This is a genomic window from Caballeronia choica (assembly GCF_001544535.1).
In the GTDB taxonomy this organism is placed as follows: Bacteria; Pseudomonadota; Gammaproteobacteria; order Burkholderiales; family Burkholderiaceae; genus Caballeronia; species Caballeronia choica.
The window spans coordinates 1-57,189 of the sequence record NZ_FCON02000034.1 but is presented as its reverse complement, the minus strand read 5'-3'; the positions used below and the strand labels follow the sequence as shown (position 1 = coordinate 57,189).

General features: G+C 65.4%; 52 protein-coding genes and 1 pseudogene. 33 read left to right on the top strand and 20 right to left on the bottom strand.

Going from position 1 to position 57,189, the window contains the following annotated elements; all coding sequences use genetic code 11:
• The first annotated feature begins 16 nt into the window (after window positions 1–16).
• From AWB68_RS17155 to AWB68_RS17115, 9 genes are all read left to right on the top strand, one after another.
• Window positions 17–631, top strand: coding sequence for a (2Fe-2S)-binding protein (locus AWB68_RS17155; protein ID WP_235028380.1), 615 nt, complete (start codon window positions 17–19; stop codon window positions 629–631).
• Between the two features lie 13 nt (window positions 632–644).
• Window positions 645–1,649 carry an FAD binding domain-containing protein gene (locus tag AWB68_RS17150; protein WP_087645543.1) on the top strand — a complete coding sequence of 335 codons (1,005 nt, stop codon included), beginning with the start codon at window positions 645–647 and terminating at the stop codon, window positions 1,647–1,649.
• Between the two features lie 22 nt (window positions 1,650–1,671).
• A complete protein-coding gene (locus AWB68_RS17145; RefSeq protein ID WP_087645542.1) occupies window positions 1,672–3,900 on the top strand; it encodes a xanthine dehydrogenase family protein molybdopterin-binding subunit in 2,229 nt (742 codons plus the stop codon).
• Between the two features lie 238 nt (window positions 3,901–4,138).
• The gene (locus AWB68_RS17140) at window positions 4,139–4,954 is read left to right on the top strand and encodes a hypothetical protein (RefSeq protein ID WP_125482955.1); all 816 of its coding nucleotides are present in this window, start codon (window positions 4,139–4,141) and stop codon (window positions 4,952–4,954) included.
• A gap of 9 nt (window positions 4,955–4,963) precedes the next feature.
• Entirely contained in the window at window positions 4,964–5,338 is a 375-nt protein-coding gene (locus tag AWB68_RS17135; protein WP_087645540.1) for a hypothetical protein, read from the top strand.
• 229 nt (window positions 5,339–5,567) lie between these two features.
• Window positions 5,568–6,059 carry a free L-methionine (R)-S-oxide reductase MsrC gene (gene msrC / locus AWB68_RS17130; RefSeq protein ID WP_087645539.1) on the top strand — a complete coding sequence of 164 codons (492 nt, stop codon included), beginning with the start codon at window positions 5,568–5,570 and terminating at the stop codon, window positions 6,057–6,059.
• A 134-nt stretch (window positions 6,060–6,193) separates the two neighbouring features.
• A complete protein-coding gene (locus tag AWB68_RS17125; protein ID WP_087645538.1) occupies window positions 6,194–8,368 on the top strand; it encodes a malate synthase G in 2,175 nt (724 codons plus the stop codon).
• A gap of 91 nt (window positions 8,369–8,459) precedes the next feature.
• Window positions 8,460–9,575 carry a Fic family protein gene (locus AWB68_RS17120; protein WP_087645537.1) on the top strand — a complete coding sequence of 372 codons (1,116 nt, stop codon included), beginning with the start codon at window positions 8,460–8,462 and terminating at the stop codon, window positions 9,573–9,575.
• Window positions 9,576–9,695: 120 nt separating this feature from the next.
• Entirely contained in the window at window positions 9,696–11,060 is a 1,365-nt protein-coding gene (locus tag AWB68_RS17115; RefSeq protein ID WP_087645536.1) for a nucleobase:cation symporter-2 family protein, read from the top strand.
• A 21-nt stretch (window positions 11,061–11,081) separates the two neighbouring features.
• Here AWB68_RS17115 and AWB68_RS17110 read toward each other — a convergent pair whose 3' ends face one another.
• The 3 genes from AWB68_RS17110 to AWB68_RS17100 are packed head-to-tail and all read right to left on the bottom strand — an operon-like array spanning window position 11,082 to window position 12,972.
• Entirely contained in the window at window positions 11,082–11,267 is a 186-nt protein-coding gene (locus tag AWB68_RS17110; protein WP_035935732.1) for a 4-oxalocrotonate tautomerase, read from the bottom strand.
• A 33-nt stretch (window positions 11,268–11,300) separates the two neighbouring features.
• Window positions 11,301–12,077 carry a class II aldolase/adducin family protein gene (locus AWB68_RS17105; protein ID WP_087645535.1) on the bottom strand — a complete coding sequence of 259 codons (777 nt, stop codon included), beginning with the start codon at window positions 12,075–12,077 and terminating at the stop codon, window positions 11,301–11,303.
• Entirely contained in the window at window positions 12,055–12,972 is a 918-nt protein-coding gene (locus AWB68_RS17100) for an urea transporter (protein WP_160110028.1), read from the bottom strand. Before AWB68_RS17100 ends, AWB68_RS17105 begins: the two co-directional genes overlap by 23 nt.
• On the opposite strand from AWB68_RS17100, the gene AWB68_RS48230 reads away from it, so the two are divergent.
• A complete protein-coding gene (locus AWB68_RS48230; protein WP_160110027.1) occupies window positions 12,971–13,243 on the top strand; it encodes a hypothetical protein in 273 nt (90 codons plus the stop codon). The genes AWB68_RS17100 and AWB68_RS48230 overlap by 2 nt on opposite strands.
• Here AWB68_RS48230 and AWB68_RS17095 read toward each other — a convergent pair.
• The 8 genes from AWB68_RS17095 to cls form a co-directional block, all read right to left on the bottom strand.
• Window positions 13,236–13,439 carry a hypothetical protein gene (locus AWB68_RS17095; RefSeq protein ID WP_087645533.1) on the bottom strand — a complete coding sequence of 68 codons (204 nt, stop codon included), beginning with the start codon at window positions 13,437–13,439 and terminating at the stop codon, window positions 13,236–13,238. The two genes, AWB68_RS48230 and AWB68_RS17095, sit on opposite strands and share 8 nt — an antisense overlap.
• A gap of 70 nt (window positions 13,440–13,509) precedes the next feature.
• Window positions 13,510–14,160, bottom strand: a complete 651-nt coding sequence (locus AWB68_RS17090) for an autotransporter domain-containing protein (RefSeq protein WP_327382727.1) — start codon at window positions 14,158–14,160, stop codon at window positions 13,510–13,512.
• Complete coding sequence (locus AWB68_RS49510) at window positions 14,157–17,648, bottom strand: hypothetical protein (RefSeq protein WP_235028379.1); 3,492 nt, start codon at window positions 17,646–17,648, stop codon at window positions 14,157–14,159. Before AWB68_RS49510 ends, AWB68_RS17090 begins: the two co-directional genes overlap by 4 nt.
• Window positions 17,649–17,902: 254 nt before the next feature.
• Window positions 17,903–19,318: an Nramp family divalent metal transporter gene (locus AWB68_RS17085; protein WP_235028378.1), complete on the bottom strand. Its 1,416-nt coding sequence runs from the start codon at window positions 19,316–19,318 to the stop codon at window positions 17,903–17,905.
• 86 nt (window positions 19,319–19,404) lie between these two features.
• Window positions 19,405–20,364 (bottom strand): dimethyl sulfoxide reductase anchor subunit family protein, encoded by a 960-nt coding sequence (locus tag AWB68_RS17080; RefSeq protein ID WP_087645531.1) that lies wholly within the window; start codon window positions 20,362–20,364, stop codon window positions 19,405–19,407.
• A 34-nt stretch (window positions 20,365–20,398) separates the two neighbouring features.
• Window positions 20,399–21,133, bottom strand: a complete 735-nt coding sequence (locus tag AWB68_RS17075) for a 4Fe-4S dicluster domain-containing protein (protein ID WP_087645530.1) — start codon at window positions 21,131–21,133, stop codon at window positions 20,399–20,401.
• A gap of 13 nt (window positions 21,134–21,146) precedes the next feature.
• Window positions 21,147–24,068, bottom strand: a complete 2,922-nt coding sequence (locus AWB68_RS17070; protein ID WP_087645529.1) for a molybdopterin oxidoreductase family protein — start codon at window positions 24,066–24,068, stop codon at window positions 21,147–21,149.
• 114 nt (window positions 24,069–24,182) lie between these two features.
• Window positions 24,183–25,445: a cardiolipin synthase gene (gene cls, locus AWB68_RS17065; protein ID WP_087645528.1), complete on the bottom strand. Its 1,263-nt coding sequence runs from the start codon at window positions 25,443–25,445 to the stop codon at window positions 24,183–24,185.
• Between the two features lie 388 nt (window positions 25,446–25,833).
• Here cls and AWB68_RS17060 point away from each other — a divergent pair, with 388 nt between their 5' ends.
• Window positions 25,834–27,231, top strand: a complete 1,398-nt coding sequence (locus tag AWB68_RS17060; RefSeq protein ID WP_087645527.1) for an L-lactate MFS transporter — start codon at window positions 25,834–25,836, stop codon at window positions 27,229–27,231.
• A gap of 14 nt (window positions 27,232–27,245) precedes the next feature.
• Window positions 27,246–27,380 (top strand): MFS transporter small subunit, encoded by a 135-nt coding sequence (locus AWB68_RS17055; RefSeq protein ID WP_087645526.1) that lies wholly within the window; start codon window positions 27,246–27,248, stop codon window positions 27,378–27,380.
• 89 nt (window positions 27,381–27,469) lie between these two features.
• Here AWB68_RS17055 and AWB68_RS50800 read toward each other — a convergent pair whose 3' ends face one another.
• A complete protein-coding gene (locus tag AWB68_RS50800; protein ID WP_268810930.1) occupies window positions 27,470–27,601 on the bottom strand; it encodes a hypothetical protein in 132 nt (43 codons plus the stop codon).
• A 235-nt stretch (window positions 27,602–27,836) separates the two neighbouring features.
• On the opposite strand from AWB68_RS50800, the gene AWB68_RS17050 reads away from it, so the two are divergent.
• Window positions 27,837–28,145 carry a high-potential iron-sulfur protein gene (locus tag AWB68_RS17050; RefSeq protein ID WP_087645525.1) on the top strand — a complete coding sequence of 103 codons (309 nt, stop codon included), beginning with the start codon at window positions 27,837–27,839 and terminating at the stop codon, window positions 28,143–28,145.
• A gap of 2 nt (window positions 28,146–28,147) precedes the next feature.
• Here the strand turns inward: AWB68_RS17050 and xth are convergent, their stop codons facing one another.
• From xth to AWB68_RS17015, 7 genes are all read right to left on the bottom strand, one after another.
• Entirely contained in the window at window positions 28,148–28,987 is an 840-nt protein-coding gene (xth, locus tag AWB68_RS17045) for an exodeoxyribonuclease III (RefSeq protein ID WP_087645524.1), read from the bottom strand.
• Between the two features lie 96 nt (window positions 28,988–29,083).
• On the bottom strand, window positions 29,084–30,070 hold the full coding sequence (locus tag AWB68_RS17040) for a sulfonate ABC transporter substrate-binding protein (protein ID WP_087645523.1): 987 nt from the start codon (window positions 30,068–30,070) through the stop codon (window positions 29,084–29,086).
• 205 nt (window positions 30,071–30,275) lie between these two features.
• Window positions 30,276–31,484: a polysaccharide pyruvyl transferase family protein gene (locus AWB68_RS17035; protein WP_235028377.1), complete on the bottom strand. Its 1,209-nt coding sequence runs from the start codon at window positions 31,482–31,484 to the stop codon at window positions 30,276–30,278.
• 68 nt (window positions 31,485–31,552) lie between these two features.
• Window positions 31,553–33,115, bottom strand: coding sequence for a DHA2 family efflux MFS transporter permease subunit (locus AWB68_RS17030; protein ID WP_087645522.1), 1,563 nt, complete (start codon window positions 33,113–33,115; stop codon window positions 31,553–31,555).
• Between the two features lie 54 nt (window positions 33,116–33,169).
• Window positions 33,170–34,429, bottom strand: coding sequence for an HlyD family secretion protein (locus tag AWB68_RS17025; RefSeq protein ID WP_087645521.1), 1,260 nt, complete (start codon window positions 34,427–34,429; stop codon window positions 33,170–33,172).
• A gap of 36 nt (window positions 34,430–34,465) precedes the next feature.
• Window positions 34,466–35,947, bottom strand: a complete 1,482-nt coding sequence (locus AWB68_RS17020) for an efflux transporter outer membrane subunit (RefSeq protein ID WP_087645520.1) — start codon at window positions 35,945–35,947, stop codon at window positions 34,466–34,468.
• A gap of 39 nt (window positions 35,948–35,986) precedes the next feature.
• Window positions 35,987–36,424, bottom strand: a complete 438-nt coding sequence (locus tag AWB68_RS17015; protein WP_087645519.1) for a MarR family winged helix-turn-helix transcriptional regulator — start codon at window positions 36,422–36,424, stop codon at window positions 35,987–35,989.
• A 229-nt stretch (window positions 36,425–36,653) separates the two neighbouring features.
• Between AWB68_RS17015 and AWB68_RS17010 the strand changes: the two genes are divergently transcribed.
• From AWB68_RS17010 to AWB68_RS16960, 11 genes are all read left to right on the top strand, one after another.
• Window positions 36,654–36,863, top strand: coding sequence for a DUF3311 domain-containing protein (locus tag AWB68_RS17010; protein WP_087645518.1), 210 nt, complete (start codon window positions 36,654–36,656; stop codon window positions 36,861–36,863).
• Between the two features lie 16 nt (window positions 36,864–36,879).
• Window positions 36,880–38,265 carry a sodium:solute symporter family protein gene (locus AWB68_RS17005; RefSeq protein WP_087645517.1) on the top strand — a complete coding sequence of 462 codons (1,386 nt, stop codon included), beginning with the start codon at window positions 36,880–36,882 and terminating at the stop codon, window positions 38,263–38,265.
• Between the two features lie 37 nt (window positions 38,266–38,302).
• The gene (locus tag AWB68_RS17000) at window positions 38,303–39,955 is read left to right on the top strand and encodes an amidohydrolase (RefSeq protein WP_087645516.1); all 1,653 of its coding nucleotides are present in this window, start codon (window positions 38,303–38,305) and stop codon (window positions 39,953–39,955) included.
• Window positions 39,955–40,914 carry a CobW family GTP-binding protein gene (locus tag AWB68_RS16995; RefSeq protein ID WP_087645515.1) on the top strand — a complete coding sequence of 320 codons (960 nt, stop codon included), beginning with the start codon at window positions 39,955–39,957 and terminating at the stop codon, window positions 40,912–40,914. The genes AWB68_RS17000 and AWB68_RS16995 overlap by 1 nt, the downstream gene beginning before the upstream one ends.
• Before the next feature lie 108 nt (window positions 40,915–41,022).
• Window positions 41,023–41,247, top strand: a complete 225-nt coding sequence (locus AWB68_RS16990; RefSeq protein ID WP_087645514.1) for a hypothetical protein — start codon at window positions 41,023–41,025, stop codon at window positions 41,245–41,247.
• A gap of 153 nt (window positions 41,248–41,400) precedes the next feature.
• On the top strand, window positions 41,401–41,766 hold the full coding sequence (locus AWB68_RS16985) for a hypothetical protein (protein ID WP_087645513.1): 366 nt from the start codon (window positions 41,401–41,403) through the stop codon (window positions 41,764–41,766).
• 175 nt (window positions 41,767–41,941) lie between these two features.
• Window positions 41,942–43,138, top strand: coding sequence for a T6SS phospholipase effector Tle1-like catalytic domain-containing protein (locus AWB68_RS16980; protein ID WP_087645512.1), 1,197 nt, complete (start codon window positions 41,942–41,944; stop codon window positions 43,136–43,138).
• Window positions 43,139–43,413: 275 nt separating this feature from the next.
• Window positions 43,414–44,187 carry a hypothetical protein gene (locus tag AWB68_RS16975; protein ID WP_235028376.1) on the top strand — a complete coding sequence of 258 codons (774 nt, stop codon included), beginning with the start codon at window positions 43,414–43,416 and terminating at the stop codon, window positions 44,185–44,187.
• 154 nt (window positions 44,188–44,341) lie between these two features.
• Window positions 44,342–45,607: a PQQ-dependent sugar dehydrogenase gene (locus AWB68_RS16970; protein WP_087645511.1), complete on the top strand. Its 1,266-nt coding sequence runs from the start codon at window positions 44,342–44,344 to the stop codon at window positions 45,605–45,607.
• Window positions 45,608–45,618: 11 nt separating this feature from the next.
• Window positions 45,619–45,933 carry a c-type cytochrome gene (locus AWB68_RS16965; RefSeq protein WP_087645510.1) on the top strand — a complete coding sequence of 105 codons (315 nt, stop codon included), beginning with the start codon at window positions 45,619–45,621 and terminating at the stop codon, window positions 45,931–45,933.
• Between the two features lie 460 nt (window positions 45,934–46,393).
• Window positions 46,394–46,708 carry a hypothetical protein gene (locus AWB68_RS16960; protein WP_200828720.1) on the top strand — a complete coding sequence of 105 codons (315 nt, stop codon included), beginning with the start codon at window positions 46,394–46,396 and terminating at the stop codon, window positions 46,706–46,708.
• Window positions 46,709–46,856: 148 nt separating this feature from the next.
• On the opposite strand, the gene AWB68_RS16955 is transcribed toward AWB68_RS16960, so the two are convergent.
• Window positions 46,857–47,060, bottom strand: coding sequence for a hypothetical protein (locus AWB68_RS16955; protein WP_087645508.1), 204 nt, complete (start codon window positions 47,058–47,060; stop codon window positions 46,857–46,859).
• Between the two features lie 322 nt (window positions 47,061–47,382).
• Between AWB68_RS16955 and AWB68_RS16950 the strand changes: the two genes are divergently transcribed.
• The 9 genes and pseudogenes from AWB68_RS16950 to AWB68_RS16910 all read left to right on the top strand — a co-directional run.
• A complete protein-coding gene (locus AWB68_RS16950; protein WP_087645507.1) occupies window positions 47,383–48,294 on the top strand; it encodes a LysR family transcriptional regulator in 912 nt (303 codons plus the stop codon).
• Between the two features lie 117 nt (window positions 48,295–48,411).
• Window positions 48,412–50,538, top strand: coding sequence for a 3-hydroxyacyl-CoA dehydrogenase NAD-binding domain-containing protein (locus AWB68_RS16945; RefSeq protein WP_087645506.1), 2,127 nt, complete (start codon window positions 48,412–48,414; stop codon window positions 50,536–50,538).
• Window positions 50,539–50,596: 58 nt separating this feature from the next.
• Entirely contained in the window at window positions 50,597–51,805 is a 1,209-nt protein-coding gene (locus AWB68_RS16940) for an acyl-CoA dehydrogenase family protein (RefSeq protein ID WP_087645505.1), read from the top strand.
• A 10-nt stretch (window positions 51,806–51,815) separates the two neighbouring features.
• Entirely contained in the window at window positions 51,816–52,949 is a 1,134-nt protein-coding gene (locus AWB68_RS16935; RefSeq protein WP_087645504.1) for an acyl-CoA dehydrogenase family protein, read from the top strand.
• A 71-nt stretch (window positions 52,950–53,020) separates the two neighbouring features.
• Window positions 53,021–54,229, top strand: a complete 1,209-nt coding sequence (locus tag AWB68_RS16930) for a CaiB/BaiF CoA transferase family protein (protein WP_087645503.1) — start codon at window positions 53,021–53,023, stop codon at window positions 54,227–54,229.
• Between the two features lie 25 nt (window positions 54,230–54,254).
• Entirely contained in the window at window positions 54,255–55,241 is a 987-nt protein-coding gene (locus tag AWB68_RS16925) for an NAD(P)H-dependent flavin oxidoreductase (RefSeq protein WP_087645502.1), read from the top strand.
• A gap of 79 nt (window positions 55,242–55,320) precedes the next feature.
• Window positions 55,321–55,638: a DUF485 domain-containing protein gene (locus tag AWB68_RS16920; RefSeq protein ID WP_087645501.1), complete on the top strand. Its 318-nt coding sequence runs from the start codon at window positions 55,321–55,323 to the stop codon at window positions 55,636–55,638.
• A 3-nt stretch (window positions 55,639–55,641) separates the two neighbouring features.
• Window positions 55,642–56,862: pseudogene (locus AWB68_RS16915) on the top strand (sodium:solute symporter family transporter); the annotation flags it as partial.
• Window positions 56,863–56,932: 70 nt separating this feature from the next.
• The coding region (locus AWB68_RS16910; protein ID WP_200828719.1) for a hypothetical protein at window positions 56,933–57,189 on the top strand (257 nt) is incomplete at its 3' end.

The following is a 57,189-nucleotide window of genomic DNA, read 5'->3' as shown; positions in this document are numbered from 1 at the left end:
GCCAGGAGAAAGCGCAATGCAACAGCACGTCCCCCAATCGAGCACGACCAAAACCAAGCCCCGCACACCGCCCATGCCGGACGGGGCGAAGGAAAAGCACGCACCCGAAAGTAGCGCAAGCCATGTCGCCGAAGTCCTCGCGCCGCCCGCCGCGCCAGCCGCGACGCCCACCGCCTCCGTCGAACTGACGGTCAACGGCAAGTCCTACTCGATGTCGCTCGACCCGCGCACGACGCTCCTCGACGCCCTGCGCGAGCACCTGCACCTGACCGGCACGAAAAAGGGCTGCGACCACGGCCAGTGCGGCGCGTGCACCGTCCACGTGAACGGACGCCGCGTCAACTCGTGCCTCTGCCTTGCCGCGAATCACGAAGGCGACACGATCACGACGATCGAAGGCATCGGCAGCGTCGAGACCCTGCATCCGATGCAGGAATCGTTCGTAGAATGCGATGGCTATCAGTGCGGCTACTGTACGTCCGGGCAGATCATGTCGGCGGTGGCGCTGCTCGGCGAACCCGTCGGTCCCGCCGATGCCGACGTGCGCGAAGCGATGAGCGGCAACCTGTGCCGCTGCGGCGCCTACCAGAATATCGTCACGGCGATTCAGGCCGTGCGCGGTAAAGGCTGAGGAGCGCGCCGACATGGAACTCTTCCAGCTTTCGCGGGCGCGCGACGTGCGCGACGCGATCCAGGCCGGCGCCTCGTCGCGCACGGCGCAACAAGGCGCCGACGTGCGCTTTCTCGCAGGCGGCACGACGCTGCTCGACCTGATGAAGCTCAACGTCGAACAGCCGGGACGCGTGATCGACATCAGCCGCTTGCCGTTGAACGACGTCGAAGCCACCGCGGACGGCGGCGTGAAAATCGGCGCGACAGTGCGCAATGCGGACCTCGCCCAGCATCCGCTGATTCGCGAACGCTATGCGGTGCTGTCGCAGGCGCTGCTCGCGGGCGCCTCGGCGCAACTGCGCAACATGGCGACGACCGGCGGCAACCTGCTGCAGCGAACCCGCTGCGTCTATTTCCGCGATACCGCGATGCCTTGCAACAAGCGCGAGCCCGGCTCGGGTTGCTCGGCGATCGGCGGCTTCAACCGCACGCTGGCGATCCTCGGCGTGAGCGACGCCTGCATCGCGAGCAATCCGTCGGACATGAACGTCGCGCTGACGGCGCTCGAAGCGACGGTCCATATCCAGGGCACGCGCGGCGAGCGCGAGGTCGCCATCGACGACTTCTTCCTGCTGCCCGGCACGACACCCGAACGCGAGACGGTGCTCGAACCGGGCGACCTGATCACGCACGTCACGTTGCCGGCGCCGGCACCGGGCAGCCGCTCGGTCTATCTCAAGCTGCGCGACCGCGCGTCGTATGAGTTCGCGCTGGCGTCGGCGGCGGTGATCGCCACCGTCGCCGATGGCAAGCTGAGCCACGTGCGCATCGCGCTGGGCGGCGTCGGCACGAAGCCGTGGCGCTCGCGCGAAGCGGAAGCCGCGCTCGCGTCGGCCACGCCCGATGCGGATGCGTTCGCACGCGCCGCCGCAGCGGCCCTCGCCGATGCGAAGCCGCAAAGCCAGAATGGCTTCAAGGTCGAACTCGCGCAACGCTGCCTCGTGCATGCATTGAAGCTCGCCACCGCGCCCGCTTGAACCTCGCCCCAAGGACACGCTCATGCCCACCGCGATCGAATCGCCGCTGTCCGTCATCGGACAGCCGCAACGGCGCATCGACGGGCCGCTGAAAGTCAGCGGCCGCGCCACCTATACGTCGGATGTCGACTTGCCCGGACTGCTGCACGCAGTGCCGGTCTGCAGCACCATCGCGAGCGGCAGGATCACGTCGCTCGAATTCGCCGCCGCCGAACGGATGCCCGGGGTGCGCGCGGTCCTGCATCGCGGCAACATCGGCCGCTTCTTCCGCATCGCCGGCAATTCGATGGATACGGGTTACGTCGACGAAGCGCGCCCGCCCTTCGAGGATGATGTCATCCGCTATTACGGGCAGTACGTGGCGGTCGTCGTTGCCGAGACATTCGAGGCCGCGAGTGCGGCGGCCGCGGCCATCAAGGTCGGCTACGAGGTCGCGCCGCACGACGTGAGCGACACGCTCGTGGCGAGCGCCGGGTTGAAGGTCGAGAGCGAGCGCGGCGACGCGGCGCGCGCGTTCGACAGCGCGCCCGTCACACTCGACGAAACCTACGTGACGCCGGTCGAGACGCACAATCCGATCGAATTGCACGCGACCGTCGTGCAATGGGACGGCGAAGGCTACACGTTCTACGAGACCACGCAGGCGATCTCGAACCATCAGGGCACGTTGATGCAGATGCTCGGCCTGCCGAAGGAAAAAGTGCGCGTGATCTCGCGTTATCTCGGTTCCGGCTTCGGCGGCAAGCTGTGGATGTGGCCGCATTCGCTGCTCGCCGCCGCGGCCGCGCGTCACACGGGCCAGCCCGTGAAGCTCGTGTTGAATCGCAAGATGATGTTCCAGAACGTCGGCCATCGGCCGGTCACGCAGCAGCGCATGCGTCTTTCCGCCGATGCGGACGGCAAGCTCACTTCGCTGCGTCACGACTACCTGAATCACCGCGCGATCCTCGACGAGTACGCCGAAAGCTGCGGCGAAGCGACGCCCGGCCTCTACAGCACGCCGAACCTGCGCGTGAGTTCGGCGACGGTGCAACGCAATGTCGGTTCGCCGACCGCGATGCGCGGACCGGGCGCCGTGCCCGGCCTCTTCGCGGTCGAATCGGCGATGGACGAGCTCGCGATCAAGCTGAATCGCGACCCCGTCGAGTTCCGCATCGGCAACGAGCCGAAGGTCGACGAGAGCACCGGCTTGCCGTTTTCTTCGCGGCATCTGATCGAATGCCTGCGCACCGGCGCGGAAAAGTTCGGCTGGTCGAAGCGCACGCCCGGCGTCGGTTCGATGAAGCGCGACGGCCTGACGCTCGGGTGGGGCGTGGGTGCGTGCAGCTGGCCAGGGATTCGCTTCTCCGCCGACGCCACCGTCGATCTCCGGGCCGACGGCACGGCGCGCGTCGTCTGCGGCACGCAGGACATCGGCACCGGCACCTACACGATCCTCGCGCAGCTCGTGGCCGAGCAGACCGGCCTCCCGCTCGACAGGATCGAAGTCGGTCTCGGCGATACCGCGCTGCCGCTCGGGCCGATTTCGGGCGGCTCGGCGGCGACGGCATCGGTGATTCCGGCGGTCTCCGACGCCGCGCGCGCGGCCGTTCAGGCGGTGCTGGCGCGCGCCACGTCGCTCGACGATTCGCCGTTCTCGGGCGCGAAGCCGGAGCAGCTCGCGTTCAGCGAGGGCCGCGTGCATCGCAAGGGCGAGGCGCCATCGAGCGGCGTGCCGTTCGGGCAAATCCTCGAAGCCGCGAAGATGCATGCGGCATCGGGCAACGGCAGCGCAAAAGGCGGCTTCGACGATCCGCTGAAGAAGAAATATTCGATCAACTCGTACGGCGCGCACTTCGCCGAAGTGACCTGGCAGCCGGAGATCGCGCAGTTGCGCGTGAGCCGCGTCGTGACGGTGATCGACGCGGGCCGCATCCTGAACCCGCAAGCGGGACGCAACCAGATCGAAGGCGCGGTCGTGATGGGCGTCGGCATGGCGCTCTTCGAGCACACGAGCTACGACCCGCGCAACGGCGCGCCGGTCAACAACAATCTCGCCGACTACATCATCGCGTCGAATGCGGATACGCCGGCCCTCGACGTGACCTTTCTCGACTATCCCGACACGATCTTCAACGAACTCGGTGCGCGCGGCATCGCGGAGATCGGGCTCGCGGGAATCGCGGCGGCGATCACCAACGCGGTGCATCACGCGACTGGTGTGCGCGTGAGGAAGTTGCCGGTGATGATCGAGGATCTGCTGGGGGGCTGAAGCGATTCGTGGTTTGTCACGCTACGGCGAGCCTTGCGGCTCGCCGTTTTTTCTTTGGGGCGCATGCAGAAATCCTCGACAAAAATTCATCGGCATGACCCGATCGCGCCACGCTGTCCTCCCTCGCGCAGCGCTTTATGAGATGTTCCGCTCGCGGAAGGGACTACATTCGTCCCCACACAACAGGAGGACACAACGAATGGGGACCGAATTCATCCGGTATCGAGGGTATCGCTACATGCTTCGTCTGCGGCGTGATTTCGATCCGGATTGGCCCTCGTGGAGGGCCAACGAACAGCACCAAGCCATTGAGAAGGGCCGCGAGATGTTTGATGCGGCTTACCTTGACGTTTGGGAACGAAACGCAGAACTGGTTGCACGGGTGCAAGCCTTTATGAGCAAGTCGTTTCCGTGGCATCGCACCCGCAACGCCCGCGAGACACTCGCGGAGCTCGCTAGGACCGTGCGGCAAGGCGCCGTGTATGTGGTTCAGCAAAATCTGCCCGTATCGGGCGGTTACATCGACCCGGCGCGGCGCAAGGCATCATCGCTGAATGCCGCGGAAGAAGCGGCGCCTGTCACGTCGTTCAAGGATCGATATCTCGCGCAACTTGAGCGGATGAATGCCGAGCGACCCACATGGGCGGATACCAACGCGATGATGGACGAAGTCAACGCCGAGTTCATGACGCGCATGGCAGGCGTGTCGCCCGTGATCGACGCAATGTTTCAGGCGGCAGGATGGACAGACAAATACCCGGACGCGTCTGGCGTCGCGCCGTCACCGTTTGGCAGCGCGCAACCGTTCGAGTATGACGATGAAGCGCCGTCTGAAGACGCAATGGAACTTGCGGGCATCCCCTTCGACGGTCCCGCGGGTACGTGGGTCGAGAACGCCCCGGGCAAGAAGAAGCAATGGCGGATGTATGGTCGAGACGGCGCGCCTGTGGTGGACATTGATTTTGATGACCATCACGGACAACCGAATCCGCACGCGCATAACTGGGACGACAATGGCCGCGACCACGGCTGGCCCGTTTCCATACTTCCATAGGACGCATCCATGACGATCACGGACACGCTAAAACAGTTCGGCCACTTCCATGATTGGTATATCGACATCATCGCAACCGAAAAGGAGGGAGGAGCAAGCACGCCGAATACACTTACGCTCGGACTTCATGACGGCACCCGCCGCGCAACGGTTACTTTCCGCGGCGTCACGCGCGCCTCCATCGAGGATGGTGGGTTGCTGAACATCGTCAATTCCATCGAGACATTGAAGCCTGGACATGACGCGTATCCCAATGCGCTAAGGATGCTGAACAAATCCGCCCATTTTGGGAAACAGCGCGGCGATCACGTCGCTTATGTATTTTCGACGGTCGGCGCGGAAATCGCTGTTGAGTTCGACTCGATCAAGATCGAAGCCACGTAAGCCTTTGAGTGAAACGCCGCGAAACGCGGCAGCGCGCTCTTGCCATGAAGACACGGCCCGTGCCCCGATGCGCACGGACGCCGCCAGGAAATATCGCACTCGAACCGAGTCGAAGCCAGCGCCCCGGCGTGCAACCCCGGTGCCATCGACGTATCATGTCCAGTTCCCGTGCGTTGCCGGCCAGCCCAGGCCCGCGCCACGCACGCAACCGACCCGATGGACCCCGTCAATGTTCGAAGCCACCGTCTCCGCCACGCTTCCGAAGGCCGAGTTCTACGACGAACTCGCCCAGCAGGCCCGCGCACTCCTCGCCGGTGAAACGAACCGCGTCGCGAACGCCGCGAACCTCGCCGCCCTCCTCTATCACTCGCTGCCGGACCTGAACTGGGCCGGCTTCTATTTCCTGACCGATGGAGAACTCGTCGTCGGGCCGTTCCAGGGCAAGCCCGCGTGCGTGCGCATCGCGATCGGACGCGGCGTGTGCGGCCGCGCCGCCGAAACGCGCCAGACGCAGGTCGTGCCGGACGTCCACGCGTTCCCGGACCACATCGCGTGCGACGCCGCCTCGCGTTCCGAAATCGTCATCCCGTTGGTGCTCTCCGCTGGCGAACTGATCGGCGTGCTCGACCTCGACAGCCCGAAGCTCGCACGCTTCGACGACGAAGACCGCAAGGGGCTCGAAGCCGTCGCGCGTCTTTTTGTCGAGACGATTCGAGGCTGAAGGCCGGCGCCGCGCCGCGCCACTCGATGGAACCCGCCGAAGAAGCGATAAAATCAGGTCACGAGCACACGCCCGCTTTCCAAAGATGTGCCGAAGAACAGAATTGCCATCAGCCAAGCCCCAGGGAGCCCCCAATGAATGAAGTCATCAAGCAGGAAGGATTGCAGGTCGCCAGGAACCTGAAGCAGTTTGTCGACGACGAAGCCCTGCCCGGCACGGGCGTCGACAGCGCCGCCTTCTGGAAAGGGTTCGACGCGCTCGTGCACGACCTCGCGCCGAAAAACCGCGCGCTGCTCGCCGAGCGCGACCGGCTCCAGACCGAACTCGACAACTGGCATCGCGCGAATCCGGGTCCGGTGGGCGACGTGCGCGCGTATCGCAAGTTTCTGGAAAGCATCGGCTACATCGTGCCGGTGCCCGCAAACGTACATGCGACCACGTCGAACGTCGACCGCGAGATTGCCGAGCAGGCCGGGCCGCAACTCGTCGTGCCGCTCTCGAACCTGCGTTATGCGCTCAACGCCGCGAACGCGCGCTGGGGCAGCCTCTACGACGCGCTCTACGGCACCGACGCGATCCCTGACACCGACGGCGCCGAAAAGACCGCCGCGTTCAATCCGAAGCGCGGCGCGGCGGTGATCGCCCGCGCCCGCGCGTTTCTCGACGACAACGCGCCGCTCGCCGACGGCTCGCATGCCGACGCGACCCGCTACAGCATCGAACAGGGCCGCCTCGTCGTCACGCTGAAAGACGGCCCGACGGGTCTTGCCAATCCCGAACAACTCGCAGGCTTCCACGGCGAGGCGAGCGCGCCGACAGCGGTCCTGCTCAAGCATAACGACCTGCACTTCGAAATCCAGATCGACGCCAGCGACGCCATCGGCAAGACCGACGCGGCCCACGTGAAGGACGTGCTGATCGAAGCGGCCGTGAGCACGATCATCGACTGCGAGGATTCGGTCGCGGCCGTCGACGCCGACGACAAGGTCCAGCTCTACAAGAACTGGCTCGGCCTGATGAAGGGCGATCTCGCGGAAGAAGTCACGAAGGGCGGCAAGACGTTCACGCGCAAGATGAACCCCGATCGCGAATACGCGACGCCCAACGGCGGCACGTTGAAGCTGCACGGCCGGTCGCTGTTGTTCATCCGCAATGTCGGCCATTTGATGACCAACCCCGCCGTGCTCGACCGCGACGGCAACGAGATTCCCGAAGGCATCCTCGATGCGGTGATGACCACGCTCGGCTCGCTGCACGACCTGCAGAGGAAGCTCAACTCGCGCACCGGCTCCATCTACATCGTCAAGCCGAAGATGCACGGCCCGGCCGAAGTCGCGTTCGCCGACGAGCTGTTCACGCGCGTCGAAGACCTCCTCGGCCTGCCGCGCCACACGATCAAGATGGGCATCATGGACGAGGAGCGCAGGACGAGCGTCAACCTGAAGGCGTGCATCGCGGCAGCATCGGCGCGGGTGGCGTTCATCAACACGGGCTTCCTCGATCGCACTGGCGACGAAATGCATTCGTCGATGGAAGCCGGCCCGATGATGAGGAAGGGCGACATGAAGTCGTCGGCGTGGATCAAGGCGTATGAGCGCAACAACGTGCTCGTCGGGTTGAACACGTCGCTGCGCGGGCGCGCGCAGATCGGCAAGGGCATGTGGGCGATGCCCGACCTGATGCATGCGATGCTCGAACAGAAGGTCGCGCATCCGAAGGCGGGCGCCAACACCGCGTGGGTGCCCTCGCCGACGGCCGCGACGCTGCACGCGCTGCACTATCACCAGGTCGACGTGCAATCGGTGCAGGAAGAGATGGAAAGCATCGACTACAACACCGTGCGCGATGAACTGCTCGACAGCCTGCTGACAATTCCGGTGGTCGCAAAAGCGGCGTGGAGCGACGACGAGCGCCGCAGCGAAGTCGAGAACAATGCGCAGGGCATCCTCGGCTACGTGGTGCGGTGGATCGACCAGGGCGTCGGCTGTTCGAAGGTGCCGGACATCCACAACGTCGGCCTGATGGAAGACCGCGCGACGCTGCGCATCTCCAGCCAGCACATCGCGAACTGGCTGCGTCACGGCGTCGTCACGCCGGAACTGGTGCGCGAGACGCTGGAGCGCATGGCGGTCGTCGTCGACGAGCAGAATGCCGCCGATCCGTACTACCAGCCAATGGCGCCGGGCTTCGATTCGTCGCTTGCGTTCAAGGCGGCTTCCGCGCTCGTGTTCGAAGGGCTCACGCAGCCGAGCGGCTACACCGAGCCGTTGCTGCACAAGTTCCGGCTGATCGCGAAGAAGGCGGTCTGATCCGCTTTTGCGGCGATTGACCGGCCTATTCGCCGCATGATTTGCGGCGAATAGGCTTGCCTTTGCGGAGAATACGCCGCACAATCTCCGCATGGAAAGCGGAGATTGGCTGTATATCTGGCAGTCCCCCGACTGGCCGAACTGGCATTACGACCTCCTGGCGCTCTCGGCGCCGCTCGCCGATGTCACGCGCGCACAGGGTCTTTTGCTCGGGCGGCTGGCCGACGTCGGCTTCGCGTTGCGCGATCAGGCCAGCCTTCTGGCGCTGACCGAAGACGTCCTCAAGACCAGCGAGATCGAAGGCGAGAAGCTCAATCCGGCGTCCGTGCGTTCTTCGATCGCGCGGCGGCTGGGCGTCGATATCGGCGCGCTCGCGCCGGCGGATCGGCACGTTGAAGGCGTCGTCGAGATGGTGCTCGACGCCACCCTGCGCTGCGAAGACGCACTCACCGATCAGCGGCTCTGGGGCTGGCATGCCGCGCTCTTTCCAACCGGCTACAGCGGGCTTTCACGCATCCGCGTCGCCGGTTTCCGCGACGATGCGAACGGTCCGATGCAGGTCGTCTCCGGACCGCTCGGGCGTCAGCTTGTGCACTTCGAAGCGCCGCCCGCCGCGCGGCTCGACGCCGAGATGGCGCGCCTGATCGCGTGGGTCAACCAGAGTCGCGACGATCATCCGGTTCTCAAGGCAGGGCTCGCGCATCTGTGGTTCGTCACGGTCCACCCGTTCGACGACGGCAACGGCCGCATCGCCCGCGCGCTCGGCGATCTTCTGCTCGCGCGCGCCGACCAGAGCCCGCAACGCTTCTACAGCCTCTCGGCGCAAATCCAGCGCGAACGGCGCGAGTACTACGAGATCCTCGAACGCACGCAAAAAGGCTCGCTCGATGTCACGGCGTGGCTCGCGTGGTTTCTCGACAACCTGCGGCGCGCGGTGGACACCGCGCATCACGCGCTCGATGCCGTGCTCGCCAGGACGCGCTTCTGGCAACGCGTCGCCGGCACGCCATTGAACGAGCGGCAAGTGAAGCTCCTCAACCGCCTGCTCGACGGTTTCGACGGCAAGCTTACAAGCAGCAAGTGGGCAGCCATCACCAAATGCTCCGCCGATACCGCGCTGCGCGACATCAACGAACTGATCGCGCTCGGCGTGCTGCGGCGTGCCCAGGGCGGCGGCCGCAGCACCGCCTACGAACTCGCCAAATGATGCACTGCGGGCCGACATCCGCTATCCCGCACATCACCCCCGCAATATTTTTCCAGCGCCCTTCGATGTGATACTCGGCCCAGGTCAGAGCACGTCGCCCTGTCCGCACCTGGAGTGAACATGGTTGCATCGACGCATCCCGTTGACGAGGTCCTGCCTTTCGGACAAATGCTGGCGGTCGGCATCCAGCACGTGCTCGTGATGTATGCGGGCGCGATCGCGGTGCCGCTCATCATCGGCGCGGCGCTCAAGCTGCCGAAGGATCAGGTCGCGTTCCTGATCAGTTCCGACCTGTTCGCCTGCGGCCTCGTCACGCTGATCCAATGCATCGGCATCTGGAAGTTCGGCATCCGGCTGCCCGTCATCATGGGCGTGAGCTTCGCGCCCGTCGGACCGATGGTCGCGATGGCGAACTCCGGCGCGGGCCTCACTGGCATCTTCGGTGCGACGATGGCGGCCGGCGTGTTCGCGATCCTCATTGCGCCGTTCTTCGGGCGGCTGATGCGCTTCTTTCCGCCGATCGTCACCGGCACCATCATCCTTACGATCGGCTTCACGTTGTTTCCCGTCGCGATCAACTGGGCGGGCGGCGGGCGTGGATCGCCGACCTTCGGCGACCCGCGCAACCTGCTGATCGCAGTAGTCGTGCTGCTCGCGATCCTCGTGATCAACAAGTACCTCAAGGGCTTTCTCGCCAACATCTCGGTGCTGCTCGGCATGGTGATCGGCTTTCTGATCGCGCTGCCGATGGGCTTCGTCGATTTTTCCGGCATCGGACAAGCCGCGTGGTTCGCACCGGTGCGCCCGTTCGCGTTCGGCATGCCGACCTTCGACATCGCCGCGATCGCGTCGCTGTGTCTCGTGATGGTGGTCATCATGGTCGAATCGCTCGGCATGTTCCTCGCGCTCGGCGATCTCGCGCGGCGCCCCGTCTCGCGCGACGACGCCTCGCGGGGCCTGCGCACCGACGGCCTCGGCACGCTGATCGGCGGCATCTTCAACACGTTTCCGCACTCGTCGTTTTCGCAGAACATCGGGCTCGTCGGCATCACGGGCGTGCGGAGCCGCTGGGTCGTGGTCGTGTCGGGCGTGCTGCTGATGCTGCTCGGACTCTTGCCGAAGCTGTCGAACTTCATCGCGTCGATTCCCGTGGTGGTGCTCGGCGGCGCCGGAATCGCAATGTTCGGGATGGTCGCCGCGACGGGCGTGAAGATACTCAGCAAGGTGAACTACGAGAGCAAGAACAACCTGCTGATCGTGGCGATCAGTCTCGGCGTCGGCTCGATTCCGCTCGCCGCGCCGACTTTCTTCCACCAGATTCCGTCATGGGCCGCGCCGCTCACGCACAGCGGCATCACGCTCGCAGCGATTTTCGCGATCGGGCTCAACGCGTTCTTCAATCGCAGCGAGACCGCCGAGGAAGTGGAGCGACAACTCGCCGAGGACATTCCGATGAGCCTGCGCACCGGTCAGCACGACGAGTGAGCCGCCCGGGTTCCGTGAGACTTACTCGTCGGACCAGAGCTTGCCGGCCGTCGCCCAGTTCTCGCGCTTGACGTCGGTCAGGATGATGTCGACCGAGCCCGGCGCACAGCCGAGCGTTTCGCAAGTCGTGCGCGTGATTGCCTCGACGAACTTGCGTTTCTCTTCGGGGGTTCGGCCTTCGAAAAGCTGGATGTTGAAAGTCGGCATGATGTGTCGCTGTCAGGGTTGGAAAGAAGAAGCTCAGTCGCGATACGACGCGTCGATCCGATCGAGCTTGCGCAAGAGCGCCGGCCATTCGAGCGCGCCTTCGATGGCGTCGTCGTCGTGAAGCTGGCGCGCCGTGCGCTCGGCCACTTCGGCCGAAGGCACCGTGAGCCGCGTCTGGCCGGCCAGCGCGCGCAATTGAATGTCGCATGCCTTGATGAGCATGTCCATCAGCACATAGGCCTCGGCGATCGTGCGCCCGAGCGTCAGCGGACCGTGATTGCGCAGCAGCATCGCGCGCTTGTCGGCGAGGCTCGCGACGAGGCGCGTGCCTTCGTCCGGCGAGAACGCGAGGCCTTCGTAATCGTGATACGCGAGGTGCCCGTGAAAGCGCATCGCGTGCTGCGAGGCCGGCAGCAGCCCGTCCGGCTGCGCCGACACCGCGATCGCCTGCGCGACGTGCAGGTGCATCACGCACATCGCATCGGCGCGCGCACGATGGACCGCGCCGTGCAGCGCGAAGCCCGTCGCGTTGACCGGGTGTTCGCTCTCGCCGATCACGTTGCCGTCGATGTCGATCTTGACGAGATTCGACGCACACACTTCGTCGAATGCAAGGCCGAACGGATTGATCAGGAAGCGCCCCGGCTCGCCGGGGACGCTCGCGGAGATGTGCGTGTAGACGAGATCGTCCCAGCCGTTCTTCGCGACCAGCCGGTACGCGGCGGCGAGGTCGGTGCGCACCGCGCGTTCGGCGGCCGAGACGGCACCGGCTGCCGCAATGCGGCGCTCAGGTCGATGGGTGAACGACATGGGAATCTCCGGGGTTGGCGGACGCGTCGAAGCGCTGCATGAGCGCCTGCACGCCCCACGATGCCAGGACGAAAGGCGCGGTCAGCGCCGGAATGCCGAGCCAGACGGCGATACGCTCGATCAGCACGGTCACGATGATGCCGGTGAGCGCCACCCTGACGCCCTTTCCCGACAAGGCGAGCGCGGTGAGCGTCGCGTTGAAGCCGCATGCGCCGCTCAAGAGGATGACAGCGGGCGCGCCGCCGAGCGCGTGCAGCGCGAGTCCGAGCGTGCTGCCCGCCAGCGCCCACGCCGCGCACGCGGGTCGCGCGGCAAGGAACGCCGCGAGAAACAGCAAGCCGGCGACGGACCCGCTCGCGAACACGATCGGCGCGAACCCGGCGGGCACGGCTTCGAGCCACGCGACCGGCGTGCTGCCCACGACGCTGGCCGCGCCGGACGCGGGATCGGCGAAGAGCGGCAGCCAGCACCACGTGACGAGGATGGCGGGACTCGAGTACGCCGGCAAACGCCAGCGCTGCAATGCCTGGCCGAGCCTGAACGACAGACCGGTCGCGAGCATCGCCGACACGATCGCGACGGCGCCCGCCTGCGAATCGTCGCGGATGAAGGTGAAGGCCGCGAGCGCGGCGAGCGCGCCGTTGAAGCCGTAGAGGTCATCGCGCATCGTCGGCGAATCGGCGTCCTCGACGATGTAGGCGATGACGTTGCCCGTCAGCGCGCCGATCACGAGCGCGCAGGCGAGGCGCGGGCTGAACGCACACAAGGCGGCGACGATCAGCGCGCCGGTCGCGGCATTGCGCTGGAGCACGATCTGGCCGATGCTGCGCGCGAAGCTGCGGAAATGGCGCAACGGCTCGTGGATGCCGGAAGCGGGGGAAAAGGCGGTGGACATGCGATGCGGACCTGATCGGAAAACGTCGTTCATCACGCGTGCCGCGAATGACGACGAGAAAGTCGAAGCCGCAAGGATAAAGCAGCGCACGCCGCTCGTGCGAGAGCGGCGTGAATATCGGTTATCAGGGGCGGGACAGCGAACGGGCGTGCTGCGATGCGCCGCGGAGGCGCGGCGGGACATCCGGGCGAGGCGCCCGGGTACGCCGGTGTCGAACGAAATCCTGGGCTGGCGCGCGCTTTCGCTGCGCCGGACCGGCCCGGTCAGCTAATGGCGATGGGCATCCACGGATCGACATCGGCCTGCGGATAGAGGCGCGACATCTCTTCGCCGATACGGACGATTTCGTGGATGTTGTCCCGGAAATTGGGGCTCTTTTCGTAGCTGATGTAGGTGGCATCAACGACGGCGGACAGCGTGAACAGGGTGAAAGCGATTCGTTCGAGGATCGGGTATCGGTGTGGCATGGCGGGTTCCTTGGTTCCGCCGGAATTTTAACAGAGATTAAGGGTTTTCCCGTAGAAGAAAAAAATTGTGTCACCAGCTCCACCGCGCGCCCACATTGCCCCCGACGACGCTCCGATGCTCGCTGCTGACATTCGTCGTGTAGTCGACGGTCGCGAACACGCTGCCGCGCCGGCTCACGCGCGCCGTCACGCCGAGGCCGAATTGCGCCGTCGTCGCCGAGACGCTCGTCGGGATCACCGTCGTGCCCGCGAAGGTGGCGCTGTCGGTGCCGCCGAAGTAGCGCCAGAGGTTCGCGCGCAGGTACGGCAGCCAGACGACGCCGGCGCCGGTGCCGGCGCCTTCGAAGCGCCCCTGCAGCCGCACGCCGAGCCGCCCGGCGACGCCGCTGGCGCCATGAAACGACACGCTCGATACGCCGTCGTCGAGATCGTTCATCGAGACGTGCTGCCAGATCAGTTGCGCCTGCGGTTCGACGCTCACGGTCGCCGACAGCGGGATCGGCAAGCCGCCTTCGAGCGACGCCGCGGCCGCGCTGCCGTGCGTCGTCGCGCCGATGCCCTGGTTCGAGACCGGATCGATCGTGAGCGAGCTGCCCATCACGACGGCGTCCGTGTACCAGCCGCCCGGGCCGACGTGCGTCCAGTAGCCGCCGAGGCTGTAGGCGTTGATCGTGAGATGGCCGGCCGCGAAATCGGGAAAGCCGAGCGCGAGGCCGCTCACGTCGCCGGTCGCGCGGGCGAAGCCCAGGAAGAAGCCGTAGTGATTGCGATGGCCGCTTGCGGTCGATCGGCGTAGACGTCGTGGCCGACCTGCACGCCGCCCATCGCGCCGCTGAATTCGGGATTGGCGCCGCCGCTGTTGCCCTGCGTCGCGTGCTCGCCCCAGACGCGCGCCCATGCGGCCGGCAACACGCCGCTTTCAGTCAGCAGCGACTGTTCGCCCTGGCGCTCGTGGAACGTGCCGATCTGCGCGATGTTCAGTTCGCGGGCGAGGATCGGCACTTCGGCGTAGACCGGGACTTCCATCCGGTAGAGCGGCGTCGGGGCGGAGCCGGCGGGTGGCGGGGGCGGCAGCGGCGGTGTGCCGGCGGCGGCGGTCGGCGTGAGCGTGGCTGGCGGTGTCGTGGGGGATGAACCCGGCGTCGCGGCCGGTGTTGAAGCCGGTGTCGAAGCCGGTGCTGAAGCCGATGCTGAAGCCGGCGCAGCCGGAACGCTGGAGCGCAGATACCAGTTGTCGGCACTGCCCGCGCTTTCGCCGCCCTTGAACAGATAGTAGACGTAGGCGCCCGCGCGCAGCGGCCGCGTCAGCATGAATGCGCCCGGCACGGTGGTGGCGCCGCCCGTCGCCTGGATCACCATGATGCCGTCGGTCACCGTCAGCCCGCCCGTCCCGCCGACATTCGTCACGCCGATCGACGTCGTGCCCGAGCCCGTGCCGCCGGCGATCACGAGCTTGTCGCTCGACGCGCCGTCCGCGCCCAGCACGCTTTGAACGAGCAGCTTGCCGTTGTTGCCGGCGTAGTTGCCGTTCACGACGAGCGCGTCTTTCGTGCTCGCGCCGCCGCTCGTCAGGTCGATCGTGCCGGCGTTCGCGAACGCGACGCGTTGTCCCGCGATTGCCGGCTGGATCGCCGAAACGCCGATGCTGCCCGCGAAGAGCGTGCTCGTCGAATCGACGGTGAGCGTGCCGGTTCGCGTGGCGGAGTCGCCGAGGGTGAGTCCGTTGCCATCGAGGGTGAGTTGGCTCGCGTTCGTGAGGTTGACCGTTTCCCAGTTGACGAAACGGCCGGCGCCGCTCGAGCGCGTATTGTCGAATGTGAGGATGTCGGTGCCTGGGCCGCCGTCGAGCTTGGTCATGCCGGCGAGGTTGGCGTTTGTGAGGCGCGAAAGCGTCGCGATGTCGTTGCCCGCGCCGAGAGAAACCGCGCCGTTGATCATGCCGCCGTCGCGCCATGTCAGCGTGTCGGGGCCGCTTCCGGTCGCGATGTCCTGGGCGATCGAGCCGCCTGTGAGCGTAATGGAGTTCCCGCCGTCGCCGAAATTCACCGCGCCGCCGATCGTCCCACCCGACATCAGGAAAGTGTTCGCGCCGTTGCCCGTCGCGAAGTTTTGCGCGATCGAACCGCCCTGGATCGTTGCGGAATTCGTGCCGTCGCCGAGTTCGACTGAACCGCCGATCGTGCCGCCTGAGAGCGCGAAGGTGTCTGGTCCGGTGACCGTTGCAGCGTTCGGGGGGTCGCCGAGATTCACCGTGCCGCCAATCGCACCGCCTGTCATCAGGAAAGTGTTCGCGCCGCTGCCCGTCGTGAAGTTTTGTGTGATCGAACCGCCTGTGATCGTCGCGGAATTCGCGCCGTCGCCGAGGTTGACCGAACCGCCGATCGTGCCAGCGGAGAGCGAGAACGTATCAGGACCGCTGCCTGTCGTGATGTTTTGCGCGATCGAGCCGCCACTGATCGTGACGGAGTTCGCTCCATCGCCGAGATTGACCGCGCCGCCAATCGCGCCGCCGGATATCACGAACGTGGTTCCTCCGCTGCCCGCCGCGAAGTTCTGCGCGATCGAACCGCCTGTGATCGTCGCGGAATTCGCGCCGTCGCCAAGGTCGACCGAACCGCCGATCGTGCCAGCCGAGAGCACAAAAGTATCCGCCCCGCTCCCCGTCGTCACCCCCAGCCCGATCGACCCGCCCGCGACCGTCACCGAATTCGCCCCGTCGCCAAAACTCACCGCCCCGCCGATCACCCCGCCCGACAGCACGAACGTATCGTTCCCCTGCCCCGCCGTCACGTTCGCATCGACCTGCCCGCCGGACATCCTGAAGAGGTCGTCGCCGACGCCGAGATCGACATTGCCGATGCGTCCGCCGGTCACCGTCGCGATCGTGCCGTTCGCAAACTTGCCGACGATCCGTCCGGCGCTCATCGCGAACGTGTTGACGCCGTCACCCTGATCGAGCGAATCGACCTGGCCGCCCGTCATCGCGAACGTGTCGTTGCCGAAGTACTGCCTGATCTGCCCGACGACCGTGCCGCCCATCATGTTGAACGTATCGTCGCCGGCATCGGTGTAGACGCTGATGCCGAGCGACGCCGCGCCGATGATGTCGCCGGTATTGTTGATCGTGATGCCGAACGGCCCGTTCGACACGATCGCCACGCTGGCGAGGCCCTCGATCGTGCCACTGTTGTTCAGCGTCGCGGACGCGTTCGCAAACGAGAGGCCGATAACCCCCGCGATCGTGCCCGCGTTGGTGTACGTGCCGCCGCCATTCCCATCGATGCCGTTGGCGAGCACGCTCCTGATGCTCGCGCCCGCCGCGTTGTCGAAGCTCACCTCGCCGGCGATGAACATGCCGAGGCCGCCCACGCCGCTCGCGGTGATCGAACCGGTATTCGTCACCTTGCCGGGCGTGGCATCGAGCGAAGTCACGCCATGCGCGTCCAGCCCCGACACGCTGATCGTGCCGTTGTTCGTCAGCACGTTGTTGCCACTGCCGCCGACGGCCGAGCCGTTCGCGAAGAAGCCGTGGGCGCTCGCACCCGTCGTCGTGATCGTGCCGTTGTTGACGACGATGTCGTTGTTCGTGAGCGCGGCGATGCCGGATGACTGGTCGCCGGTGGTCGAAAGGGACCCGTTGTTGGTCAGCGTTCCGCCGCCGGGACTCGCGAAATCGTGCATCGCAGAGGAATTGGGGCCGCTCGTCTGGATCGTGCCGCTGGTGTCGTTGAGCATGGTCACGGCGCGCGCCGTGTTGATCATGCCCTCGCCCGACGTGCCGGCCGTCTGGATCAGGCCGCGGTTGATCAGCGTGTCCTGCCCCGCGCCGGTCCCGAACGCGGCGATGCCCGCGTGCGTGTCGCCCGTCGCGCGCAAGGTGCCGAGGTTCACGACGCTGCTCTGGTCGCGCACGACGATCGCAGAGCCGGTGGCGACATCGAGCGCGGCGCCCGGCTGCACCGTTACCGTGACGTTCACACTGCCCGGCACCGCCGCGACCGGCGCCGGGTCGGGATTGGGCACACCCGTGCCGCAACTGACGGCCTGCCCCGACGCGGGCGCGCTGCTGTCACAGGCGGCGAGAGCAGGCGCGGCGCGCACGATCACGGCTAGGCCGATCGCCAGGGAAAGCGGCCGGCGCAGTGGCGTCAACGAGAAAGGTGTCGACGGCGACGGTGTCGACGCAAACGGCAGGCGCGCGAGGCGCATGGCCTTCTCCACGACGGACCGCACCACCTCGGTCCTGTAGTGTTGACTGGCTGCCGGCGCCACGCTCGTTCGCCGGCGATGGGGAATCGTCAGGCAATAGCAACGAGCCTAGTGCACGCATCGCCGTTATGCAAACGCACTCGCAGCACGAAGATCGGCTTGCCTTCGCTCGACGCTTCGTTCGGCAGCAGCGCGCTGGCGATGTCGATGTAACGTCCACGCACGAAGTTCTTTCAAGGCCACCTCAGCGGCGCTCAGGCCGCGAGCGTATCGACGAGCAGCTTGACGTTCAACACGATGATGATGCCGGCGACGAACCATGCGAGCATCGCCACCCATGCGGGCACGACGAAGACGCCCATCTTCCGCTTGTCGGAGACGAACCGCACGAGCGGGACGATGGCGAACGGAAGCTGCATCGACAGCACGACCTGGCTCAGCACGAGCAATTGCGCCGTGCCCTTCTCGCCATAAAGCGCCGTGACGACGATGACCGGAATGATCGCGATGCCGCGCGTGATCAGCCGGCGCGCCCAGTTCGGAATGCGCAAGCGGAGGAAGCCTTCCATCACGATCTGCCCGGCGAGCGTGGCGGTGACCGTCGAATTCAGCCCGGAAGCGAGGAGCGCGAGCGCGAAGAGCGTCGACGCGATGCCAAGGCCGAGCAACGGCGACAGCAGCCGGAACGCATCGCCGATTTCGGCGACGTCCGTATGGCCGGTCGCGTGAAAGGCCGTCGCCGCGACGATCAGGATCGCCGCGTTGATGAAGAGCGCGAGCATCAGCGCAATGGTGCTGTCGGTGGTGGCCCAGCGGATCGCGTCGCGGCGCCCGGCTTCGCCGGCATCGTAGGCGCGGGTCTGCACGACCGACGAATGCAGGTACAAATTGTGCGGCATCACGGTCGCGCCGATGATGCCGATCGCCACATACAGCATCTCGCGATTGGTCACGATCGACGGCGACGGCACGAAGCCGCGCAGCACGGCCGCGACCGGCGGCGCGGCGGCGACGATCTGCACGGCGAAGCACGCCGCGATCACGACCAGCAGCGCGATCACGAACGCTTCGAGGAAGCGGAAGCCGCGATTCATCAGGAGCAGGAGGAGGAAGGCGTCGAGCGCGGTGATGAGGGCGCCCGCGATCAGCGGAATGCCGAAGAGCAACTGCAATGCGATCGCCGTGCCGATGACCTCGGCAAGGTCGCACGCGATGATCGCCGCCTCGCAGGCGAGCCACAGCGCGATATTGACCGGCTTCGAATAATGGTCGCGGCACGCCTGCGCGAGATCGCGTCCGGTCGCGATGCCGAGGCGCACCGCGAGCGCCTGCAACAGGATCGCCATCAGGTTCGACAGCAGGATCACCGAGAGCAGGGTGTAGCCGAAGCGCGAGCCGCCGGCGAGATCCGTCGCCCAGTTGCCCGGGTCCATGTAGCCGACGGAGATCATGTAGCCGGGACCCGCGAACGCCAGGAAGCGCCGCAGCCACAGGCCGCCGGAAGGCACGGCGATCGACGAATACACTTCCGGCAGGCTGTGCCGGAAGGCTTCCTCCGGCCGCGCATTCCTCCATGCGGGCCGCTCGGGCCGGTCGGGCTTGGATAAGACGGAGTCTCGGGGGTCGTGCATCGGTACGCGCTCCCACCAGAACAGGCGGATGGTCAGCACGCAATATGCGCCGGGCGTTCCGAAGATTCAAGCGGCATTCTTCATACGCGTTTCAAGCTGCGCGTTCAATCCTTCGATTCAGACCTTCACGAAGAGCGCGCGTAATACAGGTTTTGCGGATGCCGCGCCTCGGCGAAGAAGAACCAGCGTTCCGCGACGAGTCCCGTGTATTGCGTCACGCAGGCCGCGCAAAAGAGCCCGATCGACAGCCCGACCGACGACGCGCTCACGCCGAGCACCATCAACACGAACGGCATGCCGAAGGCGCCGACGAGAAACGTCCACTTGACGCGGGCAAGCGTGCGCGGCGTTTGTCCGTGGAAGAACTCGCGCAGGTTGAACGCGCCGGCCGTGAAGCCGCGCGATTTCTGCACGACGTTCGCCCCCTTGATGCCGGTCGCGCTTTGCACCGTCGACTTCGGACGCAGGCGCGCATTGCGCATGAGCGAAGCGACGCGGCTCGCGCAGCCCGCGAGCGTCAGCAGGCAGGCGCAGACGGCAAGCCCGGCCGTCTGCGACGGCGCGAGCCACGCGGCGCACGCGGTGGCAAGCGTGAATCCGGACGCGCAGCCGAGCAGGACGAAGTTGACGATGGTGAGCGGTGTCGCCCATTCCTGCAGGAAGCGCAGGCACGCGTAGATCATCGCGGTGCAGACGAAGAGCGCGCCGCTCGAAAGCACACCGAGCGCGCCGATCGCAAGCGACGATGGCCATCCGAACCAGTGCGCCACGCCATACGCAAACGCGCAGGCGAGGAACGCGGGCAGGCACAGGCATTCGCGCGAGAGCCACGACGTGCGCCACATCGCGATCGCGCGCCATGCGCGCTCGGGATGTCCGAGGTGGAAGAACGAAGCGAGCAGGCCGAGCGCGCCAAGCGCAACTACGATCCCCGAGCCGACCACAAAAAACATCTGCGACGGCGCAGCGTTAGCTGATACGACGCCAAGCCTGACAGCGGCTTCGACGCCGAACAGCGCGATCAGCAAGCCCTGTGCGGCGCCGCTCAAGGTCGTGAGGAACACGACGGAAAATGCGGGTTTCATGTGCTACTCCCAAAATCGCCGGAACCGGAACCGGTCATACGCGCACCGCCATCGATGCCAGATTCAATTCGCCTCGCTCGAGCTGCGCATCGAGCGAGGCGGCCTGTGCGTCCTCGGGCTGGCAGGAACACGCGCCGCCGCTGCTGCACGACTTGACCGGCTGGCGCGGCAGATAATGGTTCGCGGGCTTGGTCTCCCACTCGGGCATCAGTTGATAGCCGCCGCGCTCGCGAATCGCCTTCGACACGACCGACTCGGGATCGTGAATATCGCCAAAGAGTCGCGCCGATGTCGGGCAAGCCAGCACGCATGCCGGCTTGCGGTCGCGTTCGGGCAGCGCCTCGTTGTGGATGCGATCGGCGCAAAGCGTGCACTTCGTCATCTCCTTGCGCACTTCGTCGAGTTCGCGCGCGCCGTACGGGCACGCCCACGCACAGTACTTGCAGCCGATGCACTTGTCGAAATCGACGAGCACGAGGCCGTCTTCCTTGCGCTTGTAGCTCGCGCCCGTCGGACACACCGGCACGCACGGTGGGTCCTCGCAGTGCAGGCACGACTTCGGGAAGTGAATGGTGTCGGCAAGCGGAAACTCGCCCGCCTCGTAGGTCTGCACGCGGTTGAAGAACGTGCCGGAAGGATCGGCGTCGTACGGACGCAGGTCGGCGAGACTGCCCGCCTCGCCGGACGTATTCCATTCCTTGCAACTCGTCACGCACGCGTGGCATCCCACGCAGACGTTCAGGTCGATCACGAGCGCCATCTGGGTCATGTGCGGCTCCTCGTCAATTACGCTTTACGGTGTTGCGAAGGCGCGCGGCAAATTCGCCGCGCCCCGCGAAGTAGGTCTGCACGACGCGCTGGAGCACGCCCGTCATGCCGGGCGCGGCCGTCATCGGCGCGAATTGCGGCAGCGTGTGGTCGGCGTCGGCTTCGGCAGGATAGACCCGCACGCGCACGTCGTACCACGCCGCCTGGCCGGTGATCGGGTCCGAGTTGGAGAAGCGCGCATCGGCGGGCGTGGCGCCCGGCAACTCGTCCGTGATCAGGTGATTCAGCAGGAAGCCGCGCTGCGATTCGTTGGCTTGCGGGCCGAGATTCCACGCGCCCGCCGCCTTGCCGATCGCGTTCCACGTCCAGACGGTGCCGGGCTCGACGGCTTCGCTGTAGCGCGCCATGCAGCGCACCTTGCCCCACTGCGATTCGACGTAGATCCAGCCGCCGTCCTCGATGCCGTTCTCGCGCGCCATCAGCGGATTCATGAACAGATGGTTCTCGCCGTGGATCTGCCGCAGCCACGCGTTTTGCGAGTCCCACGAGTGATACATCGCCATCGGGCGCTGCGTGACCGCCGCGAGCGGAAAACGTGCGAGATCGGTCGAATCGCGTTCGAGCGGCGGATACCAGAACGGCAGCGGATCGAAGTATTGCTCGACGCGCGCGCGCAGATGATCGGGCGGCTGCCGGCCCTTCCTGCGCCCTTGCGCCGCGAGCCGGAATTTCTGCATCACGTCGGAGTAGAGCTGGATCAGGATCGGCTCGTTGAACTTGCGAAAGCCCTTCTCGACCGCAAAGTCGAGATACGGCCCGTTGCAGTTGCGCATGTATTGCAGCGTTTCGGGCAGCGTGTAGTGGAAGACGCAATCGTGTTTCGCGTATTCCTCCCACTGGTTCGGATTCGGCTCGCCGACGAGCGCATCCTTGCCGTCCTTGCCGCGCCAGCCGATCAGGAAGCCGACGCCCGAACCCGGCGCGGTCTGATGATTGATGATGAACTCCGGATAGTCGCGGAACTTGCGCGTGCCTTCGGGCGTCGTGAACGCGGGCAGCTTGAGGCGGCTTGCCAGTTCGATCAGCACTTCCTGGAACGGCTTGCATTCGCCGGTCGGCGGCACGACGGGGACGCGCACCGAATCGACCGGGCCGTCGAACTCGGAGATCGGCCGGTCGAGCATCGACATCGCATCGTGCCGTTCGAGATACGTCGTGTCGGGCAGGATCAGGTCGGCGAAGGCCGTCATCTCCGACTGGAACGCGTCGCACACGACGATGAACGGAATCTTGTACTCGCCGTCCTCGTGCTTGTCGGCGAGCATCTTGCGCACTTCCACCGTGTTCATCGACGAATTCCACGCCATGTTCGCCATGAAGATCATCAGCGTGTCGATGGGGTACGGGTCGCCGCGCCACGCGTTGGTGATCACGCTGTGCATCAGGCCGTGGACCGCGAGCGGGTATTCCCACGAGAACGCCTTGTCGATGCGCACGGGGCCGCCCGCATCGTCGATGAAGAGGTCCTCGGGCGCGGCGGGCCAGCCGAGCGGGCCGGTGGCGAGCGGCGTGTTCGGCTTGACCGCGTCGGGATGATTCGGCGGTTTCGCCGAGGGCGGCACGGCACGCGGAAACGGCGACTTGTGGCGAAAGCCGCCGGGCCGGTCGATGGTGCCCATCAGCGACATCAGCACGGCGAGCGCGCGGATCGACTGGAAGCCGTTCGAGTGCGCGGCGAGCCCGCGCATCGCGTGGAAGGCGATCGGGTTGCCCGTTACCGTTTCGTGCGTCTTGCCCCACGCGTCGGTCCAGCGGATCGGCAGCGTGATCTTGTGATCGCGGCTCACTTGCGCCATTTCGTCGGCGAGCCGGCGGATCGTGGCGGCCGGAATGCCGGTGATCTCGGCGGCCCAGTCGGGCGTGCAGTCGGCCACGCGCTCGCGCAGCAAGGCGAACGACGGCGTGACGGGCGTGCCGTCGTCGAGCGTATAGCGGCCGTCGAGCGCGGGCTCGGCGCCCTCTGCGTGATGGCGCACCGCGCGGCCGGTCGCGCGATCCCACCACAAGTGATTTTGCGGGAACAGCGGATTACCTTCGGGTGCTTCGGGTTCGCGCACGAACAGGCCGAACGTGTCGCTTTGTTCGTTCATGTCGAGCAATTCGGCCGCGTTCGTGTAGCGCGTGACGAACTCGTGGTCGTAGGCGTCGGCGGCGATCAGTTCGTGGATCAGCGCCATGAAGAGCGCGCCATCGGTGCCGGGACGGATCGGCACCCATTCGTCGGCGATCGCGGCGTAGCCCGTGCGGATCGGATTGATCGCGATGAAGCGGCCGCCCGCGCGCTTGAACTTCGAGAGCGCGATCTTGAGCGGATTCGAGTGATGGTCCTCCGCCGTGCCGATCATGAAGAACAGCTTGGCGCTGTCGAGATCGGGGCCGCCGAATTCCCAGAACGAGCCGCCGATCGTGTAGATCATGCCCGCCGCCATGTTCGACGAGCAGAAGCCGCCATGCGCCGCGTAGTTGGGCGTGCCGAACTGCTTGGCGAAAAGGCCGGTGAGCGCCTGCATCTGGTCGCGTCCGGTGAAGAGCGCGAATTTTTTCGGATCGGTCGCGCGCAGGTGCGAGAGGCGCTTTTCGAGGGTGGCGAACGCCGTCTCCCACGAGACCGGCTCGAACTGCGCAGTGCCGCGGTCGGCGTCCGGCTTGCGCATCAGCGGCTGCGTGAGGCGCGCGGGCGAATACTGCTTCATGATCCCCGAGGAACCCTTCGCGCAGATTACGCCCTGATTGAGCGGATGATTCGGATTGCCATCGATGTAGCGGACCTCGCCGTCGCGCAGATGCACGCGGATGCCGCAACGGCACGCGCACATGTAGCACGTCGTGGTCTTCATTTCGAGCTTCTCGTCTTGCGTGCGAGCGCCGTGTTCCATGTCTGCCTCCTGCGAGCATGCCGGTGCGGCGGCTCTCTCATGGATCGTAGGAGTCAGGGATACAGAAGTAAAATCGCTATTTCAGATTCGATACATCAGACAGGCCGATACTTGTCACAGTTGCGAGTCGAGGAGGGCGACGACGCGCTCGACGAGCTTCTCCCGCAGCGAGCGCCGCTGCCAGTCCTCGAGCGTTACGCGGCGGGACTTCGCGAGGTCGTCCCGGAGAATCGCCGTCTGGATTTTCGCGAATTCGCGGTCGTAGATATTCAGGTTTGCTTCGTCGTTGAGCTTGAACGAACGGCTGTCAAAATTGGTCGATCCCACCGACACCAGGTATTCGTCGACGATCAAAAGCTTGCAGTGAAACATCGTCGGCTGGTACTCGTGGATTTCGACGCCGGCTTCGAGCAGGTCGCCCCAGCCCGCGCGCGAGGCCTCGCGCACCGTGTGCGTGTCGATGTGATTGCCGGGCGTCACGATTTGCACCTGCACGCCGCGCCGCCTGGCCTCGACGATCGCGTTGATCGTGAGCTTGTCGGGCACGAAGTACGCGCTCGCGAGATGGATCGTATGGGTCGCCGCCGTGATCGCCATCAGGTACATCAACTGCATGTCGTCGCTGCCGCCCGAGGGCGAACTGCTGAACATGTGCGCGATGCCGTCGCCCGCCGGCGCGATCTTCGGGAAATATTCCGGCCCGTGCAGCACGTTGCCGCTCGCCTTGATCCAGTTGTCCATGAAGACCGCCTGCATGTGCCCGGCAACCGGCCCCTCGACGCGGAAGTGCGTGTCGCGCCAGTGCTTCTCGTCCTGCGCGTTGCCCGTCCATTCCTCCGCGATGCCGACGCCGCCGGTAAAGCCCGTATGGCCGTCGATGACAAGCAGCTTGCGGTGCGTGCGGTCATTCATGCGGCCGAGGCCGGTCCAGTGCGGCTTGTGATACTGGATCACTTCGGCGCCGGCATCTCTGAGCATGCGCAGATAGCGGCGGTCCATCTTCTTCGATCCCACCCAGTCGAGCAGCACGTGCACGGCGACACCCGCGCGCGCCTTCTCCGAGAGCGCGGCGGCGAACTGCTCGCCGATCTCGCCCGACCAGTAGATGAAGGTTTCGAACGTGATGGTCTTTTGCGCCGAGCGGATACCGTCGAGCATCGAAGGAAATATCTCGTCGCCGTTGACGAGCACCTCGAAGCGGTTGCCCGTTTCGACGGGCGGCCCGAGCAGCAGGCTCATCGAGCGCGGGAACTGGGGGTCGTCGCTCGCATAGAGACGCTCGATCTTGTGCTCGATCTTCTTCTCGCCGCTCGACAGGTTCGCGACGATCAGGACGACGACCAGCGTGACGACGGCGGTGATGAAGATAGTCAGCATGCTCGACCCGGTGCCTTGTAGGTGATGTTGGAGGGCGAAGCCGATCCCGCGCTTTTGTGGATCAAACGCGGACGTCGAATGGCAGCGTGTGCCGACAGCATATTCCGGGCCAGCGGACCGCTCAACTATCCAATGGTTTACCGCAAGATTACTCCGGGCAAACGCTTATGGCACGAGTGTTCATATTGCAAAGCGGCGCGGTCTTGCTTATGTTCGACCGCATTCGGGTACGCAACAGTTGAACGGTTTGTTTCGATTGATCGGACCTGAAGGGCAATGGCACGGTCGCTTCGCCGGCATGGCAGGCAACACTCGACGGCAAGGCGGCCCGCCCTGTACAAAACTATATGCGAACGCAGTGCATAACAATGCGTTCCGGAGACCAGCAATGAACACCATTACCGACAACCGGCCCGCCAGCGACACCCACGGTTTCTTTTCCAAGAGCGCCACCATCGCCCAGCCCGGCTTCTCCCGCTGGATGGTTCCACCCGCCGCGCTCGCGGTCCACTTGTGTATCGGCCAGGCCTACGCGTTTTCAGTGTTCAACGCGCCGCTCACGAAGGTGATCGGCATCACGCAGTCGGCGCCGGACGACTGGTCGCTCACGACACTCGGCTGGATCTTCTCGCTCGCCATCGTGTTTCTCGGGCTGTCGGCCGCGTTCGCCGGCAAGTGGCTCGAAAAAGTCGGCCCGCGCCGCACGATGTTCACGTCGGCATGCTGCTTCGGCGGCGGCTTCCTTGTCTCGGCGCTTGGCGTGCACCTGCATCAGATCGTGCTGCTCTACCTGGGCTATGGCGTGATCGGCGGCATCGGGCTCGGGCTTGGCTACGTGTCGCCGGTATCGACGCTGATCCGCTGGTTTCCCGACCGCCGCGGCATGGCGACCGGCATGGCGATCATGGGCTTCGGCGGCGGCGCGATGATCGCCGCGCCCGCGTCGGTCGCGCTGATGAACCACTTCAAGAGCGCGACGGGCAACGGCGTTGCCGAGACGTTCGTCGTGCTCGGCGTCATCTACTTCATCTCGATGACGATCGGCGCGCTCGCGATCCGCATTCCGCACCCGGACTGGAAGCCGGCCGGCTGGACGCCGCCCGTCAAGGCCAGCAAGATGATTACACGCAACGACGTGCACATCGATCAGGCGCTGAAGACGCCGCAGTTCTACCTGCTCTGGCTCGTGCTGTTCCTGAACGTGACGGCGGGCATCGGCGTGCTCGGTCAGGCCTCGGTGATGATCCAGGAGAGCTTCAAGGCGTCGATCACGGCGGGCGCGGCGGCGGGTTTCGTCGGGCTGCTGTCGCTCTTCAACATGGGCGGGCGCTTCGTGTGGGCGTCGACGTCGGACTGGATCGGCCGGAAGAATACCTACTTCGTATTTTTCGCGCTTGGCGCCGTGCTGTATTTTCTCGTGCCGCAATTCGCGCAGTCGGGCAACATCGCGCTCTTCGTGCTCGCCTATGGCGTGATTCTCTCGATGTACGGCGGCGGATTCGCGACCATCCCGGCCTATCTCGCCGACATGTTCGGCACGGCCTTCGTCGGCGGCATTCATGGACGGCTGCTCACCGCGTGGGCGGCGGCGGGCGTCGCGGGGCCGGTGCTTGTGAACTACATCCGCGCTTATGAGGTGGCGCATGGAGTCGCGAAGTCCGAGGCCTATACGACGACGCTGCACATCATGGCGGCGCTGCTGGTGGTCGGATTCGTGTGCAACCTGCTCATCCATCGCGTGCATGAGAAACATCACATGAACGCGTCGGCGCCGGCGATCAACTGAACGAGGAGCTTCGAATGAACACCACTACGCACGTCGCCGCGCATCCGACCAACAAGCTGCTGCTCGCCGTCTTCTGGATCTATGTGCTCGTTCCGCTCGCCTGGGGCATCACCAACACGCTCACGCAGGCGATGAAACTGTTTCATTGAGGGGTATTGTCGCGGCGAGGGGCGCGGCGGGTTTCATCGACGCTTCGCCCTTTCGCCGGTTTTGTTATGTGCTTCAGTGCTTCAGTGCTTCAGTGCCATTGCCGCTGCGACTCCACCGACGCCTTGTTCAGGCTCCGCCGCGCCAGGACGCTCATGAAAAGCGTCGTGCTCACGAGTACCACCAGATCCACTCCCGCAATCATCCAATCCGTTGCCGCCACTGCCGTTCTCCCTGTGAAAAGTGCCGTCGCGCCGTTGGCCGGACGCGGATGAGCCGTTGGTTACTGGCCTGTTTTACGGCAGGGACCGGAAAAGCTTGAGCGCGGCGCCGGGGCGGGCCGGCAAAGTCTGCCGGATCGGCGCGAGCGGCGTATCGTTCGGTTAGGCGCCAGCGGACGCATCATTGCGTCCGCCCGGCCCTTCCCCTCGACAACACAATACGTCCCGCTCCCCGCCATGAATCCATCCCGTCGCAGTTTCATGATCTTCAGCATCGGCGCAGGGTCGTCGCTGCTTTTGTCGCGAACGGCTCTCGCCGATGACCCGAAGCTCAGCGAGTCGGACCCGGCCGCAGTCGCCGTCGGTTACAAGGAAGACGCCAAGAAAATCGACAAGGCCAAATACTCCAACTACGCCGCCGGGCAAGATTGCAGCAATTGCTCGCTGTTCCAGGGCAAATCCACCGACGCCTGGGGCGGCTGCACGCTCTTCGGCAACAAGCAGGTCGCTGCGCGCGGGTGGTGCAGTTCGTACACCAACATGTGAACTCATTGCGGCGCAGCCTTGCGGCGCGTGCGCGCCGCCGGCTTCTCCGCCGGCTTCTTCTTGGCGCTCATGTCGAGTTCGATCCAGGTCGGCGCGTGGTCGCTGGCGTGAGGGCGGTCGCGCACCCAGCGGTCGACTCCCGCGTCTTTCAGGCGCGGCGCCAGTTCCGGATTGAGCAGCAGATGGTCGATCCGCAGCCCCGAGTTCTTCTGCCAGTGCTGCCGGAAGTAATCCCAGAACGTATAGATGCGCTCGTCGGGATGACGCGTGCGCAGCGCATCGACCCATCCCTGGTCGAGCAGGCGCCGATACCGCTCGCGGCTTTCGGGCTGCAGGAGCGCGTCCTTGAGCCACGACTTCGGATTGTAGATATCCTCGTCGGTCGGCACGACGTTGAAGTCGCCCGCGAGCACGACCGGATGGCCGTTGTCGTAAAGGCCCGCCGCGTAGTCGATCAAGCGCTCGAACCACGCAAGCTTGTAGTCAAACTTCGGGCCGGGCTGCGGATTGCCGTTGGGCAGATAGAGACACCCGACCAGCACGCCATGCGCCGCCGCCTCGATGTAACGGCTGTGGGTGTCGCCCATGTCGCCCGGCAGGCCGCGCCGGGTTTCGATCGGGTCCATGCCCTTCGTGAGGATCGCGACGCCGTTCCACGACGGCTGTCCGTGCCAGATCGCGCCATATCCCGCGGCGCGGATTTCGTCGCTGGGAAACGCCGTGTCGGGCGCCTTCAGTTCCTGGAGACACGCGACGTCCGGCGCCTCTTTATCGAGCCATTCGAGCAGCGCGGGCAGGCGCGAACGGATGCCATTGATGTTGAAGGTGGCGATCTTGAGCATGGTCTCTCTGAGGTCCGGTTTCAGGCGAATCCCGATACTGAGCAAACACAGTACCGGATCCGGTGAAACTCGGCAGAGAGACTCCGCCTGTACGCGTTACGCGGTATTCCAGCGCGCGTCGCTGACCGTGAGCTTCTTCGGAATCAGCTTCAGGTCGTTGAACGTATCGGCGATCCGCTGCTGGTAGGCGAGCGTTTCGGCCGTCACCGGCTGCACGCCGTAAGCGGTACGCTTGAGCGCGACTTCGAGCGTTGGCGCATCGAGCCCGACGAGCGGCGACAACAGGCGCGCGACGTCCGGGATATTGTCGCGGCCCCATTTGTCGACGGAATCGAGTTCGTCGAGCAGCGCATGCAGCAGTTGCGGCTGCGCGGAGGCGAACTTGCGCGCGGAGAGGTAGTACTGCGTGTTGCGCACGAGCCCTTCGCCATCGACGAGCACCCGCGCGTTCGCCTGCCGTTGGGCGGCGGCGAGGTACGGGTCCCAGATCACCCAGGCATCGACGCTGCCCTGCACGAACGCGGCGCGCGCATCGGCGGGCGCGAGATACACGGGCTGGATATCCGCGTAGGTGAGTCTTGCGTTCTGCAGCGCCCTGACGAGCAGGAAGTGGACGTTCGACCCCTTGTTGAACGCGACCTTCTTGCCGCGCAGATCGGCGACGGTCTTGATCGGCGAGTTCGCCGGCACGACGATCGCCTCGCCGCGCGGCGCGGGCGGCTCATTGCCGATATAGACGAAATCGACGCCCGCCGCCTGGGCGAAGATCGGCGGCGTTTCACCGACCGTGCCCACATCGACGGCGCCGGCGTTCAGGCCTTCGAGCAACTGCGGCCCGGCGGGAAATTCGAGCCACTGCACGCCGACGCCCTGCGCGGCGAGGCGCTTTTCGAGCGTCCCGCGCGCCTTCAAGACGACGAAGTTGCCGTACTTCTGATAGCCGATGCGCAAGGTTTTCGCATCGTTTTGCGCGAGCACGGCGCGTGGCGCGACAAGCGTCGCGGCGAGCGCGGTGGCACCCTTCAGCAGGGTGCGCCGGCTGGCGCTTGCGGGATGCGGCTTGCCGGAATCTTGCTGAGACATGTGTCGTTCCCAATGATGTTGCGATGCTTCGACGAGTAAGCCAGACGTCAGATTCTATTGACGCCCCGTCCGATTCACGAACCAAGTTTTTCAGCTTTGCTTGTCGGGATATGCGATTTGGGAAGTTGATTGGGTGACCGCTTGCGCTCGGGGCCGGGTGCCGTCTACATCGTTTGATACGCTCAGGCGGCGGAAACACCACCGCTTAAAGGCGCATCCGCGCAGCAGCAAGCTCAAACCCCCGCCGATAAAGTTCGGCCAACTCCCACGCACGCCTCTCGCGACGCGCTTTGTCCGTCCCGAGTGCATCGACGACCGAGCGCGCGAACTCGCCAACCTCCACCTCCCCCGGCATCTCCGCATCATCCCAAGTGGCGGCGTACGACGCCTGCTTCGTAAGAGCGGAAACGCGCCCCGGATGGCGCAAATTCACACGCGGCAACGCAAACGCCATCGCGACGATTCGTCCATGCAGGCTGCTGCCCGCAAAGCAACGGCTATTGGCGATCAACGCGCAGATGTCCCACACATTCAGCGACCGGAAAATTCCCGGCGTCGCGCCACGCATATAGGTAGCCGTCCGCTCATAGCAGGCCACATCGTCATGCCACGGCGCGGCGCCCGCACGGAAGAACACGATGCCGAACCCGGTCGCGCTTGCCGCTCTATCCAGTTGAGCAGCCAGGCGCGCGAGCGTATCGTCGTCGCCGAAATCGGCGCTGAACTGCACGGCGATGTAGCCGTTCGGAAACGCCCGAACGACGCTTCCCATCTCGACCTGCCGCACCCGTTCGCGAATGCGAGCGCCGAAAAGCTGCGCCACCATCACGGCGGGGTCGGGAATCAGGCGCGACTCGACGCCGGCCGCACTGAGCAGCGCTTGCGATTGCCTGTCGCGCACGCTGATGTCATCGGCTGCGGCGAGCTTCGACAGCACTTCGGCACGCAGCGCGAGATCGCGAGTGTCCAGGTCCACGCCGCCGACCGCGTTGTACAGCACCCGAACCGGGCCACGAAACGCGTCGGGCGAAACCGTGTACGGCGCCAGCGCAGTCGTTCGCAATAACGCTTGCGCCCATGTCAGTCTTTCGCGAGGCCGCGCGTCGACGCGCGCAATCGTCTCTCGCGCGAGATCGGCGGGCAAGGTCATCACGGCGGCTTCGTAGGTGTCGCAGGTCAGCAGTTCGCCGCCCGCGTGGATGATGTTCACCGGCGTTTCGCCCAGGCGCTCGGCAAGCCGCGGCAGCGCGTGAATCCGATGCCCGCCGACCGCGCGCAGATCACGATCGGCGACGCCCGCGAACAGCAGATCGCGAGGCCCCGACATCGCCCCGACGATGTGCGCGAACAGCAAGTCGCCGAAGTTGTGACGATCGAACGCGCCGATCAGGATCGTTGCCGTTTCCACCGCCACGGTGTTCCCCTCCGATGCGTCCGCGTGCCGTCATCACAGCATAGCGGCCGCACGCATCGCGGCAAGCCTCAATGACCGCCCGCGCCCGCCGCGCCTGCTCCCGCGCCCTTGCCCGGCTTCGTCAGCCAGATGAGCGGAATGATCGCGATGAAGATCACCGCCGAGAGCCAGAAGATGTCGTTCAGCCCGAGCATCGCGGCCTGCGCGTTGAGCGAGCGCTCGAAGAACGCGAGCGCTTGTGGCGTGCCGGCATCGAGCGTCGTTTGCAGCGAGCCGATCGCATCGGTGAATGCGGGGTTATGAACGCTTGCCTGGTCGACGAGTTGCGAATGATGAAGGATCGTCCGGTCGTTCCAGCCCGTGGCGGCAAGCGATGTACCCACCGCGCCCGCGAACACCCGCACGAAGTTCGACAAGCCCGCCGCCGCGGGAATCTTCGCCTGCGGCAAGCCCGAGAGAATGATCGCGGTCAGCGGCACGAAAAAGAGCGCGGTCGGGATGCCTTGCAGCAGCGTCGGAATCACGAGCGTCCAGGTATCGACGCCGGTCGTGTAATGCGAGCGCATGAAGAACACGCCGGCGAAGCCGATGAACGCCAGCGTCGCGAGCACGCGGGCGTCGGACTTCGGCATGATTTTGCCCATCACCGGCGCGAGCAGCACCGCGAAGATGCCGAGCGGCGCGGTGACGAGCCCGGCATCGACGGAACGGTAGTTCAGAAAGCCCTGCATCCATTGCGGCAGCAGCACGAGGTTCGAGAAGAACACCGCATAGGCGACGGAAATCGCCACCGTGCCGCCCAGGAAATTGCGTCCCATGAAGAGCTTGACGTCGATCACCGGGTTTTTCTCCGTCAGTTCCCAGATCACGAAGAACACGAAGCTCACGAGCGCGAACACGCCAAGCGCGACGATCACCGGCGAGTTGAACCAGTCGAGATCCTTGCCCTTGTCGAGCATGATCTGCAACGAGCCGACCCACGCGATCAGCGAGATCAGGCCGACCTTGTCGATGGGAATGCGCTTTGCCGGCGTTTCGCGCTCGCGATAGATCGCCCACGTGACGCCCGCCGCGAAAATGCCGACCGGGATGTTGATGTAAAAGATCCACGACCACGAATAGCTGTCGGTGATCCAGCCGCCGAGCGCGGGTCCGGCAATCGGGCCGACGGTTGCCGTCATCGCCCAGAGCGCGAGCGCGTGCGAGCTCTTTTCCTTCGGGTACGAGCCGAGCAGGATTGCTTGCGAGAGCGGAATCAGCGGCCCCGCGACGGCGCCTTGCAAGATCCGCGCGGCGAGCAAGACCGGCAGGTTAGGCGCGATGCCGCACAGCCACGACGAGAACACGAACAGCAGGATCGCCCAGACGAACAGCTTGATCTGGCCGACGCGCTGCGTAAGCCAGCCGGTCAGCGGAATCGCGATCGCGTTCGCCGCGGCGAAGAGCGTGATGACCCAGGTCCCTTCGTCGACGGAAACGCCGAGATTGCCGGCGATCGTCGGAATCGCGACGTTCGCAATCGACGAATCCAGCACGTTCATGAAGGTGGCGAGCGCGACCGCAAGCGTGGCGAGCACGAGCTTGCCGCCGCTGAGCGGCGCGGGCATGGCGGAATTGACCGACGGATTCATTGCATCACCTGTTTTGTCTTTGGCTGACGTGTCAGATAGTTGGGCAAAAAAAGATCAACCCGCCCGGCGCTTCGGCGCCGCCTTCGCTGAAGCCGCTGCAACCGCGGCAACCGGACTCGCCGCCGGCATGTTCTGCTCGATGATCTTCGCGATCTCCGCATCGGCTTCGTCGCCGTATTTGCTGAACACGTCCGTGCGATACGACGTCGTCGTCGCGGCGCCGAGCTGGGTGCCCGATTCGTCGCGCGTTTCGACCTCGGCCTGCATCGACAAGCCGATCCGCAGCGGATGCGCGTCGAGTTCGCGCGGGTCGAGCTGGATGCGCACCGGCAGGCGCTGCACGACCTTGATCCAGTTGCCGGTTGCGTTCTGCGCGGGCAGCACGGCGAACGCGGCGCCCGTGCCGGCCGAAAAGCCCTCGACGTGTCCGTGGTATTTCACCTTCGAGCCGTAGACGTCGGCGGTGAGCGTCACCGGCTGGCCGATGCGCATGCGCGTCAACTGCACTTCCTTGAAGTTGGCGTCGACCCAGACGCCGTCGAGCGGCACGATCGCCATCAGCGGCGTGCCGGGCGCGACACGCTGTCCGACCTGCACCGAGCGGCGCGCCACGTAGCCCGTCACCGGCGCGGGCAGCGTGTTGCGCGCGTAGCTGAGATACGCGTCGCGCACCTTCGATGCCGCCGCCTGCACGTTCGGATGCGCCTCGATCGAGGTGCGGTCGGTGAGTGCGTGATTCGCCTCCGATTGCTGGCGCACGGCGTCGAGCGCGGCTTGCGCGGCACTCACGGCGTCGCGTGCATGCGCGATGTCTTCGCCCGACACCGCGCCCGTATCCGCGACCGCCTGGCGGCGCTTCAGGTCGTCGAGCGCGCGGGCGAGGTCGGACTGCCGCTGTGCGACCGTCGCGGCGTAGAACGCGTTGTTCACGTACAGGCTGCTCACTTGCCGCACGGTCTGGCCGAGCGTCGCTTCGGCGTTCGAGAGCGCGACCCTGGCGTCGGCGGCGTCGAGCGTTACGAGCGGCGTGCCCTGCTTGACGATCTGCGTGTCGTCGGCGTTGACCGCGATCACCGTGCCGCTCACTTGCGGCGTCAGTTGCACGAGGTTGCCGCTGACGTAGGCGTCGTCGGTTCCTTCGAAGAAGCGGCCTGTCGTGTAGTAGTAAGTGCCGTAGCCCGCGCCCGCCACCACGACGCTCGCGGCAAGCAGCGAAAGCAGCAGCTTGCGCGTGCGCGGTGTCTTCGTCCGGGCCTGCTGCACTTCGCCTGATGGGTCCGCCGTCGTCCGGGCGGAGGTGACCGTGTCGCTCATTTCAATGCTCCTGGTGATTTCGTGGACGTGCCCGCTTCAGCGCGCGGCAACGACGGGGTTGGCGGTATCGCTCGCGGAATCGGTGTAGCCGCCGCCGAGCGCGGCCGCGAGCGCGATCTGCTGGTCGCGGCGGTTCATCTTCAGATTCGCGACCGACTGGTCCGCCGCGAGCGCGTTCGTCTCGGCATTCAGGACGGTCAACTGGTTCGTCAGGCCCGCCTTGTATTGCGTGAGCGCGAGTTCGTCGGCGCGGCGCGCGGCCGCCTGCGCGACCTCGGCGTCGACGAGTTGCGCATCGGTCGAGCGGATCTGCGCAAGTTGCGTCGCGACCTCCGACAACGCGGTCACGAGCGTCTGGTTGTAGGTGGCGACGGCGTAGTCGAAGTCGGCGTAGCGGCCCTTCAGTTGCGCACGCAGCGCGCCGCCATCGAAGATCGGCAGGTGGATTGCCGGACCCGCCGACATCGTGCGGCTCGCCGCCGTGAGGAGACGCCCGAAACCGAACGCATCGAGTCCGAGCGACGCGCTCAGGTTGATGTCCGGATAGAACTCCGCCTTGGCTTCCTTCACTTCGTGCGTGATCGAATCGACGCGCCAGCGCGCCGCGACGATATCCGGGCGACGGCTCACGAGATCGGCGGGCAGGGAATCCGGCAGGCGCACTTCATCGCCGATGCCGAGCGACGGACGCGCGATCGACAAGCCGCGATCCGGTCCCTCGCCAAGCAAGGCGGCGAGCTGGTAGCGCGTCGTGACGATGCTGCCGTCGAGCGCCGAAAGCGTGGCGCGGCTCGACGCGAGATTCGCCTGCGCGGTCTTGCGCTCGACTTCGGTGTCGAGACCGGTCGCGATGCGCCCGGCCGTGATGCGGTCGATGTGCTCGCGCTGCGCGATTTCCTGCTGCGCGATGTCGCGCAGCGCGTAGAGGCGGGCGAGCTGGTTGTAGGCTCGCGCGATGGTTTCGTTGAGCGTGAGCTTGACCACTTCGGCGTCCGCCTGGCTGGCCTGCAACTGCGACAGCGCGGCCTTGAGGGCTTCGCGGTTCTTGCCCCACAGGTCGAGATCGTAGGAAGCCGACACGAGCGCCTTGTTCTCCGATTGCCACGAGCCGGCATAGGGCGGCGGCACGAGCGCATTCGACGAAAACTGCTGACGGGTGTACGAATACGACGCGCCGACTTGCGGCAACGTGTTCGCCCTCGCGGTCTCGCTATAGGCGGCCGCCGCCGCGACGCGCGAACGCGCCTGCTCGAGCGTCGGGCTGCTTTTGAAGGCTTCGTCGAGCAGCGCCTTGAGCTGCGCGTCGCCGAACTGATCGGCCCAGTCGGCGGCGGGCCAGTGGCCCTGTTCGGCCGGCAGGCTCTGTTCGGTCGCGTATGACTGCGGCCGCGCCATTTCCTTGTCGCTGTGGATACCGGCGTAGTTCGCACACGCCGACAGAACCGCCGCGAAGATCACCGTGACGCCCGCCTTCGCGACCCGCGAACCGACTGTGCTGCTATTTAACTGTGATTTCATTTTCTGACTCATCAGATATTTGGCCAAAAAAAATGCCGTTCACGCTTCGAGGAACTTGTGAAGCAGGCGGCGCAGTTCGTCGAACTCTTCGCTGCTGAACTTCTGAAGACGTGCATTCAGGACGACCGGAGCGATTTCCGGAATCCGCGCGGCCACCGCACGGCCCGCTTTCGTCAACGTCAGGTTCACCACGCGACGATCTTCCACGCTGCGCGACCGTTCGAGCAAGCCGCGGGTTTCGAGTCTGTCGAGCATGCGCGTCATCAGGCCGGTGTCGATGCCGAGCAGTCTCGCCAGTTCGAACGGCGTGGTGGCGGCGCCGTCCGTCATCGAGAGCAGGATGCCGACTTGCGGGCTCGTGACGTTCAGGTCCTTCAACGCCGCGTCCATCTCCGCGACGACGAGGTTTCGAGCCTTGGTGATCGCAAAACCAACGCTCTGCGCCATCCGGAAATCCTCTTTCGTGTAGTGGTCCATCGTTGCTCTCCCGAATCGTTGATCGAAATTTATCTGCATTATCAGATATTGTCAATATCAAATTTGAATCCGGCCGATAGCGCAACCGTTGGACTCAGCGATTGCCGGGAACTGGCACTATTCCTCTGCAATTTCGTCCGGTAATACTGAATCAGTCCGACGCGGCAGGGCGCCGCAGCCCGGCCCCGGACCATTGCGCGGCCCGTGCAACGGAACGCAAGGAGACGAAATGCTCAGGTTTTTCATCGGAATTGGCGTGCCCTATATCGGGGTCATCGGACTCTTGCCGTGGGTCGCTTCGGTCGACAAGTACGTCTTCGGCGTGCCCTTCATCTATGCGTGGATCTTCGCGTGGTTCGTGCTGACGTCCGGCTGCCTCTTGCTTTGCTGGCGCCTGTTCGACCGTCATCACGACGACGCGCATCCGCAAAACAACTGATCCACGGAGGCTTCGGATGGCTACCGCCGTATTTCTCGGCTTCATCGTCTTTTCGCTCTATCTCGCCTTGCGCTCGAACAAGGGTCGCGGGCCGCAGAGCGTGCACGACTTCTTCGTCGCGTCGCGGCAGTTCGGCGCGTACCTCGTGTTCTTTCTCGCTGCCGGCGAGATCTACAGCATCGGCACGATGGTCGGCTTTCCCGGCGGCATCTACGCGAAGGGACCGACCTATGGCGTCTGGTTCCTCGGCTATATCCTGCTCGCGTACCCCGTCGGCTATTTCATCGGACCGAAGATCTGGCAAGCCGGCAAGCGCTATAACGCGATCACCCTGCCCGACCTCTTCAAGGGACACTTCGAGAGCCGTGCGCTCGAACTGATCGTCGCCGGCTCCGCGATCCTGTTCCTGCTGCCCTGGGGACAGTTGCAGTTCACCGGCCTCGTCGCGGCGCTCAAGGGGCTCGGCTGGGACTTCCAGCCGCTCTACCTGATCCTGATCTCGGCCGTGCTGGCGTTCACGTATATCGCGATCGCGGGGGTGCGGGCATCCGCGTATATCGCGGTGCTTAAAGACATCCTGATGGTCCTGGCGATCGTGGTGACGGGTCTCGCCGTGTCGTGGGAAACGGGCGTAACGCAGGTCTTCCATGCGGCGAGTCAGCATGTCAGCAACAATATGAACGCGCACCAGCTCACGTTCTCGATGAGCACGATGCTGTTCCAGTCGCTCGGCTTCTACGTGATGCCGTTTGCGGTGCAGAACTTCTTTACCGCGAAGACCGCCAACACGATCCGCCGCACGCAGGTCGCGATGCCGCTGTACATGCTGATGTATCCGTTTCTCGTCATCGCGTCCTATTATGCGATCAGCCAGAACCTGCATCTCGCATCGCCGAACGAGGCGTTCTTCGCCGCCGCGATCCGGCTCCTGCCGGGCTGGCTGCTCGGACTCGTCGCGGCGGGCGCTTCGCTCTCGGGGCTTCTCGTGCTGGCGGGCATCTGTCTCGCGATCGGCCCGATCGTCACGCGCAACCTGCTGCCCAACATGCCGGAGAGCAAGCAGAAAACGAGCGCGAAGGTGGTCATCGTGATTTACCTGGTGCTCTCGATCGTGATGACGCTCCTCACGCCGAATCTCATGCTCACGCTGATCAACACCACCTACTACGGCGTCACGCAATTTTTCCCCGGCGTCATGGTGATCCTGTTCGGCCTGCGCGTGCGGCCCGCCGCCATCGGCGCGGGCATGCTGACGGGCCAGTTGCTCGCGATCGCGCTCTACGTGACGCAGGCCGACTTCGGCGGGTTCAACATCGGCTTGTTGTGCCTGGCGCTGAACGTCGTCGTCGCGACGGTGGTGAATCTCGCGAGCCGCCGTGGCCGCGTGCAAGCGCTGTCCTGAAATGCGCATCGCCCGACACTTATCCGACCCCACGCCTATGAACGAATTCGACTCCAATCGCGTTACCGTCCTTGCCGCCCGGCGCATCCTGACGATGAATCCGGCGCAACCGCATGCGACTCACGTCGCCATTCGCGACGGCCGGATCCTTTCGGTGGGCGGCATCGAAGAGGTCCGTCAGTGGAGCGACGCCCACATCGACGACACCTTCAGCGACAAGGTGCTGATGCCCGGACTGGTCGAAGGCCATTGCCACCTGATGGAAGGCTCGATGTGGGACGCCGTGTACGTCGGCTATTACGATCGCCGGGGGCCCGACGGCAAACGCTGGCCGGGACTGAAGTCGCTCGACGCCGTGATCGGACGGCTCCAGGAAGCACAACGGGCGATGAAAGACGAAAACGCGCCGCTCCTCGCCTGGGGCTTCGACCCGATCTTCTTCGGGACGACCCGCCTGACGGCGAAGGAACTCGACCGTGTTTGCGCGCGCCGCCCCGTCGTCGTGCTGCACGCGAGCGTGCATCTGATGAACGTGAACTCGCCCATGCTCGCGCTCGCCGGGATCGACGACGATACCGACATAGACGGCATCGAACGCGACGCGCACGGCCAGCCGACCGGCGAGTTGCAGGAGTTCGCCGCGATGTTCCCCGTGTACCGGGTGATCGGCAACGGCCTTTCGATCGCGGCGAGCGAGAGCTGCAACGCGATCTGGAACTTCGGCCGCGTCGCGCAACTCGCGGGCGTGACCACCGCGACCGACCTGGTGAACGACTTCTCCGCAGAAGGGAATCGCAACCTGCACGAGATCACCGGCGACCCCGCCTATCCGCTGCGAATCGTTCCGGCGTTCGCGCCGCAGAGAAGCCCGGAGGGCGGGCCGGAACGCGTGCTTGCCGCGATGACGGAAAACACTGACAAGCTGCGCTTCGGCCCGGTCAAGTTCATCGTCGATGGGTCGATCCAGGGCTTTACTGCACGCCTCAAGTGGCCCGGCTATCTCAACGGCAAGCCGAACGGCTTGTGGCTCATCCCGCCGAGCCAGTTTGTCGAGGTGTTTACGCTCTTTCACCTCGCCGGCCTGCAATTGCACATTCACACCAACGGCGACGAAGCGACCGAACTCGTTCTCGACGCCATCGAGAAGATCCTCGATCGTTACCCGCGCCACGATCACCGCCACACGCTGCAGCACTGCCAGATGGCCGACGCGGCGCAGCTCGCGCGCGCCGCGCGGCTCGGCATGTGCATCAACTTCTTCGCCAATCATCTCTACTACTGGGGCGACGCCCACTACTCGCAGACCATGGGCGCTGACCGCGCGAACCACATGAACCCGGTGGAATCGGCGCGGCGGCTCGGCATTGCGTTCGCGATGCATTCCGATGCGCCGATCACGCCGCTCAATCCGCTGTTCACCGCCTGGTGCGCGGCCGCGCGGCAGAGCTCGACGGGACGCGTGCTCGGCGCGAGCGAACGCTTGCCCGTCGAGCACGCGTTGCGCGCGATCACGCTGGGCGCGGCGTACACGCTCAAGATGGAGCATCTCGTCGGCAGCATCGAAGTGGGCAAGTTCGCCGACTTCGCCGTGCTGCACGACGACCCCGCCGAGGTGCCGCTCGACCGTCTGAAGGACCTGGAAGTCTGGGGCACGGTGCTCGGCGGCCGGGTGTTCCAGTCGCCGGCGTGATGACCGTCGCGGCAAGCGCACCGCAGCGTCCGCCGATTGCGCTGATCGTGCTCGGCGGCTATCTGGGCGCGGGCAAGACCACGCTGCTCAACCACCTCCTCGCCGACGCGCAGGGCCGGCGCGTCACCGTCCTGGTCAACGATTTCGGCGCGATCAACATTGACGCGTCGCTGATCCGCGAGCAGAGCGACGACGTCATCAGTCTCGAGAACGGCTGCGTCTGCTGCTCGATCGGCGGGCGGCTCGTGCAGGCGCTGGTGGAGATCAGCGCGCGCGCCGATCCGCCGGACGTGCTGATCATCGAGGCGAGCGGCGTCTCGGACCCGGTTCGCATCGCGCAGGTCGGCATGCTCGATCGCGCGTTCAGGCTGCACGGGATCGTCGTCGCGGTGGATGCGCAAGGCATCGGCGAAACGCTCGGCGATCCCTACGTCGGCGATATCGTGCGCAGGCAGATCGAAGGCGCGACCGCGCTCGTGCTGACCAAAACCGACCTGATCGACGAAAGCGCGAAGGGCGCGGTCACCAGCAAGCTGCTGGAGCTGGCCGGGACGCGCATCGTGATCGAAGCGATGCACGGCGCGATTCCGCCCGCGCTCGTATTCGACGCCACTCCGGCCGGCACCCGGCAACCGAACGCGCCAGCCTTGCGGAGCGCAACACCTGCGCATCTTCCCGCCGGATTACGCAGCTTCACCTTCCGCAGCGAGGCACGCCTGAACCGCGCAAGGCTCAAGGAAGCGCTTCGCGTGCTCGGCCCGCGGCTTTTGCGGGCAAAGGGCTTCGTTCTTCTCGACGACGCCGGGGCGCCGCAGGAACTGCACGTCGTCGGCCCGCGGATTCGCCTGGGCGCGTTCAGCGGCGCGGTATCGGCTGAGTCGACGATCGTCCTGATCGGTCTCTTCGACCCCGAAGACGAACGGCTTGCCATCGGCGCATTGCACTCCGCCGCGCTTTAACCCGGCGCTTCGATCCCGATTGGCGCATTACGCTCCGCAGCGCGTCAACGCACGACCCCAGCATCGCCCGTCGCCATGCTAGGATTTTCGTGACCCACGGAGACACCCATGCGATTCGACTACAAGGCGTGGCACATCGACTGCCGCGCCCGGCACGACGACGACGGCAGCTTTTACGCGCACGCCACGATCACGCGCTCGCCCGCAACCGGCCGCGCGCACGTCGAGACGCACCACTCCGGTGAACTCGACGCCTTCGAAAACGAGTCCGACGCCCTTCACTGCGCGCGAATCTGGGCGATCGAGTGGTGCGACGAAGCCGCTTCGTCGTGACGGCGTACGGATTTCGTTCGAGAAACAAGGCGAGCCGCACGCACGCCGATCATTTAGCGGTTTTGCATGTTCCGCGATGCAAAATGATCTGATATTGTTTTCGTGAGGGAAACGATCTTATCGGCAACGTCAATCGTCTTCGTGAGTGCCGCCATGAATGATGTACGTCACCAACTCAGCCCGCGCGACCGGATTGAACTGCTCTGCTGGCTCACTTGCGGCAGCCTCGGCAACTACTACCTGAACGAGTCGTGGCCCACGCCGGCCTTCTTCGTGCAGGCCGCACGCAAATGGCTCGACCGGCACAAGCGACAGGCCGACTGGCTGGTCGTCGCGAGGCTGTCGGCGATTGCGGAACGCGTTGCGATGCAGCACGTCGGATGCGTGAACGCGGATTGGGCCCTCGACGCCGTCGAAGAAATCCTCGAGAGCGACGACCTCAACTACGAATCGGTGCTGGTTTCGCGCGTATTCGACGACTGCCGGCGCGCGCTCGCCGACAAGCGGATAGCCGACTGATCGGCCCGGCGGCCTTCGCCGTCGTTCGTCGTGCGCGGCGGGCGCGCATGACGCGCGCTCACGTACGGCCACATCGAGCTTGAACCCCTTCCCCCAGCGTCTACGATACTAAGCCGACGGCCTCGTTCGTACGCCGACGCCGCGACAGCTCAAACCTGCAACGGTGGAAGGTCACATGCCAAAAAATATCGTCTTTTGCGCCGACGGCACCTGGGGCGGCCCCAACTTCAAGGACAGCGACGACGACGGAACTCCGGACACGACGAACGTCTGGAAGCTCTTCTGCGCGCTCACCGGCGATCACAGCCTCGACACCGCGCTGCTCGCATCCGAGCAGGAAATCGCGGAAAGCGGCCCGAACGGGCAGGTCGCGAAGTACCTGCATGGCGTCGGCGATTCGCGCAACATCGCGATCAAGCTGCTCGGCGGCGCCTTTGGCGACGGCATCATCGCGCGCATCGTGCGGGGCTACACGTTCGTCTCGCGCAACTACGAGCCGGGCGACTCGATCATCCTGATCGGCTTTTCGCGCGGCGCGTATACCGTGCGGGCGCTTGGCGGCATGCTTGCCGACGTCGGCGTGCTGAACCGGGCGAAATACGATCCCGCGGACAAGGAGCAGGCGTACCAGCTCGGCATCAACGCGTGGCGCCGGCATCGCGCGGCGCGGGTGCAAGCCCGGAACGTGGGCGGTCTCATCGGCGTTTTCGATGCGCTGGTCCGACGCCTGCCGCACTTCGCGTTCGACCCCGTTCAGCCCGACGACACGCTTCCCGTCGACACCATCAAGGCAATCGGCGTCTGGGATACCGTCGGCGCGCTCGGCATTCCGCTCTATCTGGGCGCCAACGGCTCGGACATCGACGTCTTCCGCTTCGCCGATACCGCGCTCAGCAACAAGGTCGAGTTCGGCGTGCACGCGATCAGTCTCGATGAACAGCGCGCCGATTTCACGCCTACATTCTGGGACAAGCGCGACGGCATCACACAGGTGCTTTTCGCGGGCTCGCATTCGGATGTCGGCGGCGGGTATCCGGACGCCGAGGCGCGGCTTTCGGACATTACGTGCCAATGGATGCTGGAGCAGCTCAGCGCGCCGGCCATCGGGCTGCACGTCAAGCCGCAACCGTGGCCGCTCAAGCCCGACTTCCTCGGCGTCGGACATGAGCCCTGGACCGAGCTGCCCTTCTCGCTTCTCCCGAAGGGACCGCGCTCGCCGATCCCCTTTCCCAACGAGATTGGCGCGCACATCTCGATCGCGCACCGGATGGGCATCGATCCGAAAAGCGGGCAGCGCGTTGCGGTGACGCTGAAGTACTTGCCGTCGGCGCTCGCGCAGGAACTTGGGACGAATCTGGTTTGGGTGGATTGAGGGAGGCGAGCGGCGCACGTCCGACTCGTCGAGCCATGTTCGATTTGTCCTGCTTCCGATCGTCAGTCCGCAAAGACTCTCCGCCCGACGGCCCAATTAGTTAAGCGCATCCTTGACCTGCATCGACGGACGGTCTATACCAGACACGCATGCGTTTCTTCGGACCCGCAAGCCGCTCGGGGTTGAGCGGAACGCACATGCGGCGGCCAGCGGCGCTTCTACAGCGAGAACGCCGGAGTGGCAGCCCCAGGAGTCGAACGCACCGCGAGGCCACGATGAAGAAGACCGCGTGTTTGTGCAGTACCGCTCTCTCCATTCTCTGCGTCGCCCTGACCGCCTGCTCGACCGGCCAGACACTCCAGCCCGCCACCCCCGCAGGCACGACGACACTCCCATCCGGCGGCGTCTACAAGGGAACCGTCTCGACGCACGCCAACGCCATTCTCCTGATGCTCTTCGACGGCACCGCCTATCTGTTCTACGGCGATGCAGCTTCGGGGAAGAGTGGAGTCGCCGGCGTGGTCGTCGCGAACAACGGCGCCCAGTCCGCCACCGGGCAATTCAGCAGCGCCACCGCGCAAAACTACAGCTTGCGCATGCACACGGCGTCGCCCGTCACGTTCGACGCCAATTTCTCCCGCGCGCCGGCCGTGACCGGCGCGATCACCACCAAGTCGGCCGGCGCCGAAAGCGTCACGTTCTCCGCCGCCTCCGACCAGATGCTCGGCGCCGCACCCGCACGCGCAACCATCGCGGGCCTCTACAGCGGCCGCGGCGGCTCGATGCGAGGCTCGACCAACGCGAAGCTCACCGTCACCGACGACGGCTTCCTCGCCGGCACGACCGGAATCGGTTGCGTGTTCAGGGGAACCGTCGCGCCGCATACGGGCGTGAACGCCTACGACGTGTCGATCACGTTCGGTCCCGCGCCGTGCCCGCAAGCCGGCACGACCGCTTCCGGTCATGCCGTGCTTGACGGCGCCCGCTTGCTCGCCGCACTCCCAGGCCAGGACCGCTCGGACGCGTTCTTGTTCGACGGCACGAAATGATCGCCTTGTGTACGCGCTTTCAACATCGGCGATACCTATCCTAAGATTAATCCAGCCCGACCCGCCGCCGTTTCGATTCGCCGCCGTCATTCGCACATCCCGTTTTTTCCGCAGTTGCAGTCTTCAATAACGAAGCCTTCAAGGAGACAAGCAGATGAAACCAGCACTCAAGCTTTTGCCTTTCGCGATCGGTGCCGTCCTGGCCGGCCAGCCGTCCGCCTACGCGGCGCAGGACAACGTCAACGCGCTTTCGAACTTCAAGCAGACGGGCAACACCGCGCCCGCCGAGCAGGTGCCGCAAACTGGCCAGCGCGCCGACGCGCTGCGCGAAAACCTCAAGTCGATCAAGCTGCCGCCCGGCTTCAAGATCGAGCTCTACGCGGTCGTGCCCGACGCGCGCCACATGGCGATCGAGCCGTCGACGGGCGTCGTGTTCGTCGGCACGCGCAAGTCGCGCGTGTGGCAGGTGACGGACCGCACGAAGCGCCGCGTCGCCGACGATGTCGTCGCGTTCGCGAGTTCGGTGACCTTCAAGGTGCCGAACGGCGTGTGCTTCTCGCCGGACGGCGTGCTGTACGTGGTCGAGCAGAATCGCGTGCTGGCGTTCCCGGCGGCGCAGTTCTTCGGCGAAGGCGGGCCGGACGTGGCGGCGGCGGTCGTCGTGCCGCAGGGCAAGCTGATCCCGACGCAGTTCGAGAGCTTCAACCACGGTGCGCGCACCTGCCGCATCGGGCCGGACAAGAAGCTCTACATCACGCTCGGTCAGCCGTGGAACGTGCCGCCGAAGGACAAGCTCGCCGAACTCGACAAGAACGGGCTCGCGGGCATCATCCGCATGGACACGGACGGCAAGAACCGCGAGGTCTATGCGCATGGCGTGCGCAATTCGGTCGGCCTCGACTTCAATCCGAAGGACAAGACGCTGTGGTTCACGGATAACCAGGTCGACGGCATGGGCGACGACACCCCGCCCGGCGAACTCGACCACGCGACGAAGGCCGGCGAAAACTTCGGCTTCCCGTGGTACGGCGGCGGCAAGGTGCGCACGGCCGAGTACAAGGATGCCACGCCGCCGGCGGGCCTCGTGTTCCCGGCGGTCGAGTTCGCCGCGCATGCGGCGGACCTCGGCATGTCGTTCTACACCGGCAAGATGTTCCCCGCGAAGTACCAGGGCGGCATCTTCGACGCTGAACACGGCTCGTGGAATCGCACGAAGCCGATCGGCGCGCGCATCATGTACACGCCGATCAAGGACGACGGAACCGCCGGCGAGACGGAAGTGTTCGCCGAAGGCTGGCTCACTCCGTCGGGCGAATACATGGGCCGGCCGGTGGACGTCCAGCAATTGCAGGACGGGTCGCTGCTCGTGTCGGACGACTTCGACGGCGCGATCTATCGCATCTCCTACTCGGGCAAATGAGGCGGCATCCGATGAAGACGACGATGATCGCCGCGGCGGCGCTGGCCGCCGGGTGCGCGGCGAGCAGCGTTTCGTTCGCCGCCGACGTGAAGGCCGGGCGCGCGAAGGCCGTGCAATGCCAGGCGTGTCACGGCCTCGACGGGATCGCGAAGATTCCGGAAGCGCCCAATCTGGCGGGCCAGAACGAGGATTATCTGGTGAAGGCGCTGAACGACTTCAAGTCCGGCGCGCGGCAGAACGAGATGATGTCGATGATGGTGAAACCCTTGTCCGACGCCGATATCGCGAATCTCGCCGCGTTCTATCACAGCCTGGGCCATCCGTGACGAACGCAAACTAAATCGAGACAAAAAGTGTTGACAGGAGGTTTTAAGGGTTTATACTTACTCCTGTCTCCTCCATGTCTCAACCGATATGGATTCAGCCCGCTCATCGAGAGCGGGCTTTTTTTTGGGCTCAATTTCCCTCGTGCGCAAGACGGGATCACACCGCGCCTACGCCATCCCGGTCATCGCAAAAAAATTCGCCTCCTGGCGATGAATGGCCTATTCTGTATTCGTGGTCTGTGTGAAGACATGAGACCGCAAACGGGGTGAAAGCGGGAAGGCCGGAAGGTACGCCGCCTGTTTCCGCCCCGCCTCATTTCAAAAGGAAGCCCGCCCAGCGCGGGCTTTCTTTTTTGGCGCGGAAGGTGGCTCGTGTTCCGGCCAGGCGCGCCGGCATCAAGGCAGACAAAAGTGGAACAAAAAATGCTGTTCTACCGTTGCGACCTTATCCCGGAGGCGAATGATGGAAATCGAATCGACCGCGTGGTTCCCGCTCGAAGAATACGCGCCCGTACGCGCAGGCTGGTACGAAGTCCAGCTTTCGAGCGGCGAGACGGCGTTCTCGAAATTCGCCGACGGCGACTGGACCGAAAAGCCGGCGCTCGTTTTTACCCATTGGAGGGGACTGTCGGCTGATCCGTCGCAGTCCGGCGAGACCGAAAACATCGATGCCGAAGCGACGGCGGCCGAAGGCGTTCGCGCCGCCTGGAATGCGTTTTTCCCCGCGTTGGCCGATGAGCCTAAACAGGGCGACGCTCAACATAAAAGCGCCTGAGCACGGGCGATGAAGGCGGGACTGTGGGCAATCGGTGCAGTGCCGCATTTATCCACAGTTTCTGTGCTTAAACCTGTGGATATCGGGCGTGGGAATCCGGCAATACGTTGAGCGGAAAAGGCTTGGCGCGGAAGCTGCTCGGTGCCGGTCAGTCGCGGGAGTCGCACGGCGAAGCTGCCGGTGCCGACGCCGCGAGCCAGTGCGGCAGCGCGGGAAGGTCGACATCGAGAATCGCCTCGGATGCCGTCGCGCGATTCAACTCTTCTTCCGCGGACATCGGGAGGGCGAACGCAATCGTGCAGGTTGCCGCGAGCGCTACCGCGATAGCGGTCAGCCAGATTGAGAGGGTCATGATCGGTTACCTCGCAAGAGGGGTTTCGGCGGAAAGATGGACTCGAATCGACTGCGTCTGGCCGGGACATCGGCCGGAACGCGATCAGGAATCAGATGCGTCTGAATGTGAGATTAGATTCGCGCCGTCGATTCCACAGCCCTACTGACGCAGGGACTTGAAGGGGGGTGTCGGCTGGTCCGATGGGGGGATGCTCGCTTCCAGCGCAGTCGCGACGCGGTCCCGGAGTCGCGTCCCGCGCCCGCCGGCGCCCTTCCCCGCTATCCACCCCGCGACAATCCCCCTAACATAGCCGCATCTGTCCAGTTCGATTTGACAAACCATGGACCTGAACCTGATCGGCCTGTTCGTCGAGATCGTCGATTCGCGCAGCCTGAGCGCGGCCGCGCGCAAGCTCGGCATGACGCGCTCGAACATCAGCCAGCGGCTGAAACTGCTCGAACGGGAAACCGGCGCGCAGTTGCTGCGCCGCTCCACCCGCAGTTTCGAACTCACGCAGGCCGGACACACGCTCTACGACTGCGGCCAGCGCATGCTCGAAGACCTCGGCACGGCGCGCGCGTCGATCGACAGTCTCGGCCACACGCTGCGCGGACGCGTGCGCATCAGCGTGCCGACCGGCTTTGGCCGGATGTTCATCGGTTCGAAGCTGCTGGAATTCGCGCGCGCGCATCCCGGCATCACGCTCAACGTGACGTTCAACAATCGCATCGAGGACCTGATCGCCGCCGAAGTCGATGTCGCCGTGCGCATCACGTCCACGCCGCCGCTCGATTACGTGGCCCGCAACATCTGCTCGATCGACTGGAACCTGTACGCGTCGTCGGACTATGTGGCCGAGCGCGGCCCGATCGACCATCCCGCCGACCTCGAACGGCAGACGCTCATCGCGTCGCCCTACCCCGGGATGCGTCTCACGGTCGAGTTGATCCACCGGCAAAACGAAGCCGATGTCCACACGATCACGATGCAACCCGCATTGCAGTCGTCGGACTATCCGTTTCTCGCCGATGCGGTATGCCAGGGCATGGGCATCGGTCTCTTGCCGGTGTACGTGCCGCATGCGGCCACGAGCCAGGGTCTCGTGCAGATCCTGCCGGCGTACCGGGTCGCCGGGCAGCAGAACACGCTCTACATCGTGACCTTGCCGAACCGCTATCCGTCGCCGTCGACGCAGGCGCTGATCGACTACCTGCGCGACGCCATCCTCTCCCTCGCCAAGACCTGGGAATAATTCCCGGCGTCGTCTGTCAATTCCTGGTTAACAGTCCGTCAACCCGCAATGGAATTGTCAACGCAGCTTTGTCACTCGACAATGCATCCACACAAAAGCAAATACACGGAGACAAACATGACGAATCCCGAACTGGCTGACGACATCGTCAGATCCGAATTGCGCGACGACGGCATCCTCGTCGTGACCCTCGACAACCCGCCCGTGAACGCACTGGGCGTCGACGTCCGGCGCGGCCTGCTCGCCGCGATCGAGAAGGCCGACGCCGAGCGCGCCGTCACGGCGGTCCTGATCGTCGGCGCGGGACGCAACTTCATCGGCGGCGCCGATATCCGCGAGTTCGGCAAGCTGCCGCAGCCGCCGTCGCTGCCCGAAGTCTGCAATCGCATCGAGGCATGCACGAAGCCGGTCGTCGCGGCGATTCACGGCGCGGCGCTCGGCGGCGGCCTCGAAGTCGCGCTCGCGGCGCATTACCGGCTGGCGGTCGAGGGCTCGAAACTAGGCTTGCCCGAAGTCACGCTCGGCCTCCTGCCCGGTGCGGGCGGCACGCAGCGCACGCCGCGCCTGATCGGCGCGCAAGCTGCGCTCGACCTGATGCTGAGCGGCCGACACGTCGGCGCGAAGGAAGCCCGCACGCTCGGCCTCGTCGATCGCATCGGGCCGACCGGTGACGCGCTCGCCGACGGCCTCGCCTACGCGCAGGAGCTCATCGCCGCACGCGCGCCGGTGCGCCGCACCCGCGACGCCGCCGGTCTCGCCGAGCGCAAGTCGAGCCGCGCCGCGATCGAAGCGGCGCGCACCGAAACGTCGAGGAAATCGCGCGATTTGTTTTCGCCGCTGAAGATCGTCGACGCGGTCCAGGCCGCGCTCGAACAACCCTTCGACGACGGCCTGCGCCACGAGCGTCAATTGTTCCTGCAATGCATCGACAGCCCGCAGCGCGCCGGCCTGATCCACGCGTTCTTCGCCGAACGCGAAGTGCAGAAGGCGCCGGAAACGCGCGCCGCGAAACCACGCCCGATCGCGAGCGTCGGCGTGATCGGCGGCGGCACGATGGGCGCGGGCATCGCGGTGGCGGCGCTGGACGCGGGCCTGCCGGTGACGATGGTCGAGCGCGACGAGGCGTCGCTCGCTCGGGGTCGCGCGCATATCGAGAAGGTCTACGACGGACTGGTCGCGAAGGGCCGCATGAGCGAGCCGGCGAAAGCAGCCGCGATGAGCCGCTGGACGGGCAGCACGTCGTACGACGCGCTCGCTTCGATCGATCTCGTGATCGAAGCCGTGTTCGAAGACCTCGACGTGAAAAAGGCCGTCTTTGCGGAACTCGATCGCGTCTGCAAGCCGGGCGCGATCCTCGCGACCAACACGTCGTACCTCGACATCGACGCGATCGCCGCCAGCGTCTCGCGTCCCGCCGATGTGATCGGCCTGCACTTCTTCTCGCCGGCCAACATCATGAAGCTGCTCGAAGTGGTGGTGCCGGCGCAGGTCGGCGCGGACGTGGTCGCGAGCGCGTTCGAGCTGGCGAAGAAGCTGCGCAAGGTGCCGGTGCGCGCGGGCGTGTGCGACGGATTCATCGGCAATCGCGTGCTGGCGGTGTATCGCGCGGCGGCCGATCACATGATGGAAGACGGTGCGTCGCCGTATCAGATCGATCGGGCGGTGCGCGAATTTGGCTTCCCAATGGGACCGTTCCAGGTGGCCGATCTCGCGGGCGGCGACATCGGCTGGGCCGCGCGCAAGCGCCGAGCCGCAGCCCGCGACCCCGAAGCCCGCTATGTGCAGATCGCCGACCGTCTCTGCGAGCGCGGCTGGTTCGGGCAGAAGACGGGACGCGGGTTCTATCTCTATCCCGAAGGCGCACGCACCGGCACGCCCGACCCCGAAGTCGAGGCGATCGTCGATGCCGAACGCGCACGCGCCGGCATCACGCCGCGCGCCTTTACCGACGACGAGATCATCCGCCGCTACATGGCCGCCATGATCAACGAAGGCGCAAACGTCGTGCATGAGGGCATCGCGCTGCGTCCGCTCGACGTCGACGTGACGTTCCTCTACGGCTACGGCTTCCCGCGCCATCGCGGCGGCCCGATGAAATACGCCGACACGGTCGGCCTCGCGAACGTGCTTGCCGACATCCGCGCGTTCGCGAAGGAAGATCCACGCTTCTGGCGGCCGTCGCCGCTGATCGTCGAACTCGTCGAGCGCGGTGCCGATTTCGCCAGCCTGAATCACACCTCGTGAGCGCCCGCGGCGCGCACGCGCCGCCAGTCTCTTCGACACCTACTGGAAGAAGCCAATCATGGATCTGAACTTCACCCCCGAAGAGGAAGCCTTTCGCGAGCGCGTCGTGCGCTTCCTGCAAGACAAGCTCCCGCAACGGCTCTCGGACAAGGTCAATCACGGCCGTCAACTCACCCGAGCCGACATGGTCGAGTGGCACGCGATCCTGAACGAACAGGGCTGGCTCGCGAACCACTGGCCCGAGCAGTACGGCGGCCCGGGCTGGAACACCGTGCAGAAGTTCATCTTCGAGAACGAATGCGCGCTCGCCGGCGCGCCGCGCATCCTGCCGTTCGGCGTGAACATGCTCGGCCCGGTGCTCATCAAGTACGGCAGCGAGGCGCAGAAGCGCCATTGGCTGCCGCGCATTCTCGACGGCTCGGACTGGTGGTGCCAGGGCTATTCGGAACCGGGCGCGGGTTCCGATCTCGCTTCCGTGAAGACAACCGCCGTGCGCGGCATCGATGCGCAAGGCGAGCACTACATCGTCAACGGCCAGAAGACGTGGACGACGCTCGGCCAGCACGCGAACATGATTTTCTGTCTCGTGCGCACGGCAACCGATGTCCGCAAGCAGGAAGGCATCAGCTTCCTGCTGGTGGACATGAACACGCCGGGCGTGGAAGTGCGGCCGATCATCACGCTCGAAGGCGAGCATGAAATCAACGAGGTGTTTTTCACCGACGTGCGCGTGCCGGCCGAAAACCTCGTCGGCGAGGAGAACAAGGGCTGGACGTATGCGAAGTATCTGCTGACCTACGAGCGCACGAATATCGCGGGCGTCGGCTTTTCGGTCGCGGCGCTGGAGCGCCTGCGCAACGTCGCGGCGAAGCTCAGACGCAATGGCCGGCCACTCGCTGAAGACCCGCTCTTCGCGGCGCGCTTCGCCCGCGTCGAGATCGATCTGGAGAACATGAAGACAACCAACCTGCGCGTGATCGCGGCAGTGGCGGGCGGCGGCGTGCCGGGCGCCGAGAGTTCGATGCTCAAGATTCGCGGCACGGAAATCCGCCAGGAGATTTCGTCGCTGATGCGCCGCGCGATGGGACCGTATGCGCAACCGTTCATCGAGGAAGCGCTGCACGACGGCTACGACGAAGCGCCCGTCGGTCCCGAAGAAGCCGCGAGCGCCGCTGCGCTCTACTTCAACAATCGCAAGCTGTCGATTTTCGGCGGCTCCAACGAAATCCAGAAGAACATCATCTCCAAGATGATCCTGGGACTGTAAGGGGATCGCCATGAACTTCCAGCACACCGAAGACCGCCGCATGCTGGCGGATACGCTGAACCGCTTCGTCAGCGAGCAGTACGCCTTCGAGACGCGCGACCGGCTCGCGCGCTCCGCCGATGGATTCAGCCGCGAGATGTGGGGCCGTTTCGCCGAACTGGGCATCGTCGGCGCGCTGTTCGGCGAGGCCGACGGCGGCTTCGGCGGCGAGGGTTTCGATATCGCCGTCGTGTTCGAAAGCCTGGGACGCGGGCTCGTCGTCGAGCCGTTTCTCGGCGCGCTGATGGTGGGCCGGGCGGTGGCGCTCGCGGGCAGCGACGCGCAGAAAGCGCTCATCGCGCAACTGATCGAAGGCAGCGCGGTCGCGGCGCTCGCGCATGACGAGCCGGGCTCGCATTACGAACTCGCGCAGGTCGCGACGCGTGCCGTGCGCCGTGCGGATGGCGGCTGGACCTTGACCGGCGCCAAGGCCGTCGTGCAGCAGGGCGAAGCGGCCAGCGTGTTCCTCGTCTCCGCGCGCACGAGCGGCGCCGTCGACGCCGAAGACGGCATCTCGCTCTTCCTCGTCCCGCGCGAGGCAGCGGGCTTGAGCTTGCGCGGCTATCGCAACATCGACGGCGGCCGCGCGGCCGAAGTCGTCCTGAACGAAGTCTGCGTAGGCGGCGACGCCCTCCTCGGCCAGCCCGGCGCCGGGTTCGCCACGCTCGAACAAAGCATCGGCTGCGGCGTGCTCGCGCTTTGCGCGGAAGCGCTCGGCGCGATGGATGTCGCGAAGGACTTCACGCTCGAATACCTGCGCACGCGCAAGCAGTTCGGCGTCTTGATCGGCAGCTTCCAGGCGTTGCAGCATCGCATGGCGGATTTGCTGCTCGAGATCGAACAGGCGCGCTCGGCGGTCATCAACGCGGCCGCCGCGCTCGGCTCGGAACGCGTCGCGCGTGAACGTGCGCTGTCGGCGGCGAAGACCAGCATCGGACGCATCGGCGCGCGGGTTGCCGAAGAGTGCATCCAGTTGCACGGCGGCATCGGCATGACGTGGGAGCTGCCGCTCGCGCACTACGCGAAGCGCCTCGTCCTGATCGACCATCAGCTCGGCGACGAAGACCATCATCTCGAACGCTACATCGCGCTGGGTCGCGGCTGACTCGAAGCTGCGTTGACGCACGCTGACCCAAGGCTGACCGCTGCGGCGGCTCACGAAAAAACGGACTTCCAATGTCGAACCTGAATTCCGCGCTGCCGCTTGCCGGCGTGCGCGTGCTCGATCTTTCCCGCGTGCTGGCGGGCCCCTGGTGCGGCATGGTGCTCGGCGACCTCGGCGCCGAAGTCATCAAGGTCGAGCATCCGGCTCGCGGCGACGATACCCGCGACTGGGGCCTGCGCGTCGGCTCGACCCAGACCTCGTATTTCAACAGCGTCAACCGCAACAAGCGCTCGGTGAGCCTCGACCTGCAAACCGCCGAAGGCCAGCGGATCGCCCGCGAACTCGCCGCGCAGTGCGACGTCGTGATCCAGAACTTCAAGTTCGGCGGTGCGGAGAAACTGGGCCTCGGCTACGAGCAGTTGAAGCACGAACGCAACGACCTGATCTACTGCTCGATCTCCGGCTACGACCGCACCGGACCGGAAGCCGCGCGTCCGGGCTACGACCTCCTGGTCCAGGGCGAGGCCGGGCTGATGGCGCTCAACGGCGAAGCCGAACAGCCGCCGCTCAAGTTCGGCGTCGCGGCCGTCGACCTGTTCACCGGCATGTACTCGGCGCAGGCCGTGCTCGCGGCTCTCTTCGAGCGCCAGAAGACCGGCCGGGGACACCACATCGAAATGGCGCTCTTCGATTGCGGCCTGATGATCACCTCCTACTACGGGCTCGAAGCGCTGATCCAGGGCGAGGACCCGCCGCGCTACGGCAACGCGCATCCGTCGATCGTGCCCTACGGCGTGTTCGATGCCGCCGATGGTCCGCTCGTCATCACGGTCGGCAACAACGCCCAGTACGCGCGCTTCTGCCGCGAGGTGATCGAGCGTCCCGATCTCGCCGAGGACGACCGCTTCCAGACCAATATCGGCCGCGCGGCGAATCGCGCGGTGCTCGTGCCGGAACTGAATCGCGAGATCGGGATGCGCAAGCGCGCCGTGCTGCTGGAGCGTCTCGCCGCGGCGGGCATTCCGTGCGGCGAAGTGCTCGGGCTTCACGAAGCGCTGACCTCGAAGCGCGCCACCGACGCGGGGCTCGTCACGACGCAGCCGCATCCCGAAGTGGGCAGCACGCAGGTGCTCGCGCCGCCCTATCGCTTCGACGGCGAGCGCCTGCCGGTGCGCAGCGCGCCGCCGCAACTGGGCGAAGGCACGCGCGACGTGCTCCAGTCGCTGCTCGGCCTGTCCGACGAGCAGCTCGCCCGATTGAAGACCGACGGCGTCGTCTGACGCCGCCTTTATCGCGGAACTCCTCATGAGCCAGAGCCGTTTTTCCAATCCAGTCACCGAACTCTTCGGCACGCGCCTGCCCATCGTCGCGGGCGGGCTGATGTGGCTCGCCGATGCGAACTTCGTCGCGGCGGCGTCGCGCGCCGGGATCATCGGCTTCATCACGGCGGCAAGCTTTCCCGAGCCGCACGCGCTGCAGGCGGAAATCCGCCGCTGCCGCGATCTCTGCGACGGCGGCCCGTTCGGCGTCAACGTCTCGATGCTGCCGAAGCTCGTGCCCGGCGAAAAGACGCGCGACGTGTTCGAACTCATCGTCGATGAAGGCGTGAAGTTCGTCGAGACCTCCGGGCGCAATCCGGAGGAATTCATGCCGCTCCTCAAGGCAGCCGGCGTGAAGGTGCTGCACAAGGTGCCGGCGGTGCGCTACGCGGTAAAGGCGGCGTCGATCGGCGTCGATGCCGTGGCGATCGTCGGCGCCGAATGCGGCGGGCATCCGGGCCTCGACATGGTCGGCTCGTTCGTCAACGCGGCATGGGCGGAAAGCGAGCTCGACATTCCGTACCTGATCGGCGGCGGCGTGGGCCGCGGCTCGCAGCTCGCCGCCGCGCTCGCGATGGGCGCATCGGGCGTGGTGATCGGCACGCGCTTTGTCGTCGCGGAGGAAATCTGGGCGCACGAGGACTACAAGCGCCGCCTCGTGGAAGCGCAGCCGACCGATACCGATCTTTGCATGCAGTCCGTGCGCAACACCGTGCGCACGCTGCGCAACGAAACGAGCGCGGCCGTCAAGGCGCTCGAAGCGCAAAACCCGAACGTGACGATCCAGGAACTGCTGCCGATGGTGGCCGGAAAAATCGGCCGCGATGCGTACGTGACCGGCGACTGGTCGAAGGGCTTGCTCTCGGCGGGGCATTCGCTGGCGTTCGTGGACCGCGTCGAACCGCTCGCCGATATCGTCGGGCGCTTCGAGACCGACATGCGCCAGGCGCTCGCGCGCATGGCGGCGGTCTGAGCAAGACCCACCCACAGCACAAGTGCTGCGCGAAAGCAGCCGGACAAACCCACGCAGTTCAAAAGAAGGAGACAAAGAGATGCAGCAAGCCGTCATCGATTCGCTCAAGGCGAGCCCTGCCTACAGGCAGCTCGTCAGCACACGCCGGCGCTTCAGCTTCACGCTGACCGCGCTCATGATCCTCACCTACTACAGCTTCATCCTGTTCGTCGCGCTCGCGCCGCAAGTGCTTGCGCAGCCGCTGTATGCAGGCGCCACGACGAGCGTCGGCATCGTCGCGGGCGTGGGCATCATCGCGGTCGCGGTGGGACTCACCGGCTGGTACGTGCTGCGCGCGAACCGCACGCTCGACCCGCTGATGAGCGCGCTGCTCGCCAAAGCCCGGCAAGGAGACTGAACGATGAAACTGCTTCGCCTATTGTCGATCGCCGGCCTCGCCTCGACCGCCGCGCTCGCTCACGCTTCCTCCGTTGTTGGCCCGGTGCCGGACCATGGCGAACTCAATCCCGTCGCGATCGGGATGTTCCTGCTGTTCGTGCTCGTCACGCTCGCGATCACGCGCTGGGCATCGCGCAGAACCCGCACGACCAAGGACTTCTATAGCGCGGGCGGCGGCATCACCGGCTTCCAGAACGGCCTCGCGATCGCCGGCGACTACATGTCCGCGGCGTCGTTCCTCGGTCTCTCCGGCATGGTGTTCATGTTCGGCTTCGATGGCCTGATCTACTCGATCGGTTTTCTGGTCGGCTGGCCGTTCGTGATGTTCCTGCTCGCCGAGCCGCTGCGCAATCTCGGCAAGTTCACGTTCGTCGATGTGGTCGCCTACCGCTTCGAGCAGGCGCCCATCCGCCTGCTCACGGCGAGCACGTCGCTCGTGGTCGTGATCTTCTATCTCGTCGTGCAGATGGTCGGCGCGGGCAAGCTGATCCAGTTGCTGTTCGGCCTGCAATACTGGATGGCGGAAGTGATCGTCGGCGCGCTGATGGTGGTCTACGTGTTCTTCGGCGGCATGACCGCGACCACCTGGGTGCAGATCATCAAGGCGGTGCTGCTGCTCTGCGGCGCGACCTTCATGGCGATCACCGCGCTCGCGCAATTCGGCTTCAGCCCGGAGCAGATGTTCCGCCACGCGGTGGACGTGCATCCCGGCGCGCTCAGCATCATGGGACCGGGCAAGCTGCTGAAGGACCCGCTCAACGCGCTCTCGCTCGGCATCGCGCTGATGTTCGGCACGGCTGGCTTCCCGCATATCCTGATGCGCTTCTTCACCGTCCCCGACGCGAAGGCGGCGCGCAAGTCGGTGTTCGTCGCGACGGGTTTCATCGGCTACTTCTACCTGCTCACCTTCATCATCGGCTTCTCGGCAATCGCGCTTCTCGCGCAGCATCCCGAGTTCTTCAAGGCCGGCGCCGACGGCCACATCAACCTCACGCGCGACCTGCTCGGCGGCTCGAACATGGTGGCCGTGAAGCTGGCGCAGGCGGTCGGCGGCAACCTGTTCTACGGCTTCATCGCCGCCGTGACGTTCGCGACCATCCTCGCGGTCGTCGCGGGCCTGACGCTCGCCGGCGCGACCACCGTGTCGCACGATCTCTACGCTTGCTGGCTCGCGCGCGGCAAGGCGTGAACCGCCTCCGATTTTTCTGGACACGATTTTGGGGTAAAACGTGTTTCTGGAAACGGAGTTGAACATGCTGAAGAAGTCGAAGATCGCCGAGGTTGTGCCGGGGGCGGTGGAAGGAGCGCGTAGCGCGACTGGAAGCGCCCCCGGCGCGGCCGCCGAAGTGAAACGGTGGTCGGCCAATCGGAAGAAACAAGTCGTCTTGCGCTTGTTGCGCGGCGAGCCGGTGGATGCCATTTCGCGCGAAGTTTCGGTACCGATATACCGGCTCGAAGAATGGCGTGAGCGTGCCTTGGCCGGTATCGATGCTGGCCTCAAGGAGCGCGA

Excerpts from the sequence above, each read along its gene's own strand:
- AWB68_RS16955 (WP_087645508.1), bottom strand. The coding sequence starts at position 47,060 with ATGACCCTCTCAATCTGGCTGACCGCTATCGCGGTAGCGCTCGCGGCA.
- AWB68_RS16985 (WP_087645513.1), top strand. The coding sequence starts at position 41,401 with ATGAATGATGTACGTCACCAACTCAGCCCGCGCGACCGGATTGAACTG.
- AWB68_RS17150 (WP_087645543.1), top strand. The coding sequence starts at position 645 with ATGGAACTCTTCCAGCTTTCGCGGGCGCGCGACGTGCGCGACGCGATC.
- AWB68_RS17005 (WP_087645517.1), top strand. The coding sequence starts at position 36,880 with ATGGCTACCGCCGTATTTCTCGGCTTCATCGTCTTTTCGCTCTATCTC.
- AWB68_RS17050 (WP_087645525.1), top strand. The coding sequence starts at position 27,837 with ATGAATCCATCCCGTCGCAGTTTCATGATCTTCAGCATCGGCGCAGGG.
- AWB68_RS16945 (WP_087645506.1), top strand. The coding sequence starts at position 48,412 with ATGACGAATCCCGAACTGGCTGACGACATCGTCAGATCCGAATTGCGC.
- AWB68_RS16935 (WP_087645504.1), top strand. The coding sequence starts at position 51,816 with ATGAACTTCCAGCACACCGAAGACCGCCGCATGCTGGCGGATACGCTG.
- cls (WP_087645528.1), bottom strand. The coding sequence starts at position 25,445 with ATGCTGACTATCTTCATCACCGCCGTCGTCACGCTGGTCGTCGTCCTG.
- AWB68_RS17100 (WP_160110028.1), bottom strand. The coding sequence starts at position 12,972 with ATGTCCACCGCCTTTTCCCCCGCTTCCGGCATCCACGAGCCGTTGCGC.
- AWB68_RS17060 (WP_087645527.1), top strand. The coding sequence starts at position 25,834 with ATGAACACCATTACCGACAACCGGCCCGCCAGCGACACCCACGGTTTC.
- AWB68_RS17055 (WP_087645526.1), top strand. The coding sequence starts at position 27,246 with ATGAACACCACTACGCACGTCGCCGCGCATCCGACCAACAAGCTGCTG.
- AWB68_RS17080 (WP_087645531.1), bottom strand. The coding sequence starts at position 20,364 with ATGAAACCCGCATTTTCCGTCGTGTTCCTCACGACCTTGAGCGGCGCC.
- AWB68_RS17015 (WP_087645519.1), bottom strand. The coding sequence starts at position 36,424 with ATGGACCACTACACGAAAGAGGATTTCCGGATGGCGCAGAGCGTTGGT.
- AWB68_RS17070 (WP_087645529.1), bottom strand. The coding sequence starts at position 24,068 with ATGGAACACGGCGCTCGCACGCAAGACGAGAAGCTCGAAATGAAGACC.
- AWB68_RS16925 (WP_087645502.1), top strand. The coding sequence starts at position 54,255 with ATGAGCCAGAGCCGTTTTTCCAATCCAGTCACCGAACTCTTCGGCACG.
- AWB68_RS17010 (WP_087645518.1), top strand. The coding sequence starts at position 36,654 with ATGCTCAGGTTTTTCATCGGAATTGGCGTGCCCTATATCGGGGTCATC.
- AWB68_RS17040 (WP_087645523.1), bottom strand. The coding sequence starts at position 30,070 with ATGTCTCAGCAAGATTCCGGCAAGCCGCATCCCGCAAGCGCCAGCCGG.
- AWB68_RS16930 (WP_087645503.1), top strand. The coding sequence starts at position 53,021 with ATGTCGAACCTGAATTCCGCGCTGCCGCTTGCCGGCGTGCGCGTGCTC.
- AWB68_RS16970 (WP_087645511.1), top strand. The coding sequence starts at position 44,342 with ATGAAACCAGCACTCAAGCTTTTGCCTTTCGCGATCGGTGCCGTCCTG.
- AWB68_RS17075 (WP_087645530.1), bottom strand. The coding sequence starts at position 21,133 with ATGACCCAGATGGCGCTCGTGATCGACCTGAACGTCTGCGTGGGATGC.
- AWB68_RS16950 (WP_087645507.1), top strand. The coding sequence starts at position 47,383 with ATGGACCTGAACCTGATCGGCCTGTTCGTCGAGATCGTCGATTCGCGC.
- AWB68_RS17025 (WP_087645521.1), bottom strand. The coding sequence starts at position 34,429 with ATGAGCGACACGGTCACCTCCGCCCGGACGACGGCGGACCCATCAGGC.
- xth (WP_087645524.1), bottom strand. The coding sequence starts at position 28,987 with ATGCTCAAGATCGCCACCTTCAACATCAATGGCATCCGTTCGCGCCTG.
- AWB68_RS17030 (WP_087645522.1), bottom strand. The coding sequence starts at position 33,115 with ATGAATCCGTCGGTCAATTCCGCCATGCCCGCGCCGCTCAGCGGCGGC.
- AWB68_RS16995 (WP_087645515.1), top strand. The coding sequence starts at position 39,955 with ATGACCGTCGCGGCAAGCGCACCGCAGCGTCCGCCGATTGCGCTGATC.
- AWB68_RS17105 (WP_087645535.1), bottom strand. The coding sequence starts at position 12,077 with ATGTCGTTCACCCATCGACCTGAGCGCCGCATTGCGGCAGCCGGTGCC.
- AWB68_RS16960 (WP_200828720.1), top strand. The coding sequence starts at position 46,394 with ATGATGGAAATCGAATCGACCGCGTGGTTCCCGCTCGAAGAATACGCG.
- AWB68_RS17145 (WP_087645542.1), top strand. The coding sequence starts at position 1,672 with ATGCCCACCGCGATCGAATCGCCGCTGTCCGTCATCGGACAGCCGCAA.
- AWB68_RS17125 (WP_087645538.1), top strand. The coding sequence starts at position 6,194 with ATGAATGAAGTCATCAAGCAGGAAGGATTGCAGGTCGCCAGGAACCTG.
- AWB68_RS17120 (WP_087645537.1), top strand. The coding sequence starts at position 8,460 with ATGGAAAGCGGAGATTGGCTGTATATCTGGCAGTCCCCCGACTGGCCG.
- AWB68_RS16975 (WP_235028376.1), top strand. The coding sequence starts at position 43,414 with ATGAAGAAGACCGCGTGTTTGTGCAGTACCGCTCTCTCCATTCTCTGC.
- AWB68_RS17000 (WP_087645516.1), top strand. The coding sequence starts at position 38,303 with ATGAACGAATTCGACTCCAATCGCGTTACCGTCCTTGCCGCCCGGCGC.
- AWB68_RS16980 (WP_087645512.1), top strand. The coding sequence starts at position 41,942 with ATGCCAAAAAATATCGTCTTTTGCGCCGACGGCACCTGGGGCGGCCCC.
- AWB68_RS16990 (WP_087645514.1), top strand. The coding sequence starts at position 41,023 with ATGCGATTCGACTACAAGGCGTGGCACATCGACTGCCGCGCCCGGCAC.
- AWB68_RS17140 (WP_125482955.1), top strand. The coding sequence starts at position 4,139 with ATGCTTCGTCTGCGGCGTGATTTCGATCCGGATTGGCCCTCGTGGAGG.
- AWB68_RS16920 (WP_087645501.1), top strand. The coding sequence starts at position 55,321 with ATGCAGCAAGCCGTCATCGATTCGCTCAAGGCGAGCCCTGCCTACAGG.
- AWB68_RS17135 (WP_087645540.1), top strand. The coding sequence starts at position 4,964 with ATGACGATCACGGACACGCTAAAACAGTTCGGCCACTTCCATGATTGG.
- AWB68_RS16940 (WP_087645505.1), top strand. The coding sequence starts at position 50,597 with ATGGATCTGAACTTCACCCCCGAAGAGGAAGCCTTTCGCGAGCGCGTC.
- AWB68_RS48230 (WP_160110027.1), top strand. The coding sequence starts at position 12,971 with ATGCGATGCGGACCTGATCGGAAAACGTCGTTCATCACGCGTGCCGCG.
- msrC (WP_087645539.1), top strand. The coding sequence starts at position 5,568 with ATGTTCGAAGCCACCGTCTCCGCCACGCTTCCGAAGGCCGAGTTCTAC.
- AWB68_RS17095 (WP_087645533.1), bottom strand. The coding sequence starts at position 13,439 with ATGCCACACCGATACCCGATCCTCGAACGAATCGCTTTCACCCTGTTC.
- AWB68_RS17115 (WP_087645536.1), top strand. The coding sequence starts at position 9,696 with ATGGTTGCATCGACGCATCCCGTTGACGAGGTCCTGCCTTTCGGACAA.
- AWB68_RS17110 (WP_035935732.1), bottom strand. The coding sequence starts at position 11,267 with ATGCCGACTTTCAACATCCAGCTTTTCGAAGGCCGAACCCCCGAAGAG.
- AWB68_RS16965 (WP_087645510.1), top strand. The coding sequence starts at position 45,619 with ATGAAGACGACGATGATCGCCGCGGCGGCGCTGGCCGCCGGGTGCGCG.
- AWB68_RS17020 (WP_087645520.1), bottom strand. The coding sequence starts at position 35,947 with ATGAAATCACAGTTAAATAGCAGCACAGTCGGTTCGCGGGTCGCGAAG.
- AWB68_RS49510 (WP_235028379.1), bottom strand. The coding sequence starts at position 17,648 with ATGCGCCTCGCGCGCCTGCCGTTTGCGTCGACACCGTCGCCGTCGACA.
- AWB68_RS17155 (WP_235028380.1), top strand. The coding sequence starts at position 17 with ATGCAACAGCACGTCCCCCAATCGAGCACGACCAAAACCAAGCCCCGC.